Annotated in this window: 54 protein-coding genes and 1 tRNA gene (1 of these 55 running past the window's edge); 36 read left to right on the top strand and 19 right to left on the bottom strand. The window is 50.0% G+C overall.

From position 1 onward, the window contains the following. Both JSQ97_RS04070 and JSQ97_RS04065 read left to right on the top strand, forming a co-directional pair. Nucleotides 1-257, top strand: the 3' end of a protein-coding gene (locus tag JSQ97_RS04070) for an HNH endonuclease family protein (protein ID WP_205074873.1). The gene continues 907 nt to the left of window position 1, outside the view; the window shows 257 of its 1,164 coding nt (coding positions 908-1,164); its start codon lies off the left edge, out of view; its stop codon occupies nt 255-257. A 14-nt stretch (nt 258-271) separates the two neighbouring features. After that, nucleotides 272-649, top strand: a complete 378-nt coding sequence (locus tag JSQ97_RS04065; RefSeq protein WP_205074872.1) for an arsenate reductase family protein — start codon at nt 272-274, stop codon at nt 647-649. A 67-nt stretch (nt 650-716) separates the two neighbouring features. Here JSQ97_RS04065 and JSQ97_RS04060 read toward each other — a convergent pair whose 3' ends face one another. Continuing rightward, complete coding sequence (locus tag JSQ97_RS04060; protein WP_205074871.1) at nt 717-1,586, bottom strand: TP0183 family DNA metabolism protein; 870 nt, start codon at nt 1,584-1,586, stop codon at nt 717-719. Then, entirely contained in the window at nt 1,586-2,050 is a 465-nt protein-coding gene (gene smpB, locus JSQ97_RS04055; RefSeq protein ID WP_205074870.1) for an SsrA-binding protein SmpB, read from the bottom strand. Before smpB ends, JSQ97_RS04060 begins: the two co-directional genes overlap by 1 nt. A gap of 66 nt (nt 2,051-2,116) precedes the next feature. On the opposite strand from smpB, the gene lepB reads away from it, so the two are divergent. Together lepB and hemW are read left to right on the top strand one after the other, a co-directional pair. Beyond that, nucleotides 2,117-2,812 carry a signal peptidase I gene (lepB, locus tag JSQ97_RS04050; protein ID WP_205074869.1) on the top strand — a complete coding sequence of 232 codons (696 nt, stop codon included), beginning with the start codon at nt 2,117-2,119 and terminating at the stop codon, nt 2,810-2,812. A gap of 4 nt (nt 2,813-2,816) precedes the next feature. After that, entirely contained in the window at nt 2,817-4,091 is a 1,275-nt protein-coding gene (gene hemW / locus JSQ97_RS04045; RefSeq protein WP_205074868.1) for a radical SAM family heme chaperone HemW, read from the top strand. Nucleotides 4,092-4,175: 84 nt separating this feature from the next. On the opposite strand, the gene arfB is transcribed toward hemW, so the two are convergent. Beyond that, nucleotides 4,176-4,586, bottom strand: coding sequence for an alternative ribosome rescue aminoacyl-tRNA hydrolase ArfB (arfB, locus tag JSQ97_RS04040; RefSeq protein ID WP_205074867.1), 411 nt, complete (start codon nt 4,584-4,586; stop codon nt 4,176-4,178). 64 nt (nt 4,587-4,650) lie between these two features. Between arfB and JSQ97_RS04035 the strand changes: the two genes are divergently transcribed. The 4 genes from JSQ97_RS04035 to JSQ97_RS04020 all read left to right on the top strand — a co-directional run bounded on the left by JSQ97_RS04035 (nt 4,651) and on the right by JSQ97_RS04020 (nt 9,803). Further along, nucleotides 4,651-6,384 (top strand): ABC transporter ATP-binding protein, encoded by a 1,734-nt coding sequence (locus JSQ97_RS04035; RefSeq protein WP_205074866.1) that lies wholly within the window; start codon nt 4,651-4,653, stop codon nt 6,382-6,384. A gap of 3 nt (nt 6,385-6,387) precedes the next feature. Further along, nucleotides 6,388-8,289, top strand: a complete 1,902-nt coding sequence (locus tag JSQ97_RS04030) for an ABC transporter ATP-binding protein (protein ID WP_205074865.1) — start codon at nt 6,388-6,390, stop codon at nt 8,287-8,289. A 237-nt stretch (nt 8,290-8,526) separates the two neighbouring features. After that, the gene (locus tag JSQ97_RS04025) at nt 8,527-8,817 is read left to right on the top strand and encodes an RNA-binding regulator (protein ID WP_187384654.1); all 291 of its coding nucleotides are present in this window, start codon (nt 8,527-8,529) and stop codon (nt 8,815-8,817) included. 83 nt (nt 8,818-8,900) lie between these two features. Further along, complete coding sequence (locus JSQ97_RS04020) at nt 8,901-9,803, top strand: M28 family peptidase (RefSeq protein ID WP_205074864.1); 903 nt, start codon at nt 8,901-8,903, stop codon at nt 9,801-9,803. Nucleotides 9,804-9,852: 49 nt separating this feature from the next. Here the strand turns inward: JSQ97_RS04020 and JSQ97_RS04015 are convergent, their stop codons facing one another. Next, complete coding sequence (locus JSQ97_RS04015) at nt 9,853-11,112, bottom strand: OmpA family protein (protein ID WP_239446920.1); 1,260 nt, start codon at nt 11,110-11,112, stop codon at nt 9,853-9,855. Between the two features lie 379 nt (nt 11,113-11,491). On the opposite strand from JSQ97_RS04015, the gene JSQ97_RS04010 reads away from it, so the two are divergent. Next, entirely contained in the window at nt 11,492-12,982 is a 1,491-nt protein-coding gene (locus JSQ97_RS04010; RefSeq protein WP_205074862.1) for an acyl-CoA carboxylase subunit beta, read from the top strand. 219 nt (nt 12,983-13,201) lie between these two features. Next, complete coding sequence (locus JSQ97_RS04005) at nt 13,202-14,320, top strand: CobW family GTP-binding protein (RefSeq protein WP_180486564.1); 1,119 nt, start codon at nt 13,202-13,204, stop codon at nt 14,318-14,320. Nucleotides 14,321-14,415: 95 nt separating this feature from the next. Here JSQ97_RS04005 and JSQ97_RS04000 read toward each other — a convergent pair whose 3' ends face one another. Then, on the bottom strand, nt 14,416-15,336 hold the full coding sequence (locus JSQ97_RS04000; protein WP_205074861.1) for an SPFH domain-containing protein: 921 nt from the start codon (nt 15,334-15,336) through the stop codon (nt 14,416-14,418). A 14-nt stretch (nt 15,337-15,350) separates the two neighbouring features. After that, entirely contained in the window at nt 15,351-15,791 is a 441-nt protein-coding gene (locus JSQ97_RS03995) for an NfeD family protein (protein WP_205074860.1), read from the bottom strand. Between the two features lie 200 nt (nt 15,792-15,991). Here JSQ97_RS03995 and JSQ97_RS03990 point away from each other — a divergent pair, with 200 nt between their 5' ends. From JSQ97_RS03990 to JSQ97_RS03975, 4 genes are all read left to right on the top strand, one after another. Continuing rightward, nucleotides 15,992-16,324: a metal-sensing transcriptional repressor gene (locus JSQ97_RS03990; RefSeq protein ID WP_205074859.1), complete on the top strand. Its 333-nt coding sequence runs from the start codon at nt 15,992-15,994 to the stop codon at nt 16,322-16,324. Between the two features lie 13 nt (nt 16,325-16,337). Beyond that, the gene (locus tag JSQ97_RS03985; RefSeq protein ID WP_205074858.1) at nt 16,338-18,929 is read left to right on the top strand and encodes a heavy metal translocating P-type ATPase; all 2,592 of its coding nucleotides are present in this window, start codon (nt 16,338-16,340) and stop codon (nt 18,927-18,929) included. A gap of 411 nt (nt 18,930-19,340) precedes the next feature. Next, nucleotides 19,341-20,087 carry a 2,3-diphosphoglycerate-dependent phosphoglycerate mutase gene (gpmA, locus tag JSQ97_RS03980; RefSeq protein WP_021330399.1) on the top strand — a complete coding sequence of 249 codons (747 nt, stop codon included), beginning with the start codon at nt 19,341-19,343 and terminating at the stop codon, nt 20,085-20,087. Between the two features lie 210 nt (nt 20,088-20,297). Beyond that, a complete protein-coding gene (locus JSQ97_RS03975; RefSeq protein WP_205074857.1) occupies nt 20,298-21,674 on the top strand; it encodes a hypothetical protein in 1,377 nt (458 codons plus the stop codon). A gap of 24 nt (nt 21,675-21,698) precedes the next feature. Here the strand turns inward: JSQ97_RS03975 and JSQ97_RS03970 are convergent, their stop codons facing one another. After that, nucleotides 21,699-22,103, bottom strand: coding sequence for a VOC family protein (locus tag JSQ97_RS03970; protein WP_187384636.1), 405 nt, complete (start codon nt 22,101-22,103; stop codon nt 21,699-21,701). Then, nucleotides 22,100-22,828: a FadR/GntR family transcriptional regulator gene (locus tag JSQ97_RS03965; RefSeq protein ID WP_239446918.1), complete on the bottom strand. Its 729-nt coding sequence runs from the start codon at nt 22,826-22,828 to the stop codon at nt 22,100-22,102. Before JSQ97_RS03965 ends, JSQ97_RS03970 begins: the two co-directional genes overlap by 4 nt. Nucleotides 22,829-23,058: 230 nt before the next feature. Between JSQ97_RS03965 and JSQ97_RS03960 the strand changes: the two genes are divergently transcribed. The 8 genes from JSQ97_RS03960 (at nt 23,059) to JSQ97_RS03925 (ending at nt 31,280) form a co-directional block, all read left to right on the top strand. After that, a complete protein-coding gene (locus JSQ97_RS03960; RefSeq protein WP_205074856.1) occupies nt 23,059-24,306 on the top strand; it encodes an ABC transporter substrate-binding protein in 1,248 nt (415 codons plus the stop codon). Between the two features lie 70 nt (nt 24,307-24,376). Continuing rightward, a complete protein-coding gene (locus JSQ97_RS03955; RefSeq protein WP_205074855.1) occupies nt 24,377-25,258 on the top strand; it encodes a carbohydrate ABC transporter permease in 882 nt (293 codons plus the stop codon). Further along, nucleotides 25,258-26,097: a carbohydrate ABC transporter permease gene (locus JSQ97_RS03950; RefSeq protein WP_187384633.1), complete on the top strand. Its 840-nt coding sequence runs from the start codon at nt 25,258-25,260 to the stop codon at nt 26,095-26,097. Before JSQ97_RS03955 ends, JSQ97_RS03950 begins: the two co-directional genes overlap by 1 nt. Nucleotides 26,098-26,124: 27 nt before the next feature. Next, nucleotides 26,125-27,234: a mandelate racemase/muconate lactonizing enzyme family protein gene (locus JSQ97_RS03945; protein ID WP_205074854.1), complete on the top strand. Its 1,110-nt coding sequence runs from the start codon at nt 26,125-26,127 to the stop codon at nt 27,232-27,234. A 40-nt stretch (nt 27,235-27,274) separates the two neighbouring features. Beyond that, complete coding sequence (locus JSQ97_RS03940) at nt 27,275-28,105, top strand: SDR family oxidoreductase (RefSeq protein ID WP_205074853.1); 831 nt, start codon at nt 27,275-27,277, stop codon at nt 28,103-28,105. After that, nucleotides 28,099-28,980, top strand: a complete 882-nt coding sequence (locus tag JSQ97_RS03935) for a dihydrodipicolinate synthase family protein (protein ID WP_021329576.1) — start codon at nt 28,099-28,101, stop codon at nt 28,978-28,980. Before JSQ97_RS03940 ends, JSQ97_RS03935 begins: the two co-directional genes overlap by 7 nt. A 53-nt stretch (nt 28,981-29,033) precedes the next feature. Next, entirely contained in the window at nt 29,034-29,240 is a 207-nt protein-coding gene (locus tag JSQ97_RS03930) for a TRAP transporter large permease subunit (RefSeq protein ID WP_370590029.1), read from the top strand. A gap of 141 nt (nt 29,241-29,381) precedes the next feature. Continuing rightward, on the top strand, nt 29,382-31,280 hold the full coding sequence (locus JSQ97_RS03925) for a ribonuclease catalytic domain-containing protein (protein ID WP_205074851.1): 1,899 nt from the start codon (nt 29,382-29,384) through the stop codon (nt 31,278-31,280). Between the two features lie 51 nt (nt 31,281-31,331). On the opposite strand, the gene JSQ97_RS03920 is transcribed toward JSQ97_RS03925, so the two are convergent. After that, the gene (locus JSQ97_RS03920; protein WP_205074850.1) at nt 31,332-34,001 is read right to left on the bottom strand and encodes an AAA domain-containing protein; all 2,670 of its coding nucleotides are present in this window, start codon (nt 33,999-34,001) and stop codon (nt 31,332-31,334) included. A 211-nt stretch (nt 34,002-34,212) separates the two neighbouring features. Between JSQ97_RS03920 and JSQ97_RS03915 the strand changes: the two genes are divergently transcribed. The 7 genes from JSQ97_RS03915 (at nt 34,213) to JSQ97_RS03885 (ending at nt 41,256) form a co-directional block, all read left to right on the top strand. Then, nucleotides 34,213-35,538 (top strand): aspartate kinase, encoded by a 1,326-nt coding sequence (locus JSQ97_RS03915; RefSeq protein ID WP_205074849.1) that lies wholly within the window; start codon nt 34,213-34,215, stop codon nt 35,536-35,538. 63 nt (nt 35,539-35,601) lie between these two features. Next, nucleotides 35,602-36,375 (top strand): 4-hydroxy-tetrahydrodipicolinate reductase, encoded by a 774-nt coding sequence (gene dapB / locus JSQ97_RS03910; protein WP_205074848.1) that lies wholly within the window; start codon nt 35,602-35,604, stop codon nt 36,373-36,375. Between the two features lie 128 nt (nt 36,376-36,503). After that, nucleotides 36,504-36,737 (top strand): OadG family protein, encoded by a 234-nt coding sequence (locus tag JSQ97_RS03905; RefSeq protein WP_205074847.1) that lies wholly within the window; start codon nt 36,504-36,506, stop codon nt 36,735-36,737. An 18-nt stretch (nt 36,738-36,755) separates the two neighbouring features. Continuing rightward, nucleotides 36,756-38,834, top strand: coding sequence for a sodium-extruding oxaloacetate decarboxylase subunit alpha (oadA, locus tag JSQ97_RS03900; protein WP_205074846.1), 2,079 nt, complete (start codon nt 36,756-36,758; stop codon nt 38,832-38,834). 11 nt (nt 38,835-38,845) lie between these two features. Continuing rightward, nucleotides 38,846-40,276 carry a sodium ion-translocating decarboxylase subunit beta gene (locus JSQ97_RS03895; protein WP_205074845.1) on the top strand — a complete coding sequence of 477 codons (1,431 nt, stop codon included), beginning with the start codon at nt 38,846-38,848 and terminating at the stop codon, nt 40,274-40,276. 367 nt (nt 40,277-40,643) lie between these two features. After that, nucleotides 40,644-41,000, top strand: coding sequence for a hypothetical protein (locus tag JSQ97_RS03890; RefSeq protein WP_205074844.1), 357 nt, complete (start codon nt 40,644-40,646; stop codon nt 40,998-41,000). After that, nucleotides 40,981-41,256: a hypothetical protein gene (locus tag JSQ97_RS03885; RefSeq protein WP_205074843.1), complete on the top strand. Its 276-nt coding sequence runs from the start codon at nt 40,981-40,983 to the stop codon at nt 41,254-41,256. Before JSQ97_RS03890 ends, JSQ97_RS03885 begins: the two co-directional genes overlap by 20 nt. Before the next feature lie 293 nt (nt 41,257-41,549). Here JSQ97_RS03885 and JSQ97_RS03880 read toward each other — a convergent pair whose 3' ends face one another. From JSQ97_RS03880 to JSQ97_RS03850, 7 genes are all read right to left on the bottom strand, one after another. Further along, nucleotides 41,550-42,914, bottom strand: coding sequence for a transglutaminase-like domain-containing protein (locus JSQ97_RS03880; RefSeq protein ID WP_205074842.1), 1,365 nt, complete (start codon nt 42,912-42,914; stop codon nt 41,550-41,552). A 54-nt stretch (nt 42,915-42,968) separates the two neighbouring features. Then, nucleotides 42,969-44,042: a mandelate racemase/muconate lactonizing enzyme family protein gene (locus JSQ97_RS03875; RefSeq protein WP_205074841.1), complete on the bottom strand. Its 1,074-nt coding sequence runs from the start codon at nt 44,040-44,042 to the stop codon at nt 42,969-42,971. Between the two features lie 298 nt (nt 44,043-44,340). Further along, the gene (locus JSQ97_RS03870; RefSeq protein ID WP_205074840.1) at nt 44,341-45,324 is read right to left on the bottom strand and encodes an ABC transporter ATP-binding protein; all 984 of its coding nucleotides are present in this window, start codon (nt 45,322-45,324) and stop codon (nt 44,341-44,343) included. Continuing rightward, nucleotides 45,314-46,309, bottom strand: coding sequence for an ABC transporter ATP-binding protein (locus JSQ97_RS03865; protein ID WP_205074839.1), 996 nt, complete (start codon nt 46,307-46,309; stop codon nt 45,314-45,316). Before JSQ97_RS03865 ends, JSQ97_RS03870 begins: the two co-directional genes overlap by 11 nt. Nucleotides 46,310-46,318: 9 nt before the next feature. Continuing rightward, nucleotides 46,319-47,233 (bottom strand): ABC transporter permease, encoded by a 915-nt coding sequence (locus JSQ97_RS03860; RefSeq protein WP_205074838.1) that lies wholly within the window; start codon nt 47,231-47,233, stop codon nt 46,319-46,321. Then, entirely contained in the window at nt 47,233-48,165 is a 933-nt protein-coding gene (locus tag JSQ97_RS03855; protein WP_205074837.1) for an ABC transporter permease, read from the bottom strand. The genes JSQ97_RS03860 and JSQ97_RS03855 overlap by 1 nt, the downstream gene beginning before the upstream one ends. 55 nt (nt 48,166-48,220) lie before the next feature. Further along, nucleotides 48,221-49,786, bottom strand: a complete 1,566-nt coding sequence (locus JSQ97_RS03850) for an ABC transporter substrate-binding protein (RefSeq protein ID WP_205074836.1) — start codon at nt 49,784-49,786, stop codon at nt 48,221-48,223. 231 nt (nt 49,787-50,017) lie between these two features. On the opposite strand from JSQ97_RS03850, the gene JSQ97_RS03845 reads away from it, so the two are divergent. Both JSQ97_RS03845 and JSQ97_RS03840 read left to right on the top strand, forming a co-directional pair. Then, a complete protein-coding gene (locus JSQ97_RS03845; protein ID WP_205074835.1) occupies nt 50,018-50,977 on the top strand; it encodes an alpha/beta hydrolase in 960 nt (319 codons plus the stop codon). Nucleotides 50,978-51,008: 31 nt separating this feature from the next. After that, nucleotides 51,009-51,554: a TIGR01440 family protein gene (locus JSQ97_RS03840; RefSeq protein ID WP_205074834.1), complete on the top strand. Its 546-nt coding sequence runs from the start codon at nt 51,009-51,011 to the stop codon at nt 51,552-51,554. Nucleotides 51,555-51,573: 19 nt separating this feature from the next. On the opposite strand, the gene rd is transcribed toward JSQ97_RS03840, so the two are convergent. Then, complete coding sequence (rd, locus tag JSQ97_RS03835) at nt 51,574-51,732, bottom strand: rubredoxin (protein WP_021330089.1); 159 nt, start codon at nt 51,730-51,732, stop codon at nt 51,574-51,576. 238 nt (nt 51,733-51,970) lie between these two features. On the opposite strand from rd, the gene JSQ97_RS03830 reads away from it, so the two are divergent. From JSQ97_RS03830 to JSQ97_RS03810, 5 genes are all read left to right on the top strand, one after another. Continuing rightward, entirely contained in the window at nt 51,971-52,975 is a 1,005-nt protein-coding gene (locus JSQ97_RS03830; RefSeq protein ID WP_205074833.1) for a LacI family DNA-binding transcriptional regulator, read from the top strand. Nucleotides 52,976-53,053: 78 nt separating this feature from the next. Then, entirely contained in the window at nt 53,054-53,449 is a 396-nt protein-coding gene (gene rbsD / locus JSQ97_RS03825) for a D-ribose pyranase (RefSeq protein ID WP_021330061.1), read from the top strand. 24 nt (nt 53,450-53,473) lie between these two features. Further along, on the top strand, nt 53,474-54,973 hold the full coding sequence (locus tag JSQ97_RS03820; protein ID WP_205074832.1) for a sugar ABC transporter ATP-binding protein: 1,500 nt from the start codon (nt 53,474-53,476) through the stop codon (nt 54,971-54,973). Then, nucleotides 54,966-55,904 (top strand): ABC transporter permease, encoded by a 939-nt coding sequence (locus JSQ97_RS03815; protein WP_021330078.1) that lies wholly within the window; start codon nt 54,966-54,968, stop codon nt 55,902-55,904. Before JSQ97_RS03820 ends, JSQ97_RS03815 begins: the two co-directional genes overlap by 8 nt. 150 nt (nt 55,905-56,054) lie before the next feature. After that, nucleotides 56,055-56,930, top strand: coding sequence for a substrate-binding domain-containing protein (locus tag JSQ97_RS03810; protein ID WP_205074831.1), 876 nt, complete (start codon nt 56,055-56,057; stop codon nt 56,928-56,930). A gap of 78 nt (nt 56,931-57,008) precedes the next feature. Here JSQ97_RS03810 and JSQ97_RS03805 read toward each other — a convergent pair. Both JSQ97_RS03805 and JSQ97_RS03800 read right to left on the bottom strand, forming a co-directional pair. Continuing rightward, nucleotides 57,009-57,082: transfer RNA gene (locus JSQ97_RS03805), tRNA-Pro, on the bottom strand. Between the two features lie 247 nt (nt 57,083-57,329). Then, entirely contained in the window at nt 57,330-57,503 is a 174-nt protein-coding gene (locus JSQ97_RS03800; RefSeq protein ID WP_205074830.1) for a hypothetical protein, read from the bottom strand. Nucleotides 57,504-57,671 lie beyond the last annotated feature (168 nt).

Here is a 57,671-nt window from a genome sequence, read left to right as displayed (position 1 = left end):
AACTGCTCGATGTGCGAATTTTTGACGAACCGACAAAAAAGTCGGTATATGCAAAACAGACTGCCGCTGCTGAAAAAAGGGGCGTTTCGAACTGTCCGCTCTGTGCTTTGGAAAACTCCGGCAATAAAACAAAAATTTGGAAATTGGACGAAATGGATGCCGACCATGTTTCCGCGTGGAGCAAGGGCGGCGCAACCGACAGCGCAAATTGCCAAATGCTCTGCAAGACGCATAATCGGGCGAAAGGAAACAGGTAGCTAAGGAACCATCAATGATTTTTATTTATTATCCCAAATGCACTACGTGCCTCAAAGCGAAAAAATGGCTCGACGATCATCACATCGATTATATCGGGCGGCATATCAAAGAAGATAATCCGTCTGCAGTCGAGTTGAAAAAATGGCACGGACAAAGCGGTCTGCCGCTTAAAAAATTTTTTAATACGAGCGGTTTGCTGTATAAATCTTTGCATCTTAAAGAAAAGCTTCCCGGCATGACCGAAGAGGAAATGTATCGCCTTTTATCGTCGGACGGTATGCTTGTCAAACGGCCGCTCGTTATCGCCGGTAATAAAGTCCTCGTCGGATTTAAAGAAAAAGAATGGGAAGATATCCTGTGCGCTGCGCGGACTGAAAAAGAGCGGCGCTGAAAAGCGTATATTTGATTAAAGTCGCCGCCTGCAATATCAGCGATAAAGCAGATCGCCGACTTATCGTTCACTTTCGTTTCCACTCGACGCGCACGTCGCCCGAGACGATGCCGCCCTTCGTTTCTACGAGCGTCGTTTTTATGCCCGACAGTGTCGAAGCGTTTTGTACGGTAAGTTTCCACGTGAGGGGAGGCGCGTCCGTCGCTGCGAGGAGGGCGGCTTCGCGCGGCAGTTCGGGAAAAAACGATGCGTTCGATTTTCCCGCCTGTGTTACGGTAACTTCTTTTCCTGCAACCGAAACGGAAATATTCATCGTCGCGCCGTTTTTATAGATGATGAATCCGCGCCCGCCCCGGAGGATGACGATTTTATCGATAGAATCTTCACCGCTCCACGTTCCCGCGATCGAATCGGTCGAGAGAGCAGGACTCCGATTATCGGGTATGTTTGTGTCGTTCGTTCTGTCGGTTTCTTTCGGGCTTCGGTTATTCAAAAGATTTTCGAATATCGACTGCAGAGAGGTTTTCGATTCCATGAGGATTTTATAATACGAATCGTAGGTTTGGGTATACGAATTAATATCGTTCGCATGTATGTCGGCGATGCAGATCGTACAGTCCCACTTTCCGCCGGACGAATCTTTTTTGCCGATGAGCGCATAAAACGCAAGAGGGGAGGCGGCTTTTGAAAAGTCGGGGGTGCCTTGCGCTTTGTACGCTTCGACAAAACCGCTTTGCCTTCTGTCGATAACCGAAATACCCGGCACTTCACCGAGTTGCGTGAGGTAGAGGGTTTCCGTCATTTGGATCATATTGGCATCAGTATCGGACGATATGACGCCGAAAAAATCAACGGAGCGGGAAGATTGGCTTTGAGCTGCGAATGCGGCGAGCGATACGATAAACACCGCCGCAGCACGGCGTAAGGCACTCCTCATCAGCCGTTTATCTCCCTGCGGAACTCTCGCGCGGCTTCCCTGTCCATGTCCCGAGCGCGGATCGTATCGCGTTTATCGTACTGTTTTTTCCCTTTGCAGACGCCGAGCTTTACTTTGACGCGGCCGCCTTTCAAATAAAATTCGAGGGGAACGAGCGTGTATCCTTTTTCTTCGGTTTTCCGCGCGAGGCGCTTTATCTCTTCTTTGTGCAGCAAAAGCCGCTTCGGCCGATCGGGAGAAGGGGTAAACGCCGACGAATATGCGTATTCGGTGATGTGCAGATTTTGCACCCACACTTCGCCTCCTTTGATTTCCGCAAAGCCGTCGGGAAACGAGAGATTGCCCGCTTTTATCGATTTGACTTCGGAACCGTGCAGTTCGATTCCGCATTCGATCGAGTCTTCGATAAAATAATTGAAGCGGGCTTTTCTGTTTTCCGCAATGATCTTTTTTCCGTCAGCCATACCTTTTCCATTATATGAAATAGCCTGTATATTGTAAACTCGCGGCGTTTATGTTATGTTACACGCATGAAGCAAAAGCTGTACGACTATTCTTTCGAAGTAAAAAAGCAGCGCCGACGCACGATCGTTTCGGTGATTCTTTTTTTACTGATAATCTTTGCGGGCATTTCCCTCGTGCGCACTTTTGCCGTTTTTACCGTCCGTTCCCGCTCGGTTTCGATGCAGCCCGATATCCCTTCCGATTCGTGTGCTATATTTACACCGATCGTGAACAATCTTTTGCGGGGCGACGTCGTTATGCTGAAATCCCGTGCAGCTTCTCCTTTGTCCGCTTTTGCAACGGCCGTCGACGCGGTGGCAAGATTTTTTACCGCACAGCAGTATTCGCTTTTTGCAAACGATACGGCAAGGGAGCAGCCTGAAATCCGCCGGATCGTCGCTTTGCCCGGCGATACCATTTATATGAAGAGTTACGTTGTCTTTGTTCGGCCTGCGGGGGACAGTCATTTTCTCACCGAATTCGAACGCTCCGAAAAGCCCTATAATGTACACATCGTTTCCGTGCCCTCCGATTGGGACAGCGCGATCGGCGTTAGCGGCAGCTTTGAAGCGCGCACGCTCGGAAGCGGCGAATACTTTGTGCTCGGCGACAACCGCACGAGCGCCCTCGATTCCCGTTTGTGGGGTGCGGTGCGCCTTGAGGACATAAAAGCGAAAGGGATCGCCGTGTATTTTCCGTTTGCAAAATTCCGCCTTTTCTAAATTCATGAGCGCATCCTTTCCGCTGTACGTGCATATTCCCTTTTGCGTTTCGAAGTGTTCCTACTGCGATTTTTTCAGCGTACCGTGTGCAAAGAAAATCGACGACGAATATATTGCCGCTGTTTTGAACGAAGCGGCATTTACGGCTTCGCTCTGCGATATCGATTCGTGGAAGACGATCTATGTCGGAGGCGGAACGCCGAGCCTGCTTTCCGAAAAGCAAATCGATTTTCTCTTTTCGGGATTGTTAAAAATATCCCGCAAGGTGCCGCTTGAAGTGACGATGGAAGTGAATCCTTCCGACGTAACGGAAAGCTTCCTCGATGCGGCATCCGCTTCGGGTGTGACGCGCATTTCGTGCGGCATCCAATCGTTCAGCGACTCATCTCTTTGCCGCGTGCGGAGGCGGAGCCGCGCGGACGATGTGTATCGGGCGCTTTCGCTTTTTGACAAAAACCGGCCGCACTCGCTGTCGGTCGATATGATTGCCCGTCTTCCCGAAGAAAGCGATGCATCGTTTTCTTCGGGTTTACAGACGCTCCTCTCGTATGCACCCGATCATATTTCGCTTTATTCGCTCACCGTCGAAGAGGGTACGCCGCTTTACGCGGAAATCGAAAGCGGGAAGATCCGGTGCGACATCGATGCGTCCGATGCGCTGTGGATTTCGGGGCGCGATTTTTTGTGCGGCGCGGGATACGAACAATACGAAGTGTCGAATTTTTGCAAAAAAGGCAGCGAGTGCCTGCACAATCTCGCGTATTGGAATCTTGAAAGCTATGCGGGAATAGGAGCCGGTGCGACGGGAACGTTTTACGGAAATGATATGTCGGTACGGCTTACAAACACGCGCGATATCGGATCGTACGTGCAATTTTGGAAAAGCAAAAAAATCGATGCGGACGATTTACGCGCACCTGCCTTTTTTTCGGACGATTTCCGCACGGTACAGGTGCGTGCGGAACAGAGGGAAAAAAAACGTACGGTACAAGTGTGTACGGAGCGCGGCTTCGACGAGCTTCCTTTTTCTGCCGAATATATCGATAAAAAAACGGAAGCCTTCGAATTTTTTATGATGGGACTTCGGATGACGCGCGGCATCTGCCGTGAAACCTACGAAGCGCGATTCGGCGTCTTTCCCGAAAAGGCGGAAGCACTCTTTAAAGCGTGGGAGGGGAGGGGCTTGGCTTTGCGTTACGAAAAAAACGGTTCGCATTTTTATGCGCTTACAAAAGAAGGGCTTTTATTTCTCAACGAATTTTTGGAAGCATTTTTATAAAAGATTATTAAAGAAGACGGAACGCTTCGGACGCGCGGTTCGAATGACGAGCACGGGGAAATGTGATCATTTTCATAATGTCTTTTAATCCCATATTTTTCCCCTGTTCTTTTTAATATCCGCGCGCAGTTTTTTTATCTTCAAGCGGCGTTCTCGCGAAGCCTTTGTTGGGCATGTCGCTCGCCGCTTTTTTTCGATCCGCGCCGCTGCCGCAATTTTCGCTTCGATGCGCGAGAGCGCGATTTTTCTGTTCCGCTCCTGAAAGCGTTCGTCCTGCACGTCGACGGAGATGACGCCCGCGTGTATGCTTTTTGCCAGGCGCTGCATGACAAGTTCCCGTTCCGCTTCCGACAAGCCTTCGATTTTTTCGAGCGCTACGGATGCGTGTACTTTCGTGTTGACTTTGTTTACGTTTTGTCCGCCGGCTCCGCTCGATCGGGCGAATGTCATTTCGGTGTGGAGCGCGATGCTGTCGTGCAGTTTTTGCCTGTCCATACGGCGAGTATAGCACAATCCGCTCTTGTGGTAAAATATTTTTTGCCGTGCTATACTTTCGGCCATGCCGACGCTGAAGAATCTGACCGGAGGACTTGAAAAAAAATATATCGCATATACGTGTTTGTCTCCGTTCACGATGATCGGAGAGGTCGTCATGGAGACGGTGATCCCGTACATCATGTCGCGCATCATCGACGTAGGCATCGCACAGGGCGATATCGCTTATGTCGTGCGTACCGGCGGCATTATGATAGGCTGTGCGATCGTTTCGCTTTTGTGCGGTACGGCCGGAGCCTTTTTTGCGGCTTCCGCCTCTCAGGGATTTTCCCACAACCTCAGGCGAAAGCTTTTTGCAAACGTACAGGATTTTTCCTTTGCCGATATCGATGAGTTCGGAACGGCTTCACTCGTTACACGTCTTACCGTCGACGTGACGAATGCGCAAAACGTGTATCAGATGCTCATCCGCCCGAGCGTGCGCGCTCCCTTTATGCTCATATCGGGTACGGTTATGGCATACGTTATAAATCGCCGCCTCGCTTCGATTTTTCTCGTCTCGATTCCGATTTTAATAATCGCCATCGCCCTCGTTTCTTCGAAAGCGTATCCTCGATTCGGAAAAATGCTTGCAAAATACGATGCGCTCAATACGATCATTCAGGAAAATCTCATCGCGATCCGAGTCGTAAAAGCTTTTGTGCGCGGAAAATTCGAATGCGAAAAATTCGCTTTTTCGGCGGACGCCGTAAGACGTGCGCAGGTTTCGGCGGAAAAAGTTGTTTTGTGGATTTGGCCCGTCATGCAGATGACCGTGTACAGTACGATTATCGCTTCTCTGTGGTTCGGCGGCAATATGATAATTGCAGGCGATATGAAAACGGGAGAGCTCGTAAGCTTTCTTTCGTACATCACGCAGATACTCATGTCGCTTTTAATGCTGGGCATGATTTTCGTTTCGCTCGTGCTTTCCCGTGCGTCGATCGTGCGCATAAACGAAGTGCTCGATAAAAAAAGCTCAGTCGCATCTCCCGATGCCGGACTGAAAATTATTAAAGACGGTTCGATCGATTTTGAAAACGTATCGTTCCGTTATTCCGAGAGCGCAGGCAGCTTTGCCCTTGAAAACGTCAGCCTGCACATTGCAAGCGGTCAAGTCGCAGGCATCATCGGCGGTACCGGCTCTTCGAAGACGACGCTCGTTTCGCTTATTCCCCGCTTGTACGATGTAAGTGCCGGTGCGGTAAGGGTCGGAGGGGAAGATGTGCGACGTTACGATTTGACTTCTCTCCGCGACGGCGCTTCGACGGTGCTGCAAAAAAACGTATTGTTCAGCGGTACGATAAAAGAAAATCTCAAGTGGGGCGATAAAGAGGCGAGCGATGAAGCGATCGTTGCGGCGTGCAAAGCGGCCGATGCCGCAGGTTTTATCGAATCTTTTCCGTTAGGTTACGATACGGTTCTCGAGCAGGGCGGCGTCAATATTTCCGGCGGGCAAAAGCAACGGCTGTGTATTGCGCGCGCATTGTTGAAAAATCCGAAAATATTGATTTTCGACGACAGCACGAGCGCAGTCGATACGGCGACCGAAGCGCGTATACGTTCCGCTTTAAAAACTTCGCATCCCGAGACGACGAAGATCATCATCGCGCAGCGCATTTCATCGGTGCGGGACGCCGACATCATCTTCGTACTCGACGAAGGGAAAATAAGCGGTTTCGGCACGCACGAAGCATTGTTAAAATCGAATGCGATCTATAGAGAAGTGTACGAATCACAGCGGACGGTCGGAGAGTAGGGGATGCCGGAAGCAAGACGATTTGAAAAAAAAGGCTATGCGAAGCCGAAACACGTGCGCTCGACGATAAAGCGGCTCGCGTCTTATATGGCGCAATACAAAGCGCTGTGGATAATCATTTTTATCCTTATCGCCGTAAATGCAGGCTCGAGCGTCGTAAGTTCGTATGCGATAAAACCCGCTCTCAACGATTATATCATTCCGCTCATCGGAAAAAAGGATCCCGATTTAACAAAATTTATTAAAATGCTTGTCCTCGTTTTTGCGATTTTTGCCGCAGGCTCTTTCGCTTCATGGGGCAGTTCTCGTATCATGCTGCATATTTCGTCGGACGTGCTCTTCCGCATCCGACGCGATTTGTTCGAAAAACTTGAAACGCTCCCGATAAAATATTACGATACCCGGACGCACGGCGAAATCATGTCTCGCTTTACGAACGATATCGATACGCTGCGCGATGTATTCAGTCAGAGTTTGGGACAGCTTTTTTCGTCTGCCCTTACCGTCTCAGGCATATTCGCAATGATGATCGTATTGAGTCCCGCGCTCACGCTTATCGCCGTCGCTTCGATCGCGCTCATCATGCTGCTCGCCGCTTTTGTCGGAAAAAAGAGCGCGGGCGCATTCCGCGATCAGCAAAAAAATATCGGACGGGTAAACGGCTATGTCGAAGAGCTTATCGAAGGGCTGCGCGTCGTCAAAGTGTTCAATCACGAACGCGAAGCGATCGCTTCTTTTGCTTCGCTCAACGGCGAACTTTGTGCTTCGGGGATCCGCGCGAATGCTTACGCGGGTATGCTCATGCCGCTTATGGGAAATCTTTCTCACGTTCAGTACGCGCTCGTCGCGGTCGCAGGTGCGCTTTTCGTCATCGGCGGCAAGCTCGATTTGGGTTCCATAGCCGCCTTTTTGCAGTACACGCGAAATTTCAGCCGGCCGATAACGATGATGAGTCAGCAGTTCAACGGAATATTGAACGCGCTCGCCGGTGCGGAGCGGGTGTTCGCTGTTATCGATGAAGCGGGTGAAGCAGACGAAGGAAAACTGTGCCTCGTCAACGCATGCGAAGCGCGCGATAAACTCGGAAAAACGCAGCTCGTGCAGTCTTTCGCATATACCGGCGAATGGGCGTGGAAAGATCCCTCCGATAGGAAATTGATACGATTGCGAGGCGACGTCGCCTTCGATCACGTGAGTTTTGGCTACGATGAAGGAAAAACCGTTTTGCACGACATCCGTATGCGCGCCTTACCCGGACGGAAAATCGCGCTCGTCGGCTCTACCGGCAGCGGGAAGACGACGGTGATAAATCTTTTGACACGCTTTTACGACGTCGCCGAAGATTCTGGCAGCATCACGTACGACGGCATTCCGATCAATAAAATTAAAAAGGACGATCTGCGCCGTTCACTCGGTATCGTGCTGCAGGACACGCATCTTTTTTCCGGAACGATACGCGACAATATCGCTTACGGCAATTTGGAAGCAAGCGATGCGCAGATTGTCGCTGCGGCTCGCCTTGCAAATGCGGACGCTTTTATCCGCAGACTTGAAAAGGGATACGATACCGTCATTTCGGGTGACGGCGGAAATTTGAGTCAGGGGCAAAGACAGCTCATCGCGATCGCGCGCGCCGCCGTCGCCGATCCGCCGGTGCTCATCCTCGATGAAGCGACGAGTTCGATCGACACGAGAACCGAAATGCTCATTCAAAAAGGCATGGACAGCCTTATGAAAGGCAGGACGGTGTTCGTCATCGCGCACCGCCTCAGTACCGTCCGCAATGCGGATGAAATCGTCGTGCTGGAACATGGTACGACTATCGAGCGCGGTACGCACGATGAGCTCATCGCTTCCGGCGGCCGCTATTATCGCCTGTATACGGGCAGCGCGATTTTGGAGTAGGGCGGATGTGTATGCATGTTCGGCTGTCGAAGTACGGCAGGCGAATCGAATCGCATACTTGACACGGTTTATTTTTTCTACTAATTTTAATATGATTCTGGTTCTCTAAAGACAGTTCTGATAAAGCTTTATTTCGTATGAATGTATGTTTCTTCAGATTACGGTATTCAGAAAACGCAGATTGCAGCTGGCATCAGCAAATAAAAAATGCCGTATTCGGCAAGAGGAACATCGTATATGTCCAAAAAAATTTACGTCGGCAACCTTAACTATGCCACAACGGAGGATACTCTGAAAAACAGCTTCGCTTCTTTCGGTGAAGTCGCTTCAGCAGTAATTATTAAAGACCGCTTTACGGATCAGTCAAAGGGTTTCGGCTTTATCGAAATGACGGATGAAGCTGCCGCAGACAAAGCGATCGCCGACATGAACGGCAAAGAGATCGACGGCCGCCGTGTGCGTGTCAACGTCGCAGAAGAACGCCCGCCGCGCCGTCCGAGATTTGATAACGGCGGAGATAGCCGGTAGCCGGTTCGCCGCGTTTTATATCGAAAATCGGAAAGCCGGCTGCAGTGATGCACTCCGGCTTTTTTTTATGCTATACTCGTCTTATGAATTTCCTTTCCGCAGGATTTTCCGACTATATCGCAGACGGCTGCGACAGATGCGCGTTTATCCGCTCCTACCTTGCAGAGCGCGGCGTTGAAAGCGTCGTGATGCCGGTTGCCGGGAAAAATCACGTATATGTAAAATTCCCGACGTCGCAGTATAATCCTCAGTTCAGAATCAAAACGGTGATCGCGCATTACGACCGTGTACCCGGAAGTCCCGGAGCGAACGACAACAGCGCGGCGAATTTTTCTCTCATGGATTGGGCATCTCGCTTGCAGAGCCGCTTCGGTTTTCACAATGTCCGCCTGCTTTTTTCGGACGGCGAAGAATTCTCTTCCGGAGGCGTCGCTTCTCAAGGCGCGTTTTCGCTTGCGTCTCTTTTTAAACGGCTCGGTATCACAAACGACGACGTGTATGTGTTCGACTGCATGGGCCGCGGTACGATCCCGATTCTTCGCAAAACGATTTTACCGCTCTCCGTATCGTACGGATTTCGAATGCGCTTTGCAGCTCTCGAAGACCGCGCCGAAGAGCTTTTGCGCCGTTCGGCTTCGCGGAGATGGCTTACGCTTCCGTTTGCATACAGCGATAACGCGGGTTTTATCGCATGCGGCATTCCCGCCGTCGCCGTAACGATGCTGCCGGAAGACGAAGCGGATACGTATCTTTCATCTCTCATAAAAGAAAAAACTCTTGAAAACTACATTGTCAATCACACCGTCGATGCGAAAAGCGATGCCGAAGCGAAAGAAAAATTATTAAAATTGGAATCGATGGTACCCCGAACGTGGCGGCTGATAAACACGAAAGACGATACCGAGCGGACACTGACTCCCGAAAGCTTTGCCGTTTTCTCATCGATCCTCGATGCGCTTGCCGACGAAAAAACGCTTGTAAGCTGAGATGCCCCACCGAGCGAACGTTCCGTATTATTTGCAAACGGACGGCGCGCTATTCGTCCATGATGGTGATTTCGACGCGGCGATTTCGCGACCTGCCTTCTTCGCTTTGATTTGTCGCGACCGGCTCGGCCGCACCTTTTCCCTGCGTAAACACGTGATACGAATCGCGCACGCCGAGTGCGATCAGATAATCGGCGACGGACTGCGCGCGTTCTTCGGAAAGCATTTGCCGCGCTTTTTCGTTTCCGCGCAGCGCGGTATGCCCCGTAACGAGCAGATCGTTTTTATACGATTTTAAGATATCGGCGATCTTTTCGAGTTTTCGTTTTTCACTTTCGCGGAGGACGGCGGAATCGGGAAGAAATTGAATTTTTTCAAGGCTGATCGTCAATCCTTTTTCGCCTTTTTTTACCGATACGTCTTCAAGTCCGAGCTTCGCGACGCTGTCCTGAATTTTCTGCATCGTGTTGTCGTCGTTGACACGCTCGAATTCGGTCACTTCCGCTTCCGCCGTTCCCTGAAACGTAAACGTGTCGCCGTAGTAGGTTTCGATAACGATTTTAAAATTTTCATGATAGTGATCGATTTCGCCCCTCTCGTTGTCCCAGTAGAGCGTTTGATGCGAATATCCCATCGTGATTTTCGGGCGATTCAACAGTTCCGCCGTACGAGCCGAAATATCGCCTTTCCGTACATCGATTTTCGGACTTTCGAAATACAGATTGTACTGCACGTCGATGACGTTGAAAATTCTACCGTCGGAATTTTTAACAATTCCTTTGTAGCCGTACGAAGCGGTAAACGGAACTTTAAACGGCTTTTGCAGCGCGAAAGTGCGGCGAAGATCGTGCGCCTCATGCCCTTCGGCCTTCCACGTATCGCCGGGTTTGACGGGATTTGCGGGAAAGATCGGGCAGTCGCGGACGACAGGCATAAAATACATATCGTCCATCGCGTATACGCCGCGCGCGCTTCGCGTAAATACGCTTTTGTATTCGTCGCCCCACGAAAAGTGCGCGCCGTTCGCACTGCTCGTCGAATCTTCGGACGACATAAACGTCGCTTCGCAGACGCCGCTTCCGTCGGCATGTACGTCGGTGATCTTTGCGGAAATTCGCGTTACGATTTCCGCACGGTGATTTTTTCTGCCGTTGACAAAAACGTCTTCGTGCACTTTCGAAAGCGTTCGATACGAATCGCCTTTTTTGTATTTAAACGATAAAACCTCAGGCTGTATGCCCCGCGTGATAAGCGTTTCGTTTTCGGGACTTTCGGAGGATGTTCTTTTCCCCGCTGTCTGCGGAAACAAAAGTGCGCATGATATAAAAACACACAAGGTAGCGCAGGCAATTTTTTTATCGATCGAAAAAACGAACATGACAACTCCGTTGAAAATTTTTGCGTATCCGGCGGGATACGTCGCTATCATTATCGGCGGAAATGAGGCGCGGTTTTAGGACGGGCTTATCGACATGACGCGTCGCCCATCGATAAGGTTTATGTGACTCAATACGCTTCTCCGATCGCAGTTTACGGGTATTCATCGGTTTGTTGAAAGCTTCGAATTTTCGACAGTGATTGCGATGCGATTTTGACATAAAATAGATTTTTGTCATATTGACAACACGGAAATGATGGAGTATCATAAAATATACGCTTACATTATTTTTGAAACGAGGAATTGCCTTATGGAATACAATGTCGAAAAACAGCATGAGAAAGGAAAACTCCACGCAATCGAACGGATTCGCGCTCTGTGCGATGAAAATTCGTTTATGGAAATCTATTCGGGTGTGCGCCATAACTGCACGAGCTTCGGTATGGAAAAAAAAGACCTGCCCTACGACGGCGTCATCACCGGATTCGGAAAGATAAACGGAAGGACGGTCGCGGTATACGCTCAGGATTTTACGGTGCAGGGCGGCTCGCTTGGCCTTATGCACGGCAAAAAAATCGCCGAACTCATCGATAAAGCGATCGAAGCGCGGTGCCCCGTTATCGGTATAAACGATTCCGGCGGAGCGCGCATTCAGGAAGGTGTCGACGCGCTGTGCGGCTACGGAGACCTCTTTTATCAAAACGTCCGCGCATCCGGTTCGGTGCCGCAGATTTCGATCGTCGCCGGTCCCTGTGCGGGAGGCGCCGTGTATTCGCCGGGCATCACCGATTTTATCTTTGCAATCGACAAGATAAGCGAACTCTTTATCACCGGCCCGAAAGTCGTCAAATCGGTTATGTTTATGGATATTTCGTCGGAAGATTTGGGAGGAGCGGCTATCCATTCGAAAAAATCGGGCGTCGCGCATTTCCGCTGCGAAAGCGAAAACGACTGCTATCGAAAAGTGCGCGCGCTGCTCGACTACATCCCCCATTATTTCGGCGACGATCTCGCACAAAACGAAAAATACAAATTCGACGCGAAGAAAAAAGCGAAGCGCATCGAAGAAATCATCCCCGAAAATCCGCGTGCCGGTTACGATATCCGCGAAATCATCAACTGCTGTATCGACGACGATTCATTTTTTGAAACGTCGGCCGAATTTGCGGTAAACTGCGTCACGGGCTTTGCGAAAATCGAAGGCAAATCCGTCGGCATCGTCGCAAACAATCCGATGGGTGTCGGCGGCGTTCTCGACTGTGATGCAAGCGACAAAATCGCGCGCTTCGTCCGTTACTGCGACGCTTTCGGTATCCCGCTTTTAACTTTCGTCGATGTTCCCGGCTTTATCCCCGGCCCGCAGGAAGAGCAAAAAGGCATCATCCGGCACGGCGCAAAAGTGATTTATGCGTACAGCGAAGCGAGCGTTCCGAAAGTGACCGTCATCGTGCGCAAAGCATACGGCGGCGCATACATCGCGATGTGTTCGAAACACCTCGGCGCCGATTACGTATACGCGTGGCCGAAAGCGGAAATCGCAGTCATGGGTGCGGAAGGCGCGATCGGCATTTTATACGCAAAAGAACTCAAAGATCCGTCGAAGGCGGCCGAAGTCGCGGCAAAGTCGGAAGAATATAAAACGGAGATAATGACGCCGAAAATTGCAGCGAAGCGAGGCTATGTCAGCGAAGTGATCGGACCGCAGGAAACGCGCGCGCGCATCGCACGGAGTTTCGAAGTGCTCGCTCGAAAGCGCAGTATGGACACGCCTTTGAAAAAGCACGGCAATATCCCGCTGTAAGAGCGGGCGGCATGATGTCTCGTCATGCCGAAGACAGATTGAAAGGCAAACCGATGCACTATACGGGAGATGCGGCCGTGCACGATGCGCGGTCGTTTTTATTATAAAAGAGCATTCGAATGCTTGATAAAAAAATCGATGCCGTATATATTTTATTAAACAAACCGCATTTGTCATTTTTTCGTTTTTTCATTATATTATAACGATAAGGATATTATCATGGAAAAAAAATTGACACCGATTACGCTCCTGTGCGGGTACCTCGGAGCGGGAAAAACGACGCTTTTAAATAACGTTCTGACGAATCAAAAAGGCTATAAAGTTGCCGTCATCGTAAACGATATCGGAGAAGTAAACGTCGACGCGAAACTCATCGCCGACGGCGCGAAGATAACCGATACGAGCAGCATCGTTCCGCTTACCAACGGCTGTATCTGCTGTACGCTCAAAACGCAGCTCGCGCAAAACATCGAAAATCTTATTAAAACGGGCAAATACGATTACATCATGATCGAAGCGAGCGGCGTATGCGAACCCATGCCGATCGCCCAGGAACTCGAAACGATTTCAAACGGCAAACTCGACAATGTCGTCGGCGTCGTCGACGCGAAGCGCCTCGTCGACGAATTTTCAGGCGGAGATGCGCTGCTCAAAGAAAAGGAAGAAGACGACATCGAATCGCTGCTCGTTCAGCAGATCGAATTCTGTTCGACATTATTAATTAATAAAATCGATTTGGTGAGCGAAGCCGAATTGAAAAAAGTCCGCGCCGTCATCAATACGATTCATCCGAACGTAAAGATCATCGAAACGCAAAACGGCAAAGTACCGGTCGAAGACATCATGGGCACGGGATCGTTCGATTTTGAAAAAGTATACGGAAGCGCCGGCTGGTGCCGTGCGATCGAAGAAGAGGAAGAAGAAGGCGAACACCACCACAAAGAAGAAGGCGACAGCGGCAGCGACGAAGACGAATACGGCATCAGCACGTTCATCTATACGAGGCGAAAACCGTTCGACCGCGTAAAGCTCGATTCGTATGCGAACCGCTGGCCGAAAAACATTATCCGCTGCAAAGGCGTCATGTGGTTTAAAGACGAACCCGATATGGCGTGGGTATTCGAAACGAGCGGCCGCCAAATACAAGCGGGGTACTCGGGCGCATGGCTTGCCGCGTGTCCGAAAGCCGAACAGGAAAAAGTGCTCGCGGAAAATCCGCAGATGAAAAAAGATTGGGATGCGAAAGTCGGCGACAGAATGATAAAGCTCTGCATCATCGGACAGGATTTGGATAAAGAAAAAATCTCGAAAGAACTCGACGGCGCGCTTGCCGATTAAAAAAAAGAAAAATCTGCAGTGAGAGGAGCCGACGAAAAACAACCGATTTTCGGACGGCGCCTTTTGCACGGCTGCCGCCCGTTTGAAAGCGTCGATTACTTTTTTCCGATTTCGCCGATCGCCGATACGACGCCCGCAAGATTTTGAAAATCCGCCGGCACGATGATTTTCGTCGCCTGTCCGTTCGCGGCTTTTTCAAGCGTTTCAAGGCTGCGAAGCTTCACGACCGCTTCGTCGATGTGCACGTCTTTGATCATCTGCAATCCGGCTGCCGTCGCCTGCTGCACTTCGCGGATCGCCTGAGCTTCGCCTTCGGCTTTTCGTATCTGCGCTTCTTTTTCGGCTTCCGCATGCAGGATCGTTGCCTGCTTTTGCGCTTCGGCTTCGAGGATGCGTGCCTGCTTTTGTCCTTCTGCGACGAGGATCTCCGACTGCTTTTGCCCTTCTGCGATCAATATCTTTTCGCGCCGTTCGCGTTCGGCGCGCATCTGCTTTTCCATCGCTTCGCGGATCGCTTCCGGCGGCATGATGTTTTTCACTTCGACACGGTTTACTTTGATACCCCACGGATCGGTCGCTTCGTCGAGTATCGAGCGCATCTTCGTGTTGATGACATCGCGGCTCGTAAGCGTTGCATCCAAATCCAGCTCTCCGATAATATTGCGCAGCGTCGTCGCACTTAAATTTTCTATGGCGAGCATCGGATTTTCGACGCCGTAGGTGTACAGCTTCGCATCGGTGATCTGCATATAGACGACGGTATCGATTTTCATCGTAACGTTATCTTTTGTGATGACCGGCTGCGGCGGAAAATCGAGCACGCGCTCTTTGAGCGACACTTTATTTGCGATGCGGTCGATAAACGGCGTCTTTACATGCAAACCCGTCTGCCACGTCGTGATATACGTGCCGAGCCGCTCGATTACAAAAGCGCGCGCCTGCGGAACGATTTGAATATTCGTGATGACGAGCACCATGACGATAACGATCACTGCGATGATAACATACAAATTCATATTTCCTCCAAAAATTATATCGACTCGACGACGGCGGTATTGCCTTCAAGCCGAACGATTTTGCACTCCGCCCCTTTTTCGATCGTTTCGCCTTTTTCCGACCGTGCCGTCCACACGATGCCGCCCGCTTTTACCGCTCCCTTATCGAACTCCGTCATGCGTTCCGTGACGAGTACTTTTTTACCGATAAGGCTGTCCGCGTTCGTCGGCATTTTTTTTGCCAGTTTTTTTGCCGCAAGCGGCCGTGTAAAGATGAGCAACGCGAGCGAAAGCGCGACAAAAATAAAAAGCTGCCACCGGAACGGAATCGGTGCGAGCGACAAAAAAATCATCGCAAAAGCGCCGCACGCAAACCAAATCGTCGTGAGCGCCAGCGTAAGCGATTCGATGACGATGCAGAGAACGACGACGATGAGCCAAAACCACGGCAAATTATTCAAAACAACCATCGGCATGATTACAGTATAGCATAAAAATCGTTTTTTGTGTACGTGTCATACTCCTGTATCGCGGTTGTACAGGGAGAGGTGAGTGTCTATGCCGGTTGCGTTTTTTTGGATTTGATTTTTTGCAGCCACCCATCCGTCCGACTGTGCGCTTGACATATACCCAGTGGGGGTATTATAGTGAAGATGAGCTTTTGCAGGGAGAAATAATGGCAAAGAACGGCAAGGAAAAGACGGCGTCGAAGAAGACGTGTGCGCACTGCCAATACAAACACACGCCGCGTGAAGAAACGTCCGTGAGGCAGCTCCATTCGCGCTTGAATCGGATCATCGGACAGTTGAACGGTATCAAATCGATGCTCGACGAAAACCGCTACTGCGGAGACGTGCTCATTCAAGTTTCCGCCGCCGAAAGCGCACTTCGTACCTTCGGCTATGTGATTTTGCGCGACCACTTGGAAAGCTGCGTTACCGAAGAGATTAAAAAGGGCAATACGAAAATCATCGATGAAACGATGAGTTTAATAAAAGGACTCAAATGATGAGGCAATGTATATGACAAAATTTTCGGTAAGCGGTATGACGTGCGCTGCGTGCAGCGCCCATGTCGAAAAAGCGGTCGCCGCAGTTCCCGGCGTCGAAAGCGTTTCGGTGAGTCTTTTGACGAATTCGATGAACGTCGATTTTGTATCCCCTGCAAGTGCCGAGGCGATCTGCGCTGCAGTCGATAAAGCGGGCTACGGCGCTTCCCTCGATATGAAAGATGTACGTCCGACGAATACGGCTGCATCAAAACGCGCGTCGCTTGAAGATACGGAAACACCGCGCCTCGTAAAGCGTCTTATCGCGTCTCTCGTTTTGCTCGTGCCGCTCATGTATGTGTCCATGGGGCACATGATGTGGAAGTGGCCCGTCCCGCTCGCCGTACACGATAATCCTGCATCGATCGCGCTCTATGAAATGCTGCTTGCGCTTTCCGTCATGCTTATCAACAGGCGATTTTTTACGAGCGGTTTTAAAAGCTTTGTACACGGAGCGCCGAATATGGACACGCTCGTCGCGCTCGGAAGCGGAGCTTCATTCGCATACAGCACGACCGTTTTGTTTTTGATGACTTTTGCGATGGCTTCGGGCGATATGAAGAGCGCACATGCGTACCTGCACGATCTGTATTTCGAATCGTCCGCGATGATCCTTACGCTCATCACCGTCGGCAAAACGCTTGAATCCTACAGCAAAGGAAAAACGACGAATGCGATCAAATCGCTTATGGACTTGGCGCCGGAAGAAGCGCATGTCGTGCGTGATGGAAAGGAAGTAACGATTCCCGCGTCCGAAGTAAAAGTCGGTGATGTGTTTATCGTGCGGCCGGGAGAGCGTATTCCCGTAGACGGAACGGTGAGTGAAGGGGCGAGTGCGGTGAACGAGTCCGCTCTTACCGGAGAAAGTCTTCCCGTCGATAAAGAGCGAGGCAGTGAGGTGAGTGCTGCGACATTGAATCAAAACGGATTTCTCACGTGCCGGGCGACCCGCGTCGGAAGCGACACTTCTTTAAGCAAAATTATCGATATGGTGGAAAACGCCGCCGCTACGAAAGCGCCCGCGGCAAAGCTCGCGGATAAAGTGTCGGGTATCTTCGTCCCTTCCGTCATTATTTTAGCGGTCGGTACGGGGACCGTGTGGCTCGCTGCGGGTGCGGAAGCAGGCTTTGCCCTTGCTCGTGCCGTGAGCGTGCTTGTCATAAGCTGCCCCTGTGCGTTAGGTCTTGCAACTCCCGTCGCTATCATGGTCGGAAGCGGACTCGGCGCAAAGCACGGCATTTTGTTTAAAACGGCCGCCGCCCTCGAAGCCTGCGGTAAAACGGACATCGTCGTGCTCGATAAAACAGGGACGCTGACGGAGGGGAAGCCGCGTGTCACCGACATATACACCGACGAGAGCGAAGAAAAATTATTAAAAATTGCCGCAAGCCTCGAAGCGAAGAGTGAACACCCGCTTTCACGCGCGCTTATGGAAGCCGTTGCGGAACGGCGCATTGCTTACGAAAGCTCGGAGGATTTTACCGCGCTTCCGGGATTCGGAGTGCGCGGAACGGTCGCGGGCAAGAGCGCGTTCGGTGGGAATGCGGCGCTTATGGAAGAGTACCATTTACTTTCGGCAAGCTTAAAAGAAAAGGGCGAAGCTTTTGCCGAAGAGGGGAAGACGCCGCTCTATTTTGCCGAAGACGAAAAAGCGCTCGGCATCATAGCCGTAGCCGATGTTGCAAAATCCGACAGCGCCGAAGCGGTCCGAACTCTGTACGATGAAGGCATAGCCGTCGTCATGCTCACGGGTGACAACCGCCGTACAGCGCGGGCGGTTGCAAAAACGGTCGGCATACGCTCGGTCGTGTCGGACGTACTTCCCGACGGAAAGGACGAAGTTGTTTCGCGTCTTCAAACATACGGGCGCGTCGCAATGGTCGGCGACGGCATAAACGACGCGCCTGCTTTGACACGGGCGGATATCGGTATCGCGATCGGAGCCGGAACCGATGTCGCACTCGACGCGGCCGACGTCGTGCTCATGAAATCGACGCTTTCGGATGTAAGCGCGGCGGTAAACTTGTCGCGCGGCGTTTTGACGAACATCAAAGAAAATCTTTTTTGGGCGTTTTGCTACAACGTCATCGGCATTCCCGTCGCGGCGGGAGCGCTGTTCCCCGCGTTCGGCATCGCGTTGAATCCCATGCTCGGCGCGGCGGCGATGAGTTTGTCGAGTTTTTGCGTCGTCACAAACGCCCTGCGTTTGAATCTCTTCGACATATACAAAAAGCGGAAGGCGAAAAAGCGGCCGGCCGAATTGCCGGACGAAGCGTTTACGGCGGACGGCAAAGCGGCAAATACGTTTACAGCCGCAGACGGCGCTGTAAACAAGGATATAACGGAGGAACAAAACATGACAAAGACGATTGCAATCGACGGAATGATGTGCGACCACTGCCGGCAACATGTCGAAAAAGCGCTTTCGGCTCTCGACGGCGTGACGAAAGCGGACGTAAGTTTAAAAGATAAAAACGCGGTCGTTACGCTTTCAAAAGATGTGGATGAAAAAACGCTTTCCGATGCCGTAAGCGAAGCGGGCTATACGGCGCTCGGCGTCCGCTGACAAACAAGCGATCGGTATACGTGTGTGACGGTGTACATTAAGTTGCATCCGTTGACGAAGGGCGGGACGCCGTCGTGCAAGGGTGCCGGCATACCGTAAAATGGGGCAGGGCAATTGCCTCGGAAAATATATTCTCCAAAAAACGTATACGCTCCGGTTGCCCGACACGGCGCAATGCGCTATGATAGCGTAAAGTCGTGCGCTGCTTGAACTTTACGCTCGTCGCGCAGGCGTGTGCATGATTGATTTTTTTTATGAGAGTTGTATAAAAAGCCCGCCTAAAATAGCGGCGGCACTTTTTATCTCGAGTTTGCGTTGCAAACTCGACTATTGAACGTGTGCGCTATGCGCACGACTAAAAACTTTTTCGGATGTTGAAACATCCTGCAAAATTTTTTATAGGAGTTGTATATGAAATTGGTACTTATTCGGCACGGTGAAAGCGAATGGAACAAATTGAACCTTTTTACCGGCTGGACGGATGTGGAATTGTCCGAAAAGGGGCAGGAAGAAGCGAAACAAGCCGGAGTCACATTGAAAAAAGAAGGCTTCGATTTCGACATTTGCTACACGTCGTTTTTAAAACGCGCGATACACACGCTGAACTTTGCGCTCGCTTCGATGGATCGCGAATGGCTGCCTGTTATAAAAACGTGGAAGCTGAACGAACGGCACTACGGCGCGCTGCAGGGGATGAACAAAGCCGAGACCGCCGAAAAATACGGCGAAGATCAGGTAAAAATCTGGCGCCGCTCCTTCGACGTAACGCCTCCGGCTTTGACGGAAAACGACGAGCGCAGTCCCCGCTTGCAGGAAGCATACCGCACGGTAAAAGACAAATCGGTGCTGCCCTTGACCGAAAGCCTTGCGACGACGATCGAACGCGCAGTTCCTTATTTTGAAAGCGAAATCAAACCGCACATGCAAAAAGGCGAGCGCGTGCTCATCGTTGCGCACGGCAATTCGCTTCGCGCCCTCGTAAAATATTTTGAAAATCTGACGAAAGAAGAGATTTTGGAAGTGAACATTCCGACCGGCGTTCCCCTCGTATACGAATTCGACGACAACTTCAAAGTGATCGGAAAAAAATACCTCGGCGACGAAAAAGCGATCGCCGAAAAAATGGCGGGCGTCGCGAATCAGGGCAAAAAGAAATAATCGGAAACGTCGCTGTTCGAAAACTTTAGGGAACCTCTAAAAATCGCAGTTTTTAGAGGTAACTTTGAAAATGCGATGTCGTAACTTGCGATACTGGAGTGAGTTACAACTCGTCGAGATTTCGAAAAAATCGTTGAAAGCCGGTTTTTCGAGATATCCAATCGCTCGTTAAAACTTTCTTTGTATGACTCAGGAGATTACGATCAGGCTATGAAAAAATTATGTATTGTTTTTGCCGCTCTCGGTGTGATCGGTGCGGCTTCTCATGCTCAAGTGCTGCAGAGCACCGGAGTGGAAAATACGCTGTGGACGGGATTCGGCGGACCGCTCGGCTCTCAAAGAGCTAAATATTACGGCATTATCGATACGCTTCAAGCCCGCGTAGACGTCGGTATTTTTACGATCGACGGTATGATCAACTGGGGTGCGCTTGCGTGCTGGAACGACGGTAACAATACGCTCGATAATTTTTCGCTCGAAAATACCGAACGTTCGGCGCTTTCGTATCACTACTATAACGGCGGAGAGGATACGAATACTACGCCGCGCATCGGAGGCGGGGGTGCTTATAATAATGCCGCGAACGGGCATTGGAATACGCGGTCGGATTCGTATTATATCAATTTTTTAATGCATCCGTTTAAAGGTTTCGATGCGGGTGTCGGCACAAAGCTCAACTGGTCGGTCGGCCCCGCTCCCGGCTACGGCAATTGGGTGTGGAAAGCCGATGCGCACATACGTGCCGGAGGTTTCAGTACGGCGTACGACGACCGGCACGGCGTCGCGGGCGGCAGCAACGATTGGAACGTGTGGAGCGGAGCGGCTCACCGCTATCGGTATACCCCCGATGCGCCCGGTTCCTACGATGTCGTCGGTTTCGTCCCCGTCGCAAACAAATACGCAAAGACGGCGATCGGTGCGCGTTACCGCTATAAAGATCTCTTCCAAATAGGAGCTGCGATTCCGAGCGGCGCAAACACCGATGCCCCGATTATTAATTTCGGTTTCGAACTGCACCCGATCGATTTTTTGCACGCGGCCTTTGCATATGAGGGGCTGTTCCAACAGAACGGCAATCTCTATGCCGGCGCGTCGCTCGTGTTTACGAAAAAATTAGTCGTCGATGCATGGTTCGGATGGGATTCGATCGACACGAACAAAAGCGAAACCGATATGGCGTGGACGACTGGAGCGGCGGTCACGATCGGTTTTCCGAAGATCGATTTAACGCTTCGCCCCGAAGGCGGCATAAACTGGTTCGAAGATCGGAACTATACGCCCGCCGTCTATGCGGGCATCCTCGCGCGCTTCGGTATTTCCCGCAGGATGATTTTGAGCGGCTGGTCGTCGCTCGCGTGGGGATCCTACGATAAGCGGTGGCACGATTCGGACTATGCCCAATACGCGCAGACGAAAGATTACAACGGCGGTTTTATTTTCGACATCCGTCCTCAGTTTACGTTTTTGCTCACTTCACGCCATTCGTTTACTGCGGATTTCGACTACGAAAACCGCACCGCTTTCGACGGCAAAAACCGTTCGGCGTGGTCGTTCGGATTTTATTGGACGTATACGTACGGTATATGATTCGAAAAAAATCGGCCGTGCAGCCTACGCGATATCCGTTTTATATTCGATGAGTTCGATTTCGACGCCGTTCGGATCCAAAAAAAGCCCGCTGTAGACGCCGTTTTTTTCGTCGTCATGCACGGGGATATGAAACGGATATCCCGCCTGCGTGATGCGCTTTTCCCATCCCGATATGTCGGTGACTTCGAAAGCGCAGTGCCGATACGCACCCTTGTCGTTGAGTTTGCCCTTATGGTCTGCGACTTCGTAGAGGTATTGGTTAAGCTCTATGCGCTGACCGCCGGGCACTCGGAAATATCTGAGGATGTGATCGCCGCAGTCTACCGTCTGCTCTTTTTGGAATCCCATAACATCCGCGTAAAACGACATCGTCTTTTCAAGGTTTTTTACGATGATGGTGATGTGATCGAGGCGTTTTATTTTCACGGTTCTTTCTCCCGTTTTTTATTGATGACGGCGCCGATGTCTTCCCTCACTTTATGCAGGTGGCGGATCATCGCTTTTTGCGCCTTTTCTTTATTTCTCGAAGCGATCGCCTGCAGAACGGCACCGTGTTCGGCGACGGTGTTGTCGGAATTCTTTTTTGCCGTGATCGACATCGTGCGGTACTGTTTTAATTCTTTGAGCAGCAGTTCGCTTATCTGTTTCAGCAACACGTTGTGGCTCATCTTTAATATCTGCGAATGAAACTGTTCGTCGAGCGATACGAGGCGCGGAACGTCGTTTGCGGTATTCGCTTTCGCAAACTGTTCATGGATGTCGGCGAGCTGTCGTATCTCTTTTTCCGTTCCCTTGACGCTCGCAAGCGATGCGGCGAGCGGATCTATGGCAAGGCGGACTTCTATAAAATCTTCCAGATTCGGTGCGCTTGAAATAAACCATTGCCGTATGGCTTCGTATGTGTCGTTCGGTTTTTTGCTGCGGACGAAGGCGCCTTTTCCCGCTTGCAGTTCTACATATCCCTGCGCTTGAAGCTGATATAAAGCTTCTCGGACTGATGAGCGGCTGACATGCATCAATTTGCAGAGTTCCAATTCGGCCGGAAGTTTTTTTCCGACCGGAAATTGTCCGTTTTCGATCGATTCTTTTATGGAATCGACAATTTGCGACGTAACGGAAATTCGCATAATCGGTTTCATATTGTCTGACATCAGACTATAATACATTTTTTCGTTTGTCAATGATAAAACTCCCGTTTTTTCGTGCGGTTTTTCGAAAATTTCACGTATTTTTTTCTTGACAATTTGAAAATACGGTGTAGAATATTATTGTAGGATTGTCAGACAAACAGTCAATCATGCAAAAGTTTTTATGAGAGGAGGATAAAAAGCGTCGTCTGAGATATCGCCGCCGCTTTTTATTTCGAATTTTAGGAGGTAATATGAAAAAGATGCTGTCGCGGCTATGGGTCTTTATCGCTGCCGGTACGCTGGTGTTTGCGATGGGAGCAAACGATCCCGCTTCGTCGGGAGGAAAAACCGTGCGTTTCCGCTATTGGGCGGATACGACCGCATATTCGCAGCTGATGCAGGATATCATCAAAAAATTCAATGCGGAAAACGGCAAGGGCATTACCGTCATCGGCGAAGAAGCTGCGTGGGACGGAGGTGCGTTTTCGGAGAACCTGTTCAATGCGGCTATGGGCGGCGGCGATATCGACTGCGCAACGTGGAAATTGACTGCGACGCCGCTTTTTGCGAACAATAATCTGCTGCTCGATTTGACGCCCTATGTCGACAAGTGGGAAAAGAAAAACGATATCGACGCCAATATTTGGAATGTGATGAAGCAGGCGGGCGGCTCGAATAAAATCTATGTCATGCCGTGGAATATCCAAGTGCTCTACGTGTACTATAGGCCTTCGTATTTTAAGAGAGCCGGCATTTCCGTTCCGAAAACGTATGAGGAATTTTTGGACGCGATAAAAAAATGTACGATGGATACGAACGGCGACGGTAAAACGGATGTCTACGGTTTCGGTATGCGCGGCGGCAGAAACGGACATGAACCGTGGGGCAGCTTTATCCATGCGGCCGGCGGTAATTTTGCCAAGCTCGATTCGCCCGAAGCGATCAAAGGTATGCAGGATTTTATCAATCTGTATAAAAACGGTTATGTCCCGCCGACGGCGACGAGCGACGGTTTCAGCGAAATCATGGCAAATTTCAAGTCGGGGTTGACGGCCATGACGATCCATCATACCGGTTCAGCCGCCGATATGGTAAAGATATTCGGCGACGACGTATCCGCGTTTCCGTTTCCTTCAGGCAAGGGGCGCTGGACAAGCATGGGCGATACCGATACCGCTATTTTCAAATCGTGCAAAAATCCCGAAGCCGCGTTCGAATGGGTCGCATACCTCGCGGCGGGAGAAGGCGAGCGGATGTGGTGCGAAGGTACGGGAAATATTCCCGTCAGCAAAACCGTCGGCGCGCGCGAGTATTTCCAAAGCAATCGCTTTATGAAAGCTTCGCTTGACGGGCAGAGTTTCGCAGGCATCCTTCCGATCCGCGATACGACGACGGAATTCGTCACGACGCTGTGGCCCAACACGGTTTCACAGGCCTTGACCGGAAAAATCTCGGCAAAGGAATGCATGGAAATACTCCAAAAGGGTTTGTATCGCTAGTAATTTCCCGTTAACAAATTTTTTGGGACGGAAAGGAAATCGCTTTCCGTCCTAAGTCAGGATGCCGTTGATGAAATATTTAGAAACGAAAAATAAATATGTTCCCTATGCGCTCGTTGCGCCGGCTGTGCTCATCGTGCTGTTCGTCGTTTTTATTCCGGTGCTCAATGCCGTTTTGATGAGTTTTCAAAATTACGATTTACGCCGACCGAAAGAGATCGGCTTTATCGGCATAAAAAATTATATCGATATGTTTGCCGATCCGCTGTTTTGGGGTGCGCTGCTCAGGACGATTGCGTGGGTCGGTTTCGGCGTCGGCTTTCAATTTTTATTCGGCTTTTGTTTGGCGCTTTTGTTGAACCGCTATTTTATGGGCCGCGGTTTTGTCCGCTCTATCAGTATGATTCCGTGGGTCACACCCGGTGTTCTTATCGGTTTGATGTGGCGTTGGATTTTTGACGGCAACCTCGGCGTATTGAACGATTTACTTTTGCGAATGCATATAATCGAAACGAAGATCCCTTTTTTATCGCAGACGTCGACCGCTTTCCCGTGTGTGATCGTTACGATCATTTGGCAGGGTATTCCCTTTTTTGCGCTGATGATCCTTGCGGGGTTACAGCAAGTACCGGGTGAATTGTACGAAGCCGCCGAAATGGACGGAGCGAAAAAGGTACAGCAGCTGCTCCACGTTACGATTCCGTCGCTCAAAAATACGCTCAGCGTAACGCTGCTCTTGCGTGTTATATGGGTGGCGAATTCCGTCGACGTGATCTTCAATATGACCGAGGGAGGTCCCGCGTATTCGACGCAGACGCTCAGCGTTTATATCTACAATAAAGGAAACGCGCTCAATCTCGGGTATGCATCGACGATGGCGATTTTGCTTGCAGTGTTGCTTTCATTGGTCGCCGTCCCCTATGTTCGTTCTACATTTAAGGGAGAAAACTGATGGTCATCGAATCTCGTTATCCGGGTAAAAGATTGCTGTCGTTGTTTTTGCCGCTTTTTATTTTACTCGTATTTATACTCTTTCCGTTTTATTGGACATTTATCACATCGGTAAAACCGGAAAGCGAACTGTACGGCGCAGTGACCTATTGGCCGCATTCGGTTACTTTTGTCGCATATCAAAAATTATTTACGACGACGGTAAATTTTTTCGTCGCGATGAAAAACAGTTTGATCGTTGCGCTGTGTACGACAGTCGTGTCGCTCGCGGTATCGACATTGGCCGCATACGCGTTTTCGCGCTATCTGTTTACAGGCAGAAAATTGCTGATGAGCATGTTTTTGTGCAACAATATGTTTCCGACCGTCCTTTTGCTTATTCCTCTGTATTCGATCATGCGTAAAATAGGTTTGCTCCATACGCATGCATCTCTGGTGTTATCGTATACGACGTTTACCATCCCGTTTTCGGTATGGCTGCTGAACGGATTTTTAAACGATTTGCCGACGTCGCTTGAAGAAGCGGCAATGATCGACGGTTGTACGCGCGGACAAGCGTTTACGAAGATCGTTCTGCCGATCCTTGTGCCCTGCCTCGTTGCTACCGGCGTCTATATTTTTATGAATGCGTGGAACGAATACACCTTCGCCATGCTGTTTACGAGCATTGCGACGCGGACGATTCCGGTTGCGCTGAAGAATTTGATCGGACAGCTCGGTGTACAGTGGGACTTGCTCACTGCCGGCGGCGTGATCACGATTATCCCCGTCTGCATATTGTTTTTCTTTGCGCAAAAACGGCTCGTCGCGGGACTGACCGCCGGTGCCGTAAAAGGATGAAAATTAATAATCATTGAGGAGCGTTCTATGAAAGACGTTAAAATTACGGGTATCGATACCTATTTGATCGAAACGAAACAAAAGGGTACCTTTGCCGATTCGACGCGCAAAGTCGAAACGATCGGTTATGTCGTCGTCGATGTGAAGACCGATGCGGGCATTCACGGAATCGGCGTTACCTATCACGAGGTCGGAGGCGAGGCGATCGCGACGTTTATACTGAAGTCGCTCGGCCCGAAGCTCATCGGGCGTTCGCCTTTCGAAACGGAAGGATTGTACGACGAACTCGTTGCCTATATGCGTGGAGTCGGGCGAAAGGGTCTTGCATTCTGTGCGCTGAGCGTGCTCGATATCGCATTGTGGGATATCAAAGGCAAGATCGTCGATATGCCGATCTACCGGATGCTCGGCGGAACTCGCAATACCGTGCCGTGCTATGCGACGGGCGGTTGGACTTCCTATACGATCGACCAACTTATCGCCGAAGCGAAGACGATGGTCGAAGCGGGATTTAAAACGATAAAGATAAAGATCGGCGTTGACGGCGGAAAAAATCCGAATGAAGATGCGAGGCGCGTGCTCGCCGTCGCCGATGCGATCGGGCCGGATATCGGCATCATGCTCGACGCAAACAACGCGTTTTCATCGGCTGTTGCGCTTCGGCTTGCGTATAAGCTGCGCGATGCGAATATCACGTTTTTCGAAGAGCCTGTATTTGCGGACGACTTGCCCGGACTCGCGCGCTTTAGGGCGGCGGGAATTCTCCCGTGTGCGTCGGGCGAGCATGAATACACGCGCTACGGTGCGCGCGATCTGATCGCCGGCGGCTGTATCGACTATCTGCAGTCCGATATTACACGGTGCGGCGGGTTTACCGAAGGGCGGAAGATGGTTACGTTTGCACAGGCGTACAATATTCCGTATGCGCCGCACGGTTTCGACGTCATTCACTGCCATATCGTCGCCCCATATTCGAACGGCGCGTATCTCGAAAATCTGTTTATGTTCAACGAATTGATCGAACGTACTTTCATCGATGCACCGATTCCGCATAAGGGTATAATGACGATTTCCGATAAGGCGGGACTCGGACTTGAATTGAATTACAAAGAGCTGACTCCTTACGGAAGTATCTGAGTCTGCCGCGAATATCGTAATAATTTTTAGGAGAAATACAATGAAAGATCCGTTATTCGACGTTTCCGATAAGATCGTGATCGTCACCGGAGGGTTGGGGCAGATCGGCGCGGAACTGGTAAAAGAATTCCATCGCCGCGATTCGAAAGTTGCCGTCGTCGCGCGCAGCGTAAGCGCCGAGCGGATCGAAAAAGTGTTCGGAAGCGAGCTTGCAAAAAGCGGCCGCATTTTTCCGTGCGCCGTCGATATACAAAGCAAAAGCGAAATAAACGCGTTCCTCGATACGCTCGAAAAAAAATGGGGAACTCCCGACGTGCTCGTAAACAATGCCGGTATCGATACGCAGCCGAGCGCGCCTCCGGAAGTGTCCGGTCCCTTTGAAGATTTTCCGGAAGAAGTGTTCCGCGAAGTCGTAAACGTAAATCTCGTCGGTACTTTTCTCATGACGCAGGCTGTAGGGAGACGGATGGTGCTTGCAAAAAAAAGCGGCTCGATTATCAATATAGGTTCCATTTACGGCATGGTGAGTCCTGTGCAGGACATCTATGCGTACAAAAAAGAAAAGACGGGTATCGCGTTTATTAAACCGGTTGCATACTCGGCCGCCAAAAGCGGCATATACAATCTTACGCGCTACTGTGCTACGTATTGGGGAAAGCAGGGGATCCGTGTCAACACGTTTACGCCGTCCGGTGTCTTCCGCGATACGCAGGATAAAGAGTTTCAGGTAAATTATTGCAACCGTATGCCGGTCGGACGTATGGCGCAGGCCGACGAATATAACGGGGCCATTATTTTCCTTGCGTCGGATGCTTCGAAATATATGACCGGTTCCAACTTGGTTATGGACGGAGGATGGACTGCATGGTAAAAAAAACACTCGATCGTTCGGCGGTGTATTCGGCGCTTTTGACGCCCTACGATAAACACGGCGAACTGAATGTAACTATGCTGCGGAAATTGGTGCGGCACGAAGCGGATTCGGGAGTCGAAGGATTTTATTGCTGCGGTTCGTCGGGCGAAGGGCTTTTGCTTTCCGACGACGAGCGGAAGACGATCGCCGAAGTCGTGTTGGAGGAAGCCCGCGTGCCGGTCATCGTGCATGTCGGCTCTCTCAATACGCGCAGTGCGATCGACTTGGCAAAGCATGCCGAAAAAGCCGGAGCCTGTGCGGTATCCGCGATCCCGCCGATCTATTATCATTATTCGCAGGAAGAGATCAATCGATATTATCTCGATATCCTCTCTGCTGTCGATATCGGAATCATCGTGTACAATATCCCGCAGTTTACCGGCATTTCGTTTACGACGGCAAACCCTCTGCTGAAAAACGAGCGGGTCGTCGGGATCAAACATACGTCGATGAATCTCTACGATTTGGAACGCATAGGTAAAGCGTATCCCGAAAAAATTTTGATAAACGGGTTTGACGAAATCTATGCGAGCGCGCTTGCAGCCGGTGCGACGGCGACGATCGGGACGACGGTAAACGTTTGTCCGAAATTGTTCCTTGCGATTCGAAATGCGTTTGCGGCGGGTAAAAACGAAAAAGCGCACGCGGCACAGTGCAGGCTGAACGATGTCGTACAGGCCTTTGTAGACACGAACGTTTTTCCGGCTGCAAAGTATGCGCTTTCGCTGCAGGGATTCGATATCGGTCCGTGCCGTAAACCTTTCGCGCCGCTTTCCGCCAAACAAAAAAAGATCGTCGAAAATGCGATACGCGATATTGCCGATGTTTTATAGGTCGGATGTCGGGTTCGGAAAGCATAAACTGATGAAGCCGTGCTTTCGGCGAGATAGTCGTATTGAATCTTATGATAGGGCAGGTGACTCCTCCATTCGGGGTATGTCTGTTTATCGTAGGCGACGTCGGAAAAGTAAAGCTCGAACGGCTGTACCGCGCTATCGTTCCGTTTTTGATTCCGCTTATCGCCGTGCTGTTTTTATGCGCTTATTATCCGTCGCTCATCACGTGGCTGCCGAATGTGCTGCTCGGTGAATGACGATATCTCGCAGTACATACAATCGTTTGCTCGCAAGCGTTTGACACGAACAGCCGTTGCGTACGATCGTTTGTGTGTAATTCTTTCGTACGAGCAAGCGTTCGCGTTTACTAACACAATTTTTTTCGGTATAGTTTCCGTATGATTCGAAAAAATGCGGTCGTACTCTATAAAAATCAATGCGCCCTCGTCACCGATGTCGAAGGCGATAAGTATGCGATTCAATACTGTCCTTCGGCGGCCGCGACGGGAAAAAAATCATACGTGTCGCTGAAAGTGCGTGAAAAAGATATAGTGCCTCTGCATGCGGGTCCCGCTTCGAGTCTCGATGCGCTCCTTTCGTTTTCCGACGGAGCGCTCTCCGCGCAGCTTTCCGAAGCTTACGAACTGCTTCGATCCGATCCCGTCACCGCATCGTCGTCCGTCCCTTTTGCCGATATCGCCGAGCTTATGCGCCCGTCTTTTTCGGCTGATGAAAGTTTTGCCGTCTATAAAACGATTTCCGAAAGCGATGAATTTGCCCTCGATGCCGCATCTTTTAAATCGGGTACGCTTGCCTTTGTGCCGCGGAGCGAAGAGGAAATAGCGGCATTAAAACAAAAGGCATACGAAAAGGCGCACGAAGGAGAGTTGCGCGCGGCCTTTATCAAGCGGCTCAAACAAAAAAGACTCGAACTTCCCGGCGACTCCAAGTATATGAGCGAAGTCGAATCTCTCGCGCTCGGACAGACCGACAAATCAAAAGCTATGGCGGAGGCGGGTTTTTCGCAGACGCCCGAAAAAGCGCACAAGCTGCTCATCGACACGGGCGTATGGCCCCTTACGCGAAATCCGTATCCGACGCGTTACGGGCTTTCGATGACGTCGGCATCGGAGGGGCTTGCCGTTCCGCCCGAAGAAGAGCGGCTTTTCGTGCAAAGCAGGGCATACGCGATCGACAACGCGTGGTCGGAAGATCCCGACGATGCGATTGCGTGGGACGGCGAATACCTGTGGGTGCATGTCGCCGATCCGGCATCCAGCGTCATGCCCGACAGTTCGATCGACAAAACCGCGCGAGAACGCGGAACGACGCTGTATCTGCCCGAAGGGACGAGCCGCATGCTCGCCGAAACTTCCCTTGCCGATTACGCGCTCGGTTTGAACGAGAGGAGCCGCGCGCTTTCGTTTCGGATTTTATTCGACGACAAAGGCGGCATTTCCGATTGCGCGGTTTTCAAAACGTTTGTCAATGTCGAGCGCCTTACCTATGAAAAAGCGGATGCGCTGAAAGATTCGCCCGAATTGAAACCCTTGTTCGATATCGCAAAACGAAATATCGAACGGCGAAAGAGGGCGGGCGCCTGTTCGGTCGATTTGCCCGAAGTGCATATCAGCGTCGATGAAGAGACGAAAAAAGTTTCGATCGAACCGGAAATCCGTTACGAATCGGGCGATACGGTGCGAGAGATGATGCTCCTTGCCGGCGAAGGCGCGGCGCGTTTCGCGTTTAAAAACAATATTCCCTTTCCGTACGTGAGTCAGGAAGCTCCCGCTATCCCCTCCGATCTGCCTCCGGGACTTGCCGGCGACTTTCGTTTGCTCCGCTGTATGCGAAAGCGCAGCGTCGGCATTACGCCTGCGCCTCACGCTGCGATCGGCGTTTCGATGTACAGCCAAGTGACGAGTCCTCTCCGCCGCTACGGCGATTTGATCGCACACGAACAGCTGCGCGCGTTTATGGCCGGCCGGCCGCTCATCGACAAAGACGATATGCTCATGCGCATCAGCGAAGGCGATATCGCGTCTATTGCCGCACGGAAAGCGTCTCGGTGCAGCGAAACGCACTGGAAGCTCGTATACCTTTTGCAAAATCCCGAGTGGACGGGGGAAGCTGTGTGCGTCGATAAAAAAGACAAACAGATCCAGCTCTATATCCCGTCGCTCGATATGCAAACATTTATCGTGCCGCAAAAAAAATATGAACTGAACGATACGCTTGAAGTCAAGGCGATGAATATCGATATCCCGCAGCAGACCGTCGTGTTTGTGCCGCTGTAAACGGACGACGTTTTTTATACAGTTTCCTGTGTCCTTATTTTTTCTTGTAAATTAAATATTTGCATGCGGAAATACCGAATCCGTTTCGCCTGTCGATGCGCTTTTTTCAGATAAGTATATATTCAATTGTTCCCTTATTTGCTCTTCTTCCATGGATCCTCTTGTATTGCATCGGAGCAGACACAAATGCATCAATTCAAACAATTTTTCTTTTTTTGCATCCCGTATTGCTTGTATCGAACCGTCTTTATGATAATTGTAACCGTCAACTTCGATACCGAAAAGAATATCTTTGGTTACTTTATTAAAAATCACAAAATCTACATGAGACCAACTGTGATATGCATATTCGGCTAAATCTTGCGGAAGTTCGTTCATAAATTTCCGATCGACAATATCGCGCAGAGGCATTTCAAATACAAAACCGAATTTTGCATATTTCGATTCCGAAGTAATTTTACAAAGAAGCGCATCCATAGCGTTTTCCGAATCGAATTTCGATATTCTTCTGTTTGATTTCAAATAATCAAATTTAGCATTACGTATGCCTGAGTATAAAAAATCGAAAATAGAATTTACTCGACTCTCTTCCAATTTAAAATTATTATACTGAATGTATCTGATCAAAGCCGCCAAGTTGCTGTTTTCAGGCTGGGAATTTCCGGAAAAGATTACTATCAGTTTCCGTTTGGCACGGGAAACCGCTACGTTCAGCATATTTGCGTCATCCGTAAAATCGGTGATCGTATTATCGGTAGTGGAAATAATAATCGTATCTTTTTCTCTTCCCTGGTATTTATGTACGGTCTTCGTATCGATTTCCGGAAACTGCGAATGAATTTCATTAATTTGGTTATTATAGGGGGCGATTATTCCGATATTTTTAATTTCTTCATGCGAAAGACGAGGGAGTATTTCTTCTTTAATTACATCAATTTGACGCCGGTTACAATGATCCTTACAAAAATTTCCCGGTACGGTTTTAATTGCTGCAAGTACGTCTTTTTCGCCCCGATCTTCAGTCATTATTAAAAGCTTTCCGTCATAAAATTGCTGATTACAAAAATTGATAATTTTCGGATGACAACGATAATGTTCACGAAGTAAAGTTTGCGGAGCTTCCGGTAAAATCATTTCTATCGACGTCAAAAAATTATTTATAAAATTGTAACCGGGAGGGAGTTTTGTTTGTGTAAATAATTTCTCTATTGCCGGCTTCTCCGCATCTCCTATTATATTCGAAAGCTGCATTTTATCGCCGACGATGACGGCATTTTTTGCACACGCAAGAGCTAATGCGCCGGTCACAACGTCAACTTGAGACGCTTCATCCATAATTACATAGTCATATAAAAAACCTGCTCCATTCCCTATTGCAGATATTGAAGAAAAAGCGGTACTCAAAACCACCGGATATTCGTCCGTAAATTTTGCAGGGTTAAAATAAATCTCTCTGCCGTCTTTAAATTGCGTCCGTTTAATCTTTTTTGAATATTTTCGGGCAACAGCGAATTTCAAATTTTGTAAGCATTTGTCATAAACCGTATTAGGCTCGAAGTTTTTTAAACCGATCGTTTTTTCATTAAATTCCTTAAGGAGTTCCTTTGATTTCACCTCATAATAAATCGATTTCAACGTAAACAAACACTTTTCTTCTTCTATTTTCCAAAAATCCAATCCTCCGATTCCGTATTTAATAAACAGTCGTAATTTTGTAAAAAGACCGAACTTCTCCTTTATCGAATCCGCATATTTGAATTGCAGCTCTTCGGTTATCGACAGTATTTCACAAGCGCATTTATTAAGGAGTTTTTTAGTCTTGTAACGCTCTGGAATATTATTCATTGTAAAATATTTGATTTCCGCTTCCAATGCGGAAAGTTCCGTTTTAAGTTGTGCAATCCGCTCTTGGTCGGCAAAGTATGTGCGAAGTCCTTTTATCTCTTGATCCAACAGTACTTCGGAAACAGGAAGTATGTTTTTCCATGCGACCAGATATTCCGGATATGATGTACTTTGATTTTTCAAGAAATTATCGATATTTTCTTTTTTACCGAGCGTTGCACATATAAAATCCAGTTGATATTTATCGGACGAAAGTTTTTCATAAACATTGGCGGTTGCGGTATTGTTATTGGAAACGACAAGAACCGTCTTTCCGTGTATAATTAGATTTGCAATAATATTTAAAATCGTCTGAGTTTTTCCTGTGCCGGGCGGCCCTTGAATAATGCTCACTTGATTGTGCAAAGCCGTCTCAACGGCTTTAAACTGGCTGCCGTTACAGCCGAAGGGAAATATCATAGTTTCAGTATTATGCTCTTCGGAATTGTTAATCAAAGGATTGAGATATTTTGTCAGCACTGATTTTTCATTAACAAAGCGGGCTTTTTCAAGTCTCTTTACAAGCAGATTTTGCCCTTCTTCATTTTTAATATCGTTGAATCGGGCCATCTGCATGAGATAATCGAATACGGCAACGGATGCTTTATCTTTAAGACTGTTTTTTATTATTTTTACATTTTCATTTTTATAGCGGAATGTTTTTTCATTCCCGATAAAATTGATATGCCATAATTTTGAAACCGTATCGTAGGTGATATTCATAATTTGATCTGTTTTATCGCTTGTATTACCGTATTTATCGGTTAGAAAAATTATGGCATCTTGTGCGGGTACTTTATCTTTATTTAGGGGAATTCCTGATGGCAACGATATCATCTGTAAAGCTCCTTTTACAAAACTATAATATCCCGAATGGAGCGGGATGTAAATTCCGCATATTGATCTGTAAGCTCTTGTGTAGTGGCACGAACATATATAAAAAAAAGATCGGCGATTACGCTAAGGATGGCGAAAATCGTCTGCAACTGCGTCCGTAAACTGCGTCTCCAAACTTGCAAAAGACTGCGCGCATTGTTATAGTACAGCTATGATAGTTATGAAATTCGGCGGCTCGTCAGTCGCAAATGCGGAGCGCATCCGGCATGTCGCATCCATCATTAAAGCGTATCAAAAACGCAGGCCGGTCGTCGTGCTCTCCGCGATGGGCGATACGACCGATCACCTCCTCGAAGCGGCCGATAAAGCGCTCGGCGGAGTCGTGAGCATGGAGCGTATCGCTTCTCTTCATTTTGAAACTTTACGCGAACTCGGATTGCCGAGCGGTACGATTGAAGATTTAATAAACGAATTGACGCAGCTTTTGACCGGCATTTCGATGATAAAAGAATTGACAAAACGCACGCGCGATTATCTCGTGTCCTTCGGCGAACGCATGTCGGTGCGTATCGCCTCTGCTTATTTGGCAAAAGAAGGGATACCCGCTTTATCGTACGATGCGTGGGATATCGGCATCGTAAGCGACGGCAATTTTATGTCGGCGGAACTGCTCGATGAAGTGTGGCAATCGATACCGGAGCATTTGCATGCGTATGCCTCCGGAAAAGACGAGCGCATTCCGGTCGTGACGGGTTTTATCGCAAAAGACAAAAGCGGAAATATTACGACGCTCGGGCGGGGCGGAAGCGATTTGACTGCGACGATCATCGGGGCGGCGACGGGCGCGGAAGAGATTCAAACGTGGAAAGACGTCGACGGTATCATGACGACCGATCCCCGCATCTGTCCCGACGCGAAGCCGGTACGCGAAGTAACGTACGAAGAAGCGCAGGAGCTTGCATTTTTCGGCGCGCAAGTACTGCACCCGCGTTCGATGCTTCCCTGCCGCCGTACCGCGACTCCCGTCCGCGTAAAGAATTCGTACAATATCGAAAGTCCGGGTTCGATCATCGTCGAAACGCATAACGGAAAAGCGTCTCCCGTCTGCGCGATCACGGGCGTCAAACATGTAACGCTGATCGATATCGCTTCGACGCGCATGCTCGGCGCGGTCGGCTTTCTTGCGCACATATTCAATCAGTTTTTAAAATGGAATATCAGCATCGACGTGATTGCGACGAGCGAAGTGTCCGTTTCGCTGACGGTAAATACAAAGACCGATCTTTCGGGTTTGATCCGCGATTTGAGCGACGTCGCCGAAGTGCGGACACGGAGCGGAAAAGCGATCGTGTCGATCATCTGCGACGCGCTGCATTCTTCGGCGATCCTCGCGGCGGGATTTAAAGCCTTGTCGGATGAAAATATCAACGTGCAGATGATCAGTCAGGGCGCGAGCAAAGTGAATATCAGTATGATCGTCGACGACGAAGAAGCCGATAAAACCGTGCGCGTACTGCACAAAGCGTATTTTTCTTGACCTTCGGCGTTTCGAATTTGAAAGTTGATAACGGAATTAATAATTAATAATTTTGGAGTATGTATGAATATTGCGATCGTCGGCTACGGAAAGATGGGGCACATGATCAAAAATGCTGCGGAACGGCTCGGCCACCGCATCGTTCTTACCGCAGATCCCTTTTCTCCCGATGCCGATGTAAAACCCGCTTCGGCGACCGATACGGCTCGTGCGGTAAAATCTTCCGGAGCCGAAGGCGTCATCGAGTTCAGCCGGCCGTCGGTTGCCGTCGAAAATATACACTCACTCCTTCCGCTTTCGATCCCGCTCGTCGTCGGAACGACGGGTTGGACGGAGAGTCTTCCGGCTGTGGAAAAACGTGCCGCAGATACGGGCGGCGCTTTACTCTATTCGTCGAATTTTTCCATCGGCGTCAATATGTTTTACAAAATCGTCTCCGAAGCCGCCCGCCTTATGAAGGAGTATTCGGACTACGACGTTGCGGTGTGGGAAGCGCACCACAATCAAAAAGCCGACAGTCCGTCCGGTACGGCGCTCGAAATCGCACGGCGCATTATGGTCGAATATACGACGAAAACGAAAATCGTCTCCGACTCCTTTCACCGAAAGCCCGAAGAAAACGAACTGAGCCTTGCGAGCACGAGGTGCGGTTCGAATCCCGGAGAGCACACCGTGTTTTTTGACGGACAAGCCGACACGATCGAACTTACGCACCGCGCTCGAAGCCGAGAGGGATTTGCGATCGGCGCCGTCCGTTCTCTCGAACGATTTTCTTCCGCTCTGAAAACCGGAACGCTGCAAAAAGGCCGCGTGTATACCATGCAGGATCTGTTTTAGCTGCGGTCATTGAAAACGCGATACTCTATCGTATGTATTGAAAAAAAGGCCGCATTATTCTACAATCGAAACAATCGTTTTTTTAAATTAATAGGGTATTGCGAGCGCAATACCGCGTTGGAGGAAATATGACAATAGCTGAAATGCTTCAGCAGAGCGGCATACTGACGCTGCTCGGAATGGGCGTTGTATTCTCTTTTCTTATTATCATGATTGCGTGCATGTACCTGCTTCACGTTGTGCTCCGCGCGCTCAAACTCGATAATGAAGAAAAAAAAGAAACCGCGCAATCTCCCGCACCTGCACCGGCGAGGCACGACGACGCGATTATCGCCGCGATCGCCGCCGCCGTTCACAAATAAATCATCAAGGAAAACACCATGGCAAAGAAAGTCCACATTACGGAACTCGTTTTACGCGACGCGCATCAGTCGCTGCTCGCAACGCGCATGACAACTGCGGATATGCTTCCGGCATGTCCGATGATCGATAAAATCGGCTACTATTCCGCCGAAGCATGGGGAGGCGCGACCTACGATTCGTGCATCCGATTTTTAAATGAAGATCCGTGGGAACGCCTGCGCAAACTTCACGCGGCGATGCCCAACACGAAGATCATGATGCTGTTGCGCGGTCAAAACCTTTTGGGATACCGCCACTATGCCGACGACGTCGTCGATAAGTTCGTCGAAGCCGCCGCAAAAAACGGTATCGGCATTTTCCGTATTTTCGACGCGTGCAACGATCCGCGTAACCTCGAACGCTCGGCGAAAGCCGCAAAAAAAACCGGCAAACACGTGCAGATGGCGATTTCCTACGCGACGACGCCCTATCACACAAAAGAAGTGTATGCCGATCTGGCCAAGCGCTATGCCGAATTCGGTGCCGATTCGATTTGTATCAAAGATATGTCGGGTTTGTTAAAACCCTTTGAAGCCTACGACCTCGTTAAAGCGATCAAAGCGAAAGTCGACATGCCGATCGAAATTCACTCGCACTCGACGACGGGCTTGAGCGTTGCGACGCTTTTGAAAGCGTCGGAAGCGGGAGCCGATGTCCTCGATACGGCCATTTCTTCCATGGCGATGGGAACGTCCCACAGCCCGACGGAAACCGTCGTCGAAATGCTCAAAGGTTCCGAATACGATACGGGACTCGACACGAAAGCGCTCCTCGAAATCGCGGCGTATTTCCGCGACGTGCGCGAACACTACGCGTCCCTCGAATCGAAATTCCACGGAGCCGATACGCGCATTCTCGTTTCGCAAGTGCCTGGCGGTATGCTTTCGAACCTCGAAAAGCAGCTGAAAGAGCAGGGTGCGGCGGATAAAATCGACGACGTATTGAAAGAGATTCCGCTCGTGCAAAAAGACGTGGGCTACGTGCCGCTCGTAACTCCGACAAGCCAAATCGTCGGTACGCAGGCGGTGTTCAATGTGCTTTTCGGACGCTATGCGCGCCTCACGCAGGAATTCCGCGATCTCCTCACCGGAAGATACGGAGCGACGCCTGCGACGGTTAACGCCGATCTGCAAAAAGAAGCGCTCAAGCAAAACAATATGGACTCAGTCGTTACGTGCCGCCCCGCCGATCTCATCGCAAACGAATGGGATAAATGTGTCGAAGATGCAAAAAAAGCGGGCGGAGACGGAAGCGACGAAGACGTTTTGACTTACGCGATGTTCCCGAAAGTCGCCGAAAAGTTTTTCAAAGAGCGCTCAAAGGGACCGGTCGACGCGCAAAAAGTCTTCGGCGGAAAACCCGCTTCCGAAAGCGCCTCTGCAAGCGCGCCGAAATCGGGATCCTACACGGTAAGCGTAAACGGCACTCCCTACTCGGTTACGACGAGCGCGGGAAGCGATACCATCATTGTAAACGGCACGTCGTATAACGTTTCGTTCGGCGATACCGCCCCCTCATCTGCACCCGTATCCGCACCCGTCGTTACGGGCGGCGCGGATATCAAAGCTCCGGTTGCGGGAACGCTTTTGCGCTACGTCGCGCAAAACGGCGCCGAAGTAAAAAAAGGTGACACCGTTTTGATGATCGAATCGATGAAAATGGAACTCGAAGTAAAAGCTCCGGCCGACGGAAAGGTAAACTTTATCGCCCAGCCGGGTTCTCAGATTGCGGCGGGACAAGTTATCGCAAGTCTCGGCGGCACCGTTGCGGCGGTCCCGGCTCCGAAGCCCGCAGCAGCTGCTCCCGTACCGAAAGCGGCTCCCGTTTCTCCTGCCTCTCCGACGGGCGGGAAACCCGTGAACGCGCCGGTTGCCGGAACGCTTTTGCGCTATGAAGCGGCTGAAGGCGCTCAGGTAAAAGCCGATACGACGGTTATCATGATCGAGTCGATGAAGATGGAATTGGAAATCAAAGCAGGCGCATCCGGCGCCGTTCACTTCCTCGTTCAGCCGGGTTCTCAGATTACGGCGGGTCAGGCGCTCGCTGAAATCAAATAAGGGAAGGCAGTATGAATACGACAAAACCCAGTACGCGGCACATCTTTATTACGCTGTTTTTGATGCTCGGCATCGCATCGGTCTTTGCTCTCGTACGGCCTGCGGCGTTTGCGCAAAACACACACGAAGAGCGCGCATCGTTCCGCACGATAAATACCGCAAAGATTAAAAATTCCGAAGGTATCAAAAATATCGATGTCGGAACTTTTATCGAAAACATTTGGGAAAATACCGGCATCTACCAGATGATCCACACGAAAACCGTTGCGGAAAGGGCGGCGGAAAAGGCTGCCGCAGCCGCATCCGCGGCACAGCAGGCGGACGATCCTTTTGCGGGAGCGCAGGTTCCCGCGTGGTACAGCCTCATCATGATCGCGATCGGATTTTTAATAATCTATCTCGGAGCCGCGCGCGGCTTTGAACCGCTTCTTTTGATTCCGATCGGTTTCGGCACCGTCTTTGCGAACATCCTCGGAGCGGGCATGATAGAAGCGCCTCACGGTATGCTGCACATCATCTATACGGCGGGCGTCGGAAACGAATTTTTCCCGATGCTCATCTTTATGGGGATCGGCGCCATGACGGACTTCGGCCCGCTCATCGCAAATCCGAAAACCGCGCTTCTCGGAGGAGCCGCACAGCTCGGCGTCTTTGCGACGATGTTCGGTGTTGCCCTTTTCAATTTGATTCCCGATGTCGATTACAATATGCTGCAGGCCTGCGCCATTTCGATCATCGGGGGTGCCGACGGTCCGACGACGATCTACGTTGCCGGAAAGCTCGCTCCCGGAATGATGGCCGTCGTCGCCGTTGCCGCGTATTCGTACATGGCGCTCGTGCCGCTCATCCAGCCGCCCATCATGAAACTGCTTACGACGCATCACGAGCGGCGCATCACGATGCCGCAGCTCCGTCCCGTTTCGCGCACGGAAAAAATTCTCTTTCCGCTTATGCTGCTCATCCTGACTATTTTGCTTTTGCCGCCTGCGGCGCCTCTTATCGGTATGCTCGCATTCGGCAATTTTGTTAAAGAAGTCGGTGTCGTCGAACGTCTTTCCAAAACGATCCAAAACGAATTGATGAATATCGTTTCCATTTTGCTGTCGCTCGGCGTCGGCGCTCAGATGACGCCCGAAAAGATCATCAATCCGGGATCGCTCGGTATCATCGCGCTCGGCCTCATCGCATTTATCATCGCGACGATAGGCGGTCTTTTGATGGCGAAATTGATGAATATTTTTTTGCCGAAAAATCAAAAGATCAACCCGCTTATCGGATCCGCAGGCGTTTCCGCCGTTCCCATGGCCGCCCGCGTCGCAAACAAAGTCGGCATGGAATACGATCCGTCGAACTTCCTGCTCATGAATGCGATGGGACCGAACGTTTCAGGCGTTATCGGAACCGCGATAGCGGCCGGCGTTTTTATCGCAACGTACGGTTAAGACCGTGCGCGATGCACACTGTAGAAATTAATAATCAATAACATCGGTCTAAGATACGGCCGATCGAAGGGCTGTCGAAAAAGAAGGGACTTTTTGGGCAGCCCTTTTGCTTTTGGGAAAAGCTTCAAAGGCGTGCAGTTTGTATGCGGGGGCTCTCATGATAGTGTCATATTTGTTTTTTGCATTTGTTATTTTATGCGCTATATGCGGTACGGTTATCCTCTTGGGAATCATGCTTTTTCGAAAAAACCGTATTGCCGGTATTATTACGATGATTCCGGGGATAACGCTTGCGATTTGTATGTTGTGTTTTACGGGAGAATTTATTTCCGACATCATAAAAGAAGTAAAACCCGGAATTTGGCCGATGACGGACGATGACAGATTTTATGAGGCGGTAACGGATTCTTCTACGGAAAAAATGGCGGATATGCTTGCAAGAGGACATAATCCGAACAAAATGTCGCGAAACGACGGATATAATCCATGGCCATATCATAATCCGCTCTGGATAGTAATTCAAGAAAAGGATACCGATACCGCGTATGAAAAAGCCGAATTGTTGATTAAATACGGAGCCGATTTGAAAACGCGGCCTTTTGTCGCGCATGTCCTCTTCGTCGGTGATACAATCGGAAAAATTTCCGAATCTGCATTCTTCCCGTACTTATTCGGGAATCGAAGAAAAAAAATTGATCCCTTGGTTGAAATTGCTTTTGGATAACGGCGCGGATATCGACGCGCGAGTGTACGGATGCGATATCGCTCTGTGGGATTGGAATTACAGGCGGCAGGCCAAAAGAAACGGATATACGGCATTGAATATTGCGATACGGGAAAATGCATTCGTCGTAGCGGATTTTCTTATAACGCACGGTGCTGTTTTTGATGAAAAAACGGATGAGTGTGTAGAAGCTGCGACAAAGCTCAGCGGCTCGAATGCGATGGAGCAATATATTTCCGGCTTGTTGCATAAATGATATCGTATATCTTTTTCCGAAGATCGAAAAATCGTATGGATGTCCGGATTTCCGATACTTTTGTCCATGGTGCCAGAAACGGAGCTGATGTATGATACGATGTTTATTGAAAAATCAATGTACCGGACTATACGTATGTTTTTTATCGCTTTGAGTGCCTGTGCGGCTTTGTTCGCCTTGCCAAGTCCGTTCGTATACGCCTTGCTTTCCTTCCGATAGTTTTACACGTAAAAAAAACGCTCGTTTGCCTATCATGCAAACGAGCGCTGTATTTTCAAAAAATTTTTCGCGTCTTATCGCTTTTGAATTGCGACGGCTTCCGCTTTCGCATCGAATTCGTCGCCGAATAAATTTTTTCCGTTTACCGCAGCTTCGCCCGTTTGGTTGTCGTAGGGATCGTTTCTGAGGTTTCCGGCGGAGAGCGCAAATTCATGCTGAAAGTCGGATGCGAGCGGGATCCGGTACGGATCGATATTGCCGAAATAATAATTCCAGCGGTTCATATCCTTGTGACGGTACGCCGATCCTCCGAACGAACAATCCGCAAAAAGCCAGCCGTACGGTGCGATATAAAACTGCGCCCAGTCGTGATTTCCGACACGGAGCGGCGTCGCGTACAATCCCGCTTGCCAACGCGCCGGAATGCCCGCGTATCTGCAGAGCGTGATAAACAGCAGCGCTTGAATACCGCAGTCGCCTTTTAATCCCGATGCGACGTATTCGGAAATGGCGTCGATCGTGATATAGCTTCGCACAAACGAATACATGACGTGCGTCGTAATGTAATCGTATATTTTCCGCGCTTTGACAAGCGGATTCGTTTCTTCTCCGATGATTTCCGAAGCGAGCGTCTTTATGTACGGCGTAAAGCGTATGTGCGGTGCCTGCTCTTCCGTATAGAACGTCGGCTGTGCGTCCGATACTTTTTCCGCCGCCGGTTCCCTATACTCGATGTGATTTTCGAATTCGTATTCGACTGAAAACTTTTTGCACTCCGATGCGGGAGAAGTAAAGCAGACGGTGCGCTGCGGGTAATCGCTTGCGGCGATGTAATCGGGTTTCGGAGACGTGCCGAGCAGTTTATAATTTTTTACCTGCGCGTATTCGACGGGAACGGGTATGTGAACGCACAGCGCATCGGAAGCTGCGACGGATGACGATGGGACTTTCAGCGTACTTTTGATGCGGAAATAATACGTCAGCCGTCCTTCTTTTTTTATCTCGTCGATCGCCGTATTTAAAAGCGCAAAGTTTGCCGCCGAATCGTCGAAATTTTCGGGATGAATGCAGCGCGAGGCGAAGTCCGGCCGCGTCTTTACCAAGTTGTCGATAAAGAGTTTGTGCAGGTACACGACACCGTCCCGGTAAATCCATTCGACGGCGTTTTCCAGCCACAGGCGGCGGAATTCGCTTTCCGTAAAATCTTTAAAAGTATCCTTTAACAACTCAAGCGCTTTTTCCTTCGAATACGGATATTGCTGCGGAATGCGCCGGACGATCTCCCGTTCGAGTTCAAGGCGTTTTCGAAGCGCGTGCGGAATATCCTTTTGCAGTTTGTGCGCGATGCATTCATCGAGCGCCGTAAAATCGCCGTACCATTTTAATTTTTGTACGTCTTCTGGAAGCGGTACTTCCAAATATTTCAAATCGGAATACATAAGTTCTATATCTCCTCGTGCTGCGTTATCGACTCTCTTCGAATCCTGCAGCGTCTATTTTTCCAAACCTTTAAAACCGAATCCGGGCTCTTCGGCAAGCGTTATACGGTTCGCGTTTTCTACATGCATGCCGCCTTTAAAGGGCAGTGCGCTTAAAGAAAAGGTTGCATCGAGATCCGCACGCGTAATATTTTTTACCGCCGCTCCGAGGCTTGCGGCCGCGGTAACGCCGACGTTCGTCTCTTCGACCATGCAGCCGAGCATACATTCGACGCCGGCCGCTTCGCATATCGCGTTGATTTTAAGCGCTTCTCTGATGCCCCCGCATTTCATAAGCTTTATGTTCAGCACATCGATCGCTCTGCGCTCTATGAGGTGCAGCGCATCGTGCGACGTAAAACAGCTTTCGTCGGACATGATGAGTACGTCCGTGTGCTTGGTGACGTATTCAAGACCGGCGATATCGTAGTAGGGGACGGGCTGTTCGACGAGTTCCAAATCGTATTCGTTTAAGCGCTCGATGATCCTGACGGCGTCTTTTGCAGACCAGCCTTGATTTGCATCGACTCGTATTTTGACCTGCGGTCCGACGGCGGCGCGGATCGCTTTGACGCGCGCGACGTCGTCTTCCAAATTCGTGCCGACCTTCGTCTTTATCGTCGTAAAGCCCTTTGCAACCCAATCTTTCGCTTTTGCCGCCATCGTTTCCGGCGTATCTATACCGACGGTGATATCGGTTTCGATGTAATTGTTTAAGCCGCCGAGCAGCTTGTAGACGGGCATACCCGCCGATTTTCCAAGTATGTCGTAACAGGCGATATCGACTGCGGCTTTTGCGCTCGGCGCGTGCGCTTGCGATTTCCCCATCGCCCAATAGATCGATTCCAAATCGCGCGGATCAAGCCCGATCAGATCGCTTTTCATGATTTCAATACCGGCGACCGTCCCCGGAAGGTTTTCTCCCGTTATTAAAATTCCGGGAGCGCCTTCGCCGTATCCGACGACGCCTTCATCCGTTTCGACGGTGACGATCGCGCTCTTCGCATGCGTTATAACGCCGAGCGAAATGCGGAACGGCTCTTTGAGCGGTACTTCCACCGCCTGAACTTTGATATCGGTGATTTTCATATTTCCTCCATAAAAACTTTTGCAGGATGTGTCGACATCCGAAAAAGTTTTTAGCCGTGCGCGTGAGCGCACACGTTAGATAGTCGAGTTTGCAAAATATAATGTATCATATTCAATTCGATTCTTATCGAAACGATATGTATACACGTCTCCTGCAAACATCCGTGCAAACTCGAGATACAAAGCGACGGCGATATTTTAGACGGCGCTTTGTATCGTCCTCCTATAAAACTTTTACAGAAAGTATGAACTTCCGAAAAAAATTTTAGCCGTGCGCGCCCTCGGCGTTCGGCACGTTTTATTTACAAAAGTGGCAGGCGCAAAAATGGCCGCCGCCCAAATCCTTGTTTTCGGGTTTTACTTCGCTGCAGATTTTCTGCGCCATATAACACCTCGTATGAAATACGCAGCCCGACGGCGGATCGGCGGGACTCGGCAAATCACCTTCGAGAATGATTTTTTCTTTTTTGCCTTCTTCGATAACGGGAATGGCGGACAGAAGCGCTTTCGTATAGGGGTGCGCAGGATTTTCGTAGATGTCTTTTTTCGCCGCCGTTTCGACGATGTGTCCCAAATACATGATGATGATGCGGTTGGAAACGTGTTTAATGACGCTGAGGTCGTGCGAAATAAAGATATACGCGATCCCCATTTTTTCCTGCAGTTCCTGCAACAGGTTTATAACCTGCGCTTGGATGGAAACGTCGAGCGCCGAAACCGGCTCGTCGCAGACGATCACTTCCGGCCGAAGAATGATGGCGCGCGCAATGCCGATGCGCTGCCGCTGTCCGCCGGAAAATTCGTGCGGATAGCGGTTGTAGTATTTTGCGTTTAAACCGACGATCTGCATCGTTTCAAGGACGCGCTTCCGTTTTTCTTCGACGCCGATTCGAAGCTGTATGTCGAGCGGTTCGGCGATGATTTCTCCGACCGTCATACGAGGATTCAGCGATGCGTAGGGATCCTGAAAAATGATCTGCATCGCGCTCCTCGTTTTATGCAGTTCTTTGCCGCGCATCTTTATTAAATCGTTTTTTTTGAAAATGACGGATCCACTTGTCGGTTCTATGAGCCGAAGAACCGTTCGTCCCATCGTCGATTTTCCGCATCCCGATTCTCCGACGACGCCGAGCGTTTCGCCTTTTTCGAGATCGAAGCTCACGTCGTCGACGGCTTTGATGTAAGATCTGCCGAAGGTAAAAAGCGATTTTTTCATCGGAAACCATTTTTTGAGGTGACGCACTTGCAGCAGCGGAGCGTGTTGCGTATTATTATCGTCCATCGGCGTCCTCCTTTTTGTCTGTATAACGGTGACATCGTACCGTCCGATTGCCGCAGTCTATAAGCGGGGGCTTTTTCTCTTTACAGATCGCCTCCGCGAACGGGCATCTCGGCCAAAAGGTACAGCCGGCCGGCATATCGTCGAAAGACGGAACCGTTCCTTCGATCGTCTGAAGTCTGTCGGAATCGCGGCCGAGTTTCGGAACGCACGCAATCAAACCCTGCGTATACGGATGAAGCGGATTTTTAAAGAGTTGCGCTTTCGGCGCGTATTCGACGATTTCGCCCGCGTACATGATGAGCACTTCGTCCGTGATTTCGGAAATGACGCCGAGATCGTGCGTGATCATTATGACGGACGTTCCCGTTTTTTCTTTGAGTTCGTCGATGAGGGCGAGTATCTGCGCTTGTATCGTTACGTCGAGCGCCGTAGTCGGCTCGTCGCAGATCAAAAGTTCGGGACTGCATGCGAGCGCTATCGCGATCATGACGCGCTGTCGCATACCGCCGGAGAGCTGGTGCGGATATTCGTCGAATCGTTTTTCCGGCAGCGGAATTCTGACTAAGCGGAGCATTTCAAGAGCGCGCCGCTTCGCTTCTTTTTTCGTCATCGTTTCGTGAATTAAAAGCGCTTCCTCTATTTGACGGCCGACGGTGTACACGGGATTTAAAGACGTCATCGGTTCTTGAAAGATCATTGCGATCCGTTTACCTCGCACTCGCCGCATCTCTTCTTCGCTTTTTGCCAAGAGATCTTCGCCTTTAAATATAATTTTTCCGCCGACGATCTTTCCGGGGGGAGAGTCGACGAGGCGCATGACGGAAAGAGAGGTGATGCTTTTTCCGCAGCCCGATTCTCCGACGATACCGAGCGTGTGCCCTTTGTTCAGCGAAAACGATACATCGTTGACGGCTTTGACAATCCCGTCGTCCGTATAAAACCATGTGCTCAGATTATCGACTTTCAGCAGCGTTTCTTCGATCATAACCCTACCTCAAACACGAAGCTTCGGATCGAGCGCGTCGCGCAGTCCGTCCCCGAAAATATTAAACGTTATGACGGTGATGATGATCGCCACGCCGGGCATAATGCTGTATATCGGCAAAAAACCGATAACCGACTGCGCCGCGCTTATCATATTGCCCCAGCTCGGTGTGGGCGGCTGGATGCCGAGACCGAGAAAACTCAACGACGCTTCGTACATGATAGCGTGCGGGATGCCGAGCGTTACGAGTACGATGATCGTTGAAAGGCAGTTCGGGATCAAGTGTTTGACGATGATCCGAAACGACCTGCCGCCGCTTGCACGGCTGGCTTCCACGTATTCTTTTTCTTTCAGCTGTATGACGGCTCCTCTGATCATGCGCGCGGTTCTGACCCATGTCAAAAAACCGAGTGCGATATAGAGATTCAAAATACCCTGTCCCAAAAACGTCATAATCGCCATAGCGAAGATGAGATCCGGAAACGCGGAAAATATTTCCATGATGCGGGAGATGACCGCGTCTACGATACCTCCGAAATAGCCTGCGAGGGAGCCGAGCGTTATGCCGATGAGCGAAGCGAGGAGCTGCGCGAGGATGCCGATGCTCAGCGAAATCCTCGTGCCGTATATGATGCGCGACAGGATATCGCGTCCGTATTCGTCCGCGCCGAGCAAATGTTTCGCGCTCGGTTGAGCGAGTACCGATTGATAATCCTGATGGTTCGGATTGTAGGGCGCGATGAGAGGTGCGAAGATCGCGACGGCGATGAGCAGCAAAATGATTGCGAGGCAGGTCATCGCAGCTTTGTTTTTTCGAAATCGTTTAAAGCTGTCTTTATAATAGCTCGAATATTCTATGTCGCCGTTTACGATACCGTCGGCAAAACGTTTTTGTTTATTAAAAAAAGAAAAAAACGCTTTCATCATGCCTCTCCTTTGCCGTAGCGTATCCGCGGATCTATGAGGACATAGGAAACGTCGACGAGCAAGTTGACGACGACAAAAACGAATGCGATATACATGACGGTTCCTTCGAGCAGCGGCAAGTCGCGGTTCGTCATGGAATCGACGGCAAGTTTTCCGATGCCCGGAATGGAAAACACTTTTTCGATCAGCATGGATCCGGTGAGCATATTTCCGAGTTCCGTTCCGACGAGCGTTACGATCGGAATCATCGCGTTTTTAAGCGCATGGTGTATGATGAGGGCGCTCCGTGTTACGCCTTTTGCGCGCGCCGTACGGATATAATCCTGTTTGATGACATCGAGCATACTTGTCCGCGTTATGCGCGCGATGCTTCCGGCATACCGCGTTCCGAGTGCGATGCTCGGCAAAATATAGGCGACCGGTGAATCGAATCCGGAAATGGGAAAGAGATTTAATTTCAAACCGAATACGATCTGCAAAATGATGGCGATCCAAAACGAAGGCGCCGACACGCCGAATACCGACAGCGCCATAAACGCCGAATCGATCCACGTACCGCGGTTCAACGCGGCCGCAAGTCCGCAGCCGATACCGAGCGCGACGGCGAATAAAAACGAAATCATCGCCAGTTTGAGCGTTACGCGGAACGCGCGGGAGAGGGCGAGGATAACGGGTTCTTTTGAAAAATATGAAACGCCGAAATCCATACGAACGACACCTGAGATGAAATTTACATACTGCCGCGAAAGAGGTATATCGAGACCGAGCTGGTGACGGACAGCTGCAATCGTTTCAGGCGTTGCTCTCCGTTCGAGCATCATCGCTACGGGATCTCCGGGAACGACTTGCAGCAGGATAAAGGTGATCAGCGTGATACCGAATATGACAATAATGGTTTGCAGCAATCTTTTTGCTATATATGCGGCCATCGTATTTCCTTAATAATAGCGTGCGCCGCGCGTTCCGCGCGGCGCACGGTTGACATTATTGAATGTCGGCGCTTCCGCAATAGATGCGGTTTGCCGAATCGATTGTAAAGCCGGTTACTTTCGGATTCAGCAGATAAAAATTCACTTCGTTGATAAGGGGGAGCGCCGCGAAATCTTCGCGCGTTAAAATGTGCTCGGCTTGTTCGTATATCTTTTGGCGGGCGGCCGTATCGTCGGTGAGCACTCCGTCGTCCATCAATTTTTCAAAGCGGGAATTATGCCAAAATGACGATGAGAGATCGACTCTGCCCGCGCTGACGGGGTAGAGCATGCTGTCGGGGTCGCTGTAGTCGACGTACCAGTTGCTTACGCTGCAGTCGATGCCGCCGTTCCGCTTCATATCCGTCCATGCCGAGCGGTCTACCTGTTCGATCTGAACGTTGATGCCTGCCGGTCTCGCTTCTTCCTGAAACGCGGTTGCGATTTGCAAACCCAAGCTGTTCGACGAAATGACCGTAACGCGCAGATCGTATCCGTTTGCAAAACCCGCTTCGGCAAGCAGTGCCTTTGCGCGATCGGGGGCGTATTCGAAAGGTGACGCGTTTTTATCGTGACCGATAAGCGCCGGCGGGATAAAAGAACTCGGAACGGATGCCGTGCCGTGCAGTACGCTTTCGCAGATCGCCTTTCTGTCGACCGCAAGCGAAAGAGCTTCGCGCACTCTTGCGTCGGGGATCACTTTTACGTTCGGCAGGAAATAATATCCGCCGACCATCTGATAGCTGTGAATTTGATCTTTCAGCTGCGGATTGTTCGCATACACCGGGTACAGCGAATTTTTCAAACCGACAAAATCGACATTGCCTTTTTGATATTCGAGCACTTGCGTATTCGCATCGGGAACGAATTTGTAGCTGATTTTATCGAGGAGCGCGGCGCCTCCGTGATACTCCGCGAATTTCGACATTTCCGCACCGACATCGGGCGTATAGCTGCCCAGCTTAAACGGTCCCGTTCCGATGAGCGTTTTCGTACCCCACGTATCGCCGGCTTCTTCGCATGCGTCCGCCGGATAGATCGCCGTGTAAGGCGTCGAAAGCGCTGCGAGAAACGGCGTATAGATGCGGGACAGCGTGATCGTAAAATGCGTGTCGTCGATCACTTTGATGCCCGCCAATTCGGCTGCGGAGCCGCTTTGCAATTCGCGGTATCCGACGACCGTTTCGAGAAGGCTCGCCATGCTCTGTTTTTTTACGACGCGCTCGAGAGAATATTTTACGTCTCGGCTTGTCAGCATCTTACCGTTGTGAAATAGTACGCCCGATTTGATCGTAAAAGAATACGTCAGCGTTTCAGGCGAAAAGGAAGGCATCGCCTCTGTAAGAACGGGAGCGACGGAGCCGTCTTCGCGCGATATGAAAAGGGATTCCGTGACATTGTCGGTGAGGCGCATGATATCGGAATACGTGTTTAAATGCATATCGAGCGGAACCTGCGGATCGACGACGGCGAGGCGGAATACTTTTTCACCCGCCGCTTTTCCCGCTTTCGATTTTCCGCCGCATCCGAAAAACAGACAGGCCGTCAAACAAATGCATAAAAGCATACCTAATTTTTTCATAGTACATCCTCCTCATAAAAACTTTCTCATAAACACGGCAGCGCCGGGAATTCGATTTCGGCCGTACCGTACATGTGTTGTATCAAACCGATATTTTGAAATGATAATATGTATTAGTCATACTGTCTAGTGATCGTATCGTATCGGGGTATCGGGGCTGTAGCAAAAGACGGTTATCTTTTTCGGCATATCCATAGTGCGGTAATTCCGCAAAAGCGGTATACTTGCAATATGCGTATGGTCTTTATCGTGTTCGGCGTCCTTGCCTCTTTGTTCGCCGTTGTGACGCTGCTCGTATACATATTGTTCTTTCGTCCGACGATTTCGCGCCGAAAACAAAAAACGCCGGATGTCTTTGAAGGAGAACCGAAACTCGAAGCCTATCTTCCCGAACTTCATGCTGCAGTCGATGCTTTTTACCGCATGGAAAAAGAAAAAATGTATATCACATCGGTCGACGGTATCAAGCTTGCGGCATGGTACGTGCGTGCGGAAGATGCACAGGGAACCGTTGTGTGTATGCACGGCTATCACGCAAACCCTATGGCAAATTTTTCGCTTGCCGTGCAATTTTTTCATGAGCGGGGATGGAATGTTTTGCTTCCGTACGAAAGAGCGCACGGGGAGAGCGGTGGTAAGTATCTTACGTTCGGCGTAAAAGAGCGATTCGATTGCCGCGATTGGGCGGCGGCTGTCGATAAAAAAAACGGCGGAAAGCTTCCGATCATTCTCTACGGCGTGTCGATGGGAGCCGCAACGGTACTCATGGCGTCCGGTACGGAACTTTCTGAAAACGTTGCATTCATCATCGCCGATTGCGGCTATACTTCTGCACGCGATGAAATAGCACACGTTCTGAAAACGTCGTATCGCTTGCCCCGTTTTCCGATACTTGTGATCTCCGATATGCTTACCCGCGCGATTGCAGGCTTCGGTTTGAGCGAATATTCGACGCTCGATGCGCTCTCCGAAAATACGATCCCTGTGCTTTTTATTCACGGCGATGCGGATACTTTTGTGCCGCCGTATATGTCCGAGCAAAATTACGAAGCGTGCGCGTCTCCGAAAGAACTGCTCATCGTGCCCGGTGCGCCCCACGCGGCCAATTATGTGCTCGGCCGAAAAGCATACGAACGGAAGATAATCGAATATATAAATACATATAGCGTGATAAAAAACATACCGCAATAATAATGAAAGGAAATCTCTAAAACAGGGGAAGATGAATATGAGCCTGATTACCGAAGATGTAAAAAACGCCGTCAATGAATTGCTTGTACAGGCGGAACTGAAGGGAGGAAGCATCCTCGTCGTCGGATGTTCTTCGAGCGAAATACTCGGAAATAAAATCGGAACGACTTCGAGTGAAGAGGCGGGAAGGGAAGTTTTTAAAGCGATATACGATATCGTGCGACCGCGCGGTATATTCCTTGCAGCTCAGTGCTGCGAACATTTGAACCGAGCGCTCGTCATCGAAGAAGCTTGCCTTGAAACATATCGTTATGAGAGGGTTTCCGTCGTTCCGTGGCTTCACGCAGGCGGCTCTTTCGCGTCGGCGGCGTACCGATTGTTCGAAAAACCCGCCGTTACGGAGCATATAAAAGCCGATGCCGGGATCGATATCGGCGATACGCTTATCGGCATGCATTTGCGCGATGTGGCCGTTCCCGTCCGCATCGAACAAAAATGCATCGGAGCGGCACACGTCGTATGCGCGCGTACTCGTCCGCGCCTTATCGGCGGAGAACGCGCACATTATACTCTCTAACGGCGGTTTTCAGATCGATTTACTGTTTTTGAAACGAATCTTTTCCGACGCCGCACAGCGGGCATACCCAATCGTCGGGGATGTCTTCCCATTTTGTGCCCGGCGCTATGCCGCCGTCCGGATCGCCTTTTTCGGGATCGTACACGTATCCACACACGGTACATTCGTATTTGTCCATAGCTACACTCCTTAGACTGCGTTGTATCGCATCTTTATATTTTGCAGATAGCTCTGCCGTATGCTTATACTATATCGGTATATTTTAAAGTCGTCAAATAAAATCGATGCGGCCGTCGGCAGGGGCAGCGGGTAGTATAAAAAATAACGCCGCATGGCGAATGCCTGTTGCCGGATGCATACCGACCGACTGTATCTTATCTTGTAAAAATAAAAATTATGAGGTAAATTCATATCCGATGAATCCTACGATTTATGAAGTAGCAAAGCGTGCCGGAGTTTCTACTGCGACGGTTTCACACGTATTCAACAATACGCGTTATGTGAGCGATGATTTGCGGTCAAAAGTAGCTATGGCGGTAAGGGAACTGAATTATAAGCCGAATGTCGCTGCACGGAGGCTACGGGGCGGGGCTTCCAAATCGCTGGGGCTGATCGTTCCCGACTGTACGAATACTTTTTTTGCTGAAATCGCGCGCGCCGTAGACAGGGTTTGTTTTTCATTGGGCTACAATATCATCTTGTGCAATACGGACAACAACGCCGCGCAGCAGTCGTATTACATCGATATGCTGATTTCCAAACAAGTTGACGGAGTTATATTTATATCGAGCAACGGGGCAGGCGGCGATATTCGGAAATGCGAAACGGCTTCGGTTCCTGCGGTTATCGTTGATCGCGATGTGCATCACGGTTCCGCCGACAATATAATCGTAAACAATGAAAAGGGCGGTTATGACGCTGCGTCCTATTTGATCGGACTCGGATTTACGAAGATCGGATGTATAACGGGACCCGAGGGAATTTCTTCGAGTATGCAGCGTATGGCGGGTTTTAAGAGGGCGCTTGAAGAAAACGACATTGCATTCGATGAAAAGTTTGTATACGGCGGCGACTTTCATTACAGCGGAGGAAGGGATGCATTTTTACACTTGCATCTCCTTTCGGAAATGCCGCAGGCGGTGTTCGCGTGCAACGATATGATGGCGATCGGATTTATTCATACTGCCGCTGCATACGGCGTACGCGTTCCCGACGATATTTCCGTCATAGGATTCGACAATACGGAACTTTCCGCTGTCGTATCGCCGACGTTGACGACGATTGCGCAACCTATAGAAGAGATTGCCGAGATTGCGACCGAACGTCTGCTGCAAAAGGTTGAAAACTCAAGCCGCGATGTAAAAAAAATTATTCTTGAGCCGCATTTGATAATCCGCGAATCGTGTAAACGAATTTTCTAAAAAATTTGACAACTCTTGTTGTTCATGATATCATTCAGTATAGTTAATCGATTACGTAATCGATTAACTGAGGCGGATATGAAAAAATCAGGGGTTTTGAACAGCGATATTTCGAGAGTATTGTCGTATATGCGGCATACCGACACAATCTGCATAAGCGACTGCGGACTTCCGTGCCCCGACGAAACGGAATTGATCGACATTTCGCTTGAAAAAGGGGTGCCGGATTTTGTTCGGGTTCTTAAAGCCGTAGTAAACGATATGAGCGTCGAAAAGATTTTTTTAGCGGAGGAGATACGCGTAAAAAATCCGGCAGTGCTCAAAGAAATCCAAACGCTTTTACCCGGTGTCAGGACGGATTTTATGCCGCATGAAGAATTCAAAAAAAAGCTTTTATCGTGCAAGGCTGTCGTGCGGAGCGGGGAAGCGAGTCCGTATGCGAATATCATCTTACAATCGGCTTGTATATTTTAGGCGGACGGCGGAAGGGGCACACAGATGCATATCGTAATGCAGGGTATAAAAAAGCATTTCGGAAACGCTCTTGTTCTTGATAATGCCGAATTTTCCCTTATGCCCGGAGAAGTTCACGCCCTTATGGGGGAAAACGGTGCCGGGAAATCGACGTTGATGAAGATACTCACCGGCGTCCATTTGAAAGATGCGGGTGTACTGTATATCGACGGCAAAGAAGTTTCGTTTGCGAATCCCAAAGAGGCGGAAAAAGCGGGAATAAGTTTTGTCTATCAAGAGCTCAATACTTTTCCCGATATGAACATCGAAGAAAATATATTTTTGGGGCGTGAAGTATTCGGAAAATTCGGCGTGCTTGACAAAAAAGCGATGAGACGGCAAACGCAGCGCGTTTTGGATACTTTGGGAGTCGAGCTTAATCCGCTTACGCCGCTCGCTTTGCTTTCCGTAGGTCAAAGACAGATCATCGAAATTGCGAAGGCTTTGCTGGGAAATGCAAAAGTCATCATCCTCGACGAACCGACGGCAGCGCTGACGGAAACTGAAGTCGAAAAACTTTTTTCGGTTATCCGCATATTGAAAGACAAGGGCGTAGCTTTTGTGTACATCTCCCACCGCATGGACGAAATATTCAAAATTTGCGATAGGATTACCGTTATGCGCGACGGTACATACGCCGGTACGGTGCCCGCTGAGGGGACAACTCCGGATGCGCTCATACGGATGATGATCGGCCGGCCGCTGGGGAATCTGTTTCAAAAAAAGGATATCCCGCTCGGTAAAACGCGTCTTGCAGTCCGTTCGCTTTCAAAGAAAGATATGTTTTCCGATATTTCGTTTGAAGTCAGAGCGGGCGAAATTTTCGGAATTGCGGGGCTCATGGGTGCGGGGCGGTCGGAGATCATGAAGACGATCTTCGGAAGTTACCGTGCGGACGGCGGTCGGATTTTTGTCGACGGAAAAGAAGTGCCGCTGAAAAATCACAGTCCTGCAAAAGCGATTGAACTGGGAATGGCGTTTATCACGGAAGACAGAAAAGACGAAGGGTTGATGCTGGATAATTCGATCACCTGCAATCTCGATCTGCCGAATTTTCCGTCTATAACGGATATGCGTATTTTTTTAAACCGCAAAAAAGAAGCGCGGCTCAGCGAAGAATCGATTCGTAATTTCGGCATAAAGTGTACCGGCGGCGAGCATATATGCGGAAATCTCAGCGGCGGTAACCAGCAAAAGGTCGTCTTTGCACAGTGGCTGCATACGGAACCGAGAATTCTTTTACTCGACGAACCCACACGCGGTGTCGATGTCGGTGCAAAGCAGGAAATTTATTCGATAATCACAAAACTCGCGGAGGGCGGCGCTGCCGTCGTCATGGTTTCTTCCGAATTGCCGGAAGTTTTAGGTATGAGTGATAGGATTTTAGTCATACACGACGGGAAAGCTGCCGGCCTGCTTGAACGTCGCGATGCCGCACAAGATAAGATAATGACGCTTGCGACAGGAGGCGCGCTGCATGATTGACTTTCGAGAGACGGCGAAAAAGCTTGAGGATTACGGTGCGCAGATCGCGCTGCTGTTCCTTGTTATTGCCGTGTGTATAATCAGTCCCGAATTCCGTTCCGTCGGTAATGTACTTTCTTTGTTGCGGCAATCTGCGATAAACGGACTCATTGCATTCGGAATGACCTGCGTAATCCTTACCGGCGGAATCGATTTGTCCGTCGGTTCAACGCTGTGTCTTTCGGCGATATTGTGCGCTGGAATGATCAAGAGCGGATTTTCCGCACCGCTTGCGATGCTCATAGCGCTTGCGATCGGAATCGTACTCGGAATACTGAACGGCATTATGATCGTAAAGGGAAGGCTCCAGCCGTTTATCGCGACGTTGGTTTCAATGACTGCATACCGCGGCGCAACGATGATTTTCAGTAAAGGCCGTCCGATTTCCGCTTTGGGAGGCAGCCGTCTTTTGGAAGGGATCGGCAAAGGCAGTTTTGCCGGTATTCCTATTCCCGTAATAATCCTTTTTATTTTGTTTGCGGGATTTTATTTTATGCTCCATGCAACGGTTCTCGGACGAAAGATTTACGCTATAGGAAGCAACAGTAAAGCGGCGGCTCTTGCAGGTGTTGCAATAGGCAGAACGAAGATGATCGTATACGGTCTTTCGGGATTGATGGCGTCGCTTGCGGGATTGATAATCGTTTCGCGACTCGGCAGCGCGCAACCTACGATGGGGCAGGGCTACGAACTTGACGCGATCGCTGCCGTCGCGTTGGGCGGAACGAGTATGAGCGGCGGACGCGGGAGGATATTGGGGACAATTACGGGCGCGCTGATTATCGCGACGCTCAACAATAGCATGAATATACTCGGTATTTCCGCATACTATCAGCAAGTTGCAAAAGCCGCAGTTATTCTGCTCGCCGTCTTGTCCGATCGCAAACGCTGATCTGCAGGGCGGAAATCCCGCCGGTTGACTGTCGTTCGGGTTTTGGAATTTTTTCTAAACGGTGTGAACGCTTTGCAACTTGTGCGGACGGTTATGATCGTACGTACATGGTAAAGCAGGGATTTGTTTTATCTCATAGCAGGAGGTTGTATGAAAAAGGTGATGGGTATTATTGCGCTTTCCGCGTTAGTGCTGGGAGGCTGCGTAAAACAGCAGGCTAAAAATACGGTGGGGCTTGCCGTATCGACACAGAACAATCCGTTTTTCGTGACGCTTGTCGAAGGAGCGAAGCAGGAAGCTGCGGGGCAGGGGATCGAGCTGACGGTCGTAGATGCGGGCGATGACGTTGTGAAACAAGCGAGCGATATCGAAGACCTCGTGTCAAAAAAAGTTCGCGTGATTATCGTCAATCCCGTAGACTCTTCTGCAATCGCACCGGCTGTTGCCGCCGCCAAAAAGGCCGGAATTGCCGTGATTTCGGTAGACCGCGCGGTTATCGGCGAAAGCGTAGCCTGTCAGATCGCATCGGACAATGTTGCAGGCGCGAAGATGGCGGGGGAATATCTTTTACAACTTACCGGATCGACTGCGGATATCGCGGAACTTCAGGGGATACCGGGTTCTTCCGCCGCAATCGACAGAGGTAAAGGTTTCCATGAAGCCGTTGACGGAAAGGCGAACGTCGTTGCAAGCCTTACGGCGAACTTTAATCGCGTAGAGGGAATGTCCGTGACCGAAAATATTTTGCAGGGGAATCCGAATATAAAAGGTATTTTCGCGCATAATGATGAGATGGCGCTCGGCGCACTTGAAGCCGCGGCGGCTGCCGGAAAAAATATCGTTATCGTAGGATTCGATGCGACCGACGATGCCCTTATCGCCGTAAAAGACGGCCGCATGGCGGCAACGGTCGCTCAGCTTCCTGCTGAAATGGGAAAGACTGCCGTACAGACGGCGCTCAAGCTCATGCGCGGAGAAAGCGTTGAAGCGTCGATCCCCGTTACGGTAACCCTTATAACAAAGTAAGAAAGCGTTTGAAAAATCGGGTTAATAAAAATGAGGCGGGATTGGAAATTTTCAAAACTTCCGATCCTGCCTCGTTCATCGGGCTACCGGAATTCGAATCCGGGACCCCAAGTCCCCCAGACTTGTACGCTAACCAGCTGCGCTATAGCCCGAAATGTGCCGGTAAAGAATCACCGATACGGTTATTTACTATAGCGAAAAAAATCGCGTCGGTCAACTGTGTAATTTTTTTTCTCTCATCAATTCCGGATTTTTTCGCTTCCGTAGCAACACGGAGATAAAGCATCGGCGGAATCTTGAAAACAGACCGAAAATTACAAAATATAGAAAATCGAATTTGCCCTTAAATAAAAAAACCGCACCCGTGAGTGCGGTTTTCGCGTCGTCGAACGAAAAAAATTATTTGAAATCTTTCGGCCGCCGCTCCGTCCGTTTGCACTTCGAGCATTCGGCGAGATTTTTAATTTTTCCTTTTTCGAACATGGTCTTCATTATGATTTCTCCGCCGCAGTCGGGACACATGAATTTATGCGTTGAAACCGATGTACGGGAGTTTTTACTTGCTCCGGCCATAGCTTTCCTCCAAAACGAATTTTTTTTAATATAACGATAAAACGGCGCTCTGTCAATTATGCGTGTCGTGACGTGTCGTGTCGACTTTAAAAACGGTGTTGTGTGTATGCCATATTTATGGACGGATCATATCCATATTTCCAAATCCGAAAATCAATTCATTTTTTG

It is taken from the genome of Treponema sp. Marseille-Q4523, from assembly GCF_016901105.1.
GTDB lineage: Bacteria > Spirochaetota > Spirochaetia > Treponematales > Treponemataceae > Treponema_D.
The sequence above is the reverse complement of the archived record's forward strand: the minus strand, read 5'-3'. Positions and strand labels throughout refer to the sequence as shown.

What these genes read in the sequence shown, in the direction of transcription:
- JSQ97_RS03870 (WP_205074840.1), bottom strand. Translation starts at nt 45,324, where the DNA reads ATGGACGATAATAATACGCAACACGCTCCGCTGCTGCAAGTGCGTCAC.
- JSQ97_RS03990 (WP_205074859.1), top strand. Translation starts at nt 15,992, where the DNA reads ATGGCAAAGAACGGCAAGGAAAAGACGGCGTCGAAGAAGACGTGTGCG.
- JSQ97_RS04000 (WP_205074861.1), bottom strand. Translation starts at nt 15,336, where the DNA reads ATGAATTTGTATGTTATCATCGCAGTGATCGTTATCGTCATGGTGCTC.
- JSQ97_RS03865 (WP_205074839.1), bottom strand. Translation starts at nt 46,309, where the DNA reads ATGATCGAAGAAACGCTGCTGAAAGTCGATAATCTGAGCACATGGTTT.
- JSQ97_RS03800 (WP_205074830.1), bottom strand. Translation starts at nt 57,503, where the DNA reads ATGGCCGGAGCAAGTAAAAACTCCCGTACATCGGTTTCAACGCATAAA.
- JSQ97_RS04060 (WP_205074871.1), bottom strand. Translation starts at nt 1,586, where the DNA reads ATGAGGAGTGCCTTACGCCGTGCTGCGGCGGTGTTTATCGTATCGCTC.
- JSQ97_RS03810 (WP_205074831.1), top strand. Translation starts at nt 56,055, where the DNA reads ATGAAAAAGGTGATGGGTATTATTGCGCTTTCCGCGTTAGTGCTGGGA.
- JSQ97_RS03840 (WP_205074834.1), top strand. Translation starts at nt 51,009, where the DNA reads ATGAATATGAGCCTGATTACCGAAGATGTAAAAAACGCCGTCAATGAA.
- JSQ97_RS03855 (WP_205074837.1), bottom strand. Translation starts at nt 48,165, where the DNA reads ATGGCCGCATATATAGCAAAAAGATTGCTGCAAACCATTATTGTCATA.
- JSQ97_RS04025 (WP_187384654.1), top strand. Translation starts at nt 8,527, where the DNA reads ATGTCCAAAAAAATTTACGTCGGCAACCTTAACTATGCCACAACGGAG.
- JSQ97_RS03975 (WP_205074857.1), top strand. Translation starts at nt 20,298, where the DNA reads ATGAAAAAATTATGTATTGTTTTTGCCGCTCTCGGTGTGATCGGTGCG.
- JSQ97_RS04065 (WP_205074872.1), top strand. Translation starts at nt 272, where the DNA reads ATGATTTTTATTTATTATCCCAAATGCACTACGTGCCTCAAAGCGAAA.
- JSQ97_RS03890 (WP_205074844.1), top strand. Translation starts at nt 40,644, where the DNA reads ATGACGGACGATGACAGATTTTATGAGGCGGTAACGGATTCTTCTACG.
- hemW (WP_205074868.1), top strand. Translation starts at nt 2,817, where the DNA reads ATGAGCGCATCCTTTCCGCTGTACGTGCATATTCCCTTTTGCGTTTCG.
- JSQ97_RS03875 (WP_205074841.1), bottom strand. Translation starts at nt 44,042, where the DNA reads ATGAAAATCACCGATATCAAAGTTCAGGCGGTGGAAGTACCGCTCAAA.
- JSQ97_RS03920 (WP_205074850.1), bottom strand. Translation starts at nt 34,001, where the DNA reads ATGATATCGTTGCCATCAGGAATTCCCCTAAATAAAGATAAAGTACCC.
- JSQ97_RS04005 (WP_180486564.1), top strand. Translation starts at nt 13,202, where the DNA reads ATGGAAAAAAAATTGACACCGATTACGCTCCTGTGCGGGTACCTCGGA.
- JSQ97_RS03820 (WP_205074832.1), top strand. Translation starts at nt 53,474, where the DNA reads ATGCATATCGTAATGCAGGGTATAAAAAAGCATTTCGGAAACGCTCTT.
- rd (WP_021330089.1), bottom strand. Translation starts at nt 51,732, where the DNA reads ATGGACAAATACGAATGTACCGTGTGTGGATACGTGTACGATCCCGAA.
- oadA (WP_205074846.1), top strand. Translation starts at nt 36,756, where the DNA reads ATGGCAAAGAAAGTCCACATTACGGAACTCGTTTTACGCGACGCGCAT.
- JSQ97_RS03955 (WP_205074855.1), top strand. Translation starts at nt 24,377, where the DNA reads ATGAAATATTTAGAAACGAAAAATAAATATGTTCCCTATGCGCTCGTT.
- JSQ97_RS03960 (WP_205074856.1), top strand. Translation starts at nt 23,059, where the DNA reads ATGAAAAAGATGCTGTCGCGGCTATGGGTCTTTATCGCTGCCGGTACG.
- JSQ97_RS03850 (WP_205074836.1), bottom strand. Translation starts at nt 49,786, where the DNA reads ATGAAAAAATTAGGTATGCTTTTATGCATTTGTTTGACGGCCTGTCTG.
- JSQ97_RS03945 (WP_205074854.1), top strand. Translation starts at nt 26,125, where the DNA reads ATGAAAGACGTTAAAATTACGGGTATCGATACCTATTTGATCGAAACG.
- JSQ97_RS03815 (WP_021330078.1), top strand. Translation starts at nt 54,966, where the DNA reads ATGATTGACTTTCGAGAGACGGCGAAAAAGCTTGAGGATTACGGTGCG.
- JSQ97_RS03860 (WP_205074838.1), bottom strand. Translation starts at nt 47,233, where the DNA reads ATGAAAGCGTTTTTTTCTTTTTTTAATAAACAAAAACGTTTTGCCGAC.
- JSQ97_RS03895 (WP_205074845.1), top strand. Translation starts at nt 38,846, where the DNA reads ATGAATACGACAAAACCCAGTACGCGGCACATCTTTATTACGCTGTTT.
- JSQ97_RS03880 (WP_205074842.1), bottom strand. Translation starts at nt 42,914, where the DNA reads ATGTATTCCGATTTGAAATATTTGGAAGTACCGCTTCCAGAAGACGTA.
- lepB (WP_205074869.1), top strand. Translation starts at nt 2,117, where the DNA reads ATGAAGCAAAAGCTGTACGACTATTCTTTCGAAGTAAAAAAGCAGCGC.
- JSQ97_RS03995 (WP_205074860.1), bottom strand. Translation starts at nt 15,791, where the DNA reads ATGCCGATGGTTGTTTTGAATAATTTGCCGTGGTTTTGGCTCATCGTC.
- dapB (WP_205074848.1), top strand. Translation starts at nt 35,602, where the DNA reads ATGAATATTGCGATCGTCGGCTACGGAAAGATGGGGCACATGATCAAA.
- rbsD (WP_021330061.1), top strand. Translation starts at nt 53,054, where the DNA reads ATGAAAAAATCAGGGGTTTTGAACAGCGATATTTCGAGAGTATTGTCG.
- JSQ97_RS03940 (WP_205074853.1), top strand. Translation starts at nt 27,275, where the DNA reads ATGAAAGATCCGTTATTCGACGTTTCCGATAAGATCGTGATCGTCACC.
- JSQ97_RS03950 (WP_187384633.1), top strand. Translation starts at nt 25,258, where the DNA reads ATGGTCATCGAATCTCGTTATCCGGGTAAAAGATTGCTGTCGTTGTTT.
- JSQ97_RS03915 (WP_205074849.1), top strand. Translation starts at nt 34,213, where the DNA reads ATGATAGTTATGAAATTCGGCGGCTCGTCAGTCGCAAATGCGGAGCGC.
- smpB (WP_205074870.1), bottom strand. Translation starts at nt 2,050, where the DNA reads ATGGCTGACGGAAAAAAGATCATTGCGGAAAACAGAAAAGCCCGCTTC.
- JSQ97_RS04010 (WP_205074862.1), top strand. Translation starts at nt 11,492, where the DNA reads ATGGAATACAATGTCGAAAAACAGCATGAGAAAGGAAAACTCCACGCA.
- JSQ97_RS03935 (WP_021329576.1), top strand. Translation starts at nt 28,099, where the DNA reads ATGGTAAAAAAAACACTCGATCGTTCGGCGGTGTATTCGGCGCTTTTG.
- arfB (WP_205074867.1), bottom strand. Translation starts at nt 4,586, where the DNA reads ATGGACAGGCAAAAACTGCACGACAGCATCGCGCTCCACACCGAAATG.
- JSQ97_RS04030 (WP_205074865.1), top strand. Translation starts at nt 6,388, where the DNA reads ATGCCGGAAGCAAGACGATTTGAAAAAAAAGGCTATGCGAAGCCGAAA.
- JSQ97_RS03845 (WP_205074835.1), top strand. Translation starts at nt 50,018, where the DNA reads ATGCGTATGGTCTTTATCGTGTTCGGCGTCCTTGCCTCTTTGTTCGCC.
- JSQ97_RS03985 (WP_205074858.1), top strand. Translation starts at nt 16,338, where the DNA reads ATGACAAAATTTTCGGTAAGCGGTATGACGTGCGCTGCGTGCAGCGCC.
- JSQ97_RS03925 (WP_205074851.1), top strand. Translation starts at nt 29,382, where the DNA reads ATGATTCGAAAAAATGCGGTCGTACTCTATAAAAATCAATGCGCCCTC.
- JSQ97_RS03905 (WP_205074847.1), top strand. Translation starts at nt 36,504, where the DNA reads ATGACAATAGCTGAAATGCTTCAGCAGAGCGGCATACTGACGCTGCTC.
- gpmA (WP_021330399.1), top strand. Translation starts at nt 19,341, where the DNA reads ATGAAATTGGTACTTATTCGGCACGGTGAAAGCGAATGGAACAAATTG.
- JSQ97_RS04035 (WP_205074866.1), top strand. Translation starts at nt 4,651, where the DNA reads ATGCCGACGCTGAAGAATCTGACCGGAGGACTTGAAAAAAAATATATC.
- JSQ97_RS04020 (WP_205074864.1), top strand. Translation starts at nt 8,901, where the DNA reads ATGAATTTCCTTTCCGCAGGATTTTCCGACTATATCGCAGACGGCTGC.
- JSQ97_RS03830 (WP_205074833.1), top strand. Translation starts at nt 51,971, where the DNA reads ATGAATCCTACGATTTATGAAGTAGCAAAGCGTGCCGGAGTTTCTACT.
- JSQ97_RS03965 (WP_239446918.1), bottom strand. Translation starts at nt 22,828, where the DNA reads ATGTCAGACAATATGAAACCGATTATGCGAATTTCCGTTACGTCGCAA.